Below are 52,684 nucleotides of genomic sequence, written 5' to 3'. Positions count from 1 at the left end.
CTGCCACCGCTGCCACCACCGCTGCCACCACCGCTGCCACCGCTGCCACCGCTGCCACCACCGCTGCCACCACCGCTGCCACCGCTGCCACCACTGCCACCACTGCCACCACTGCCACCACTGCCACCACTGCCACCACTGCCACCACTGCCACCACTGCCAGCACTGCCACCACTGCCACCACTGCCACCACTGCCGCCACTGCCAGCACTGCCAGCACTGCCAGCACTGCCACCACTGCCGCCGCTGCCGCCGCTGCCGCCACTGCCGCCGCCCTTACCGCCGTTGCCTCCTCCGCCACCGCCGTCTCCGCGTGAGCCATTGGCGCCGGCGACCGAAGGACCGCCGCTAGGTGCGCCTTCTGACGTGGCGCTGCTATCGGCGCCGCCCACGTCGCCCACGTCATTGCTGATACGTTTGACACATGCCTCATAGTCGGGATTGCCTTCACAAGGGCTCTGCTTCGAGGCGGTACCGTTTGCCCCATTCTGAATCGGAGCCCCCGCAGCCATATCGCCTGCGTCCGCATCGACGATCGTGCTCGGGGCGAGCGTCGATTTGACCATGTCGTCGGGACTCATGGCGGCATCGGCGTTACTACCGAGCAGAACCACCAACGCGCTCGCGAGCGAAAACCTGACGATGTGTGCAGACAGATAGGACCGCTTAGTTTTTTCAGTGCTTTTCATGGTTCGTCCTGCATGAAAACGGCAAGCCGTCGCCGGCGCCGCCCCAGCCCCGACGAGCAGACCCGCATCGGTCCGCATCAGCCATTTATTAAGTAGTCCTAACGAAGCACGAGTAAGGGCGCGCTGACCTCGAAAAGGTAGCGGTGGCTTCGTCGATAGGGGAAGCGCGCGCACGCGCATCCGTGCGGCCTTACTGCGATAACCGTGCCATTGCGGCGAATGCGCCGCCCCATCGGGCGTTCATCGCGCGCGGGCGGCGTGGGCAAGCGAATACCGCAGAAAACGTTTCAGGCTTGATACCGGACGCGCGAAAAAAGGCGGGAAATGCAGCGCTCGAGTCGGAAATGCGATGGGCATCACACCGCGATGGCGGCGCGCGTGGCGCATGAATACGCCGTTTCTCCGCCGCCGAAGCGCGCGTTATGTCGGCGCGGTTTCGTGGCGTGCGATGTGCAGTTCTGAGACGGGGATGTGGCAGCGGATCAAATGGCCGTTGCCCGCATCGGCGAACGGCGGATCGTGCTCTTCGCAGACGGCGCCGAGCTTGCGTGGGCAACGCGTGTGGAACGCGCATCCCGAAGGCGGTGTCGTCGCGCTTGGTGGGTCTCCGAACAGACGTACGCGCTCGCCTTGCGCATGAATCCCCTTCAACGTGGGCATCGCCGACAGCAGCGCCGCCGTGTACGGATGATGAGGACCGTCGAATACATCCTGGACCGAGCCGATTTCGAGCAACCGTCCCACATAGAGCACAGCAATGCGATCGGAGACGTATCGCACGACGTTGAGATCGTGCGAGATGAAGATGTAGCTCACTCCGCGCTGACGTTGAAGATCGACGAGCAGATTGAGGATGGCGGCCTGCACGGACACATCGAGCGACGATGTCGGCTCGTCGCAGACGACGACGCGCGGTTCGCCCGCGAATGCGCGTGCGATCGCAACGCGCTGCTTGAGGCCGCCCGAGAGCTGTCGCGTGCGAGCACCAAGGTAGCGGTGCGGCAGCCGCACGGCATCGACGAGCATTGCGAGCCGCTCGTCGTGTGCTTTGCCCCGCAGCGCGGCGAGCTTCGACAGCGCGCGGCCGATCAGATGCTTGACCGAATGAGCGCGGTTGAGCGCCGAGTCGGGATTCTGGAAGACGATCTGGAGTGACTTCACCTGATCGTCGTCGCGGCGAGTGACGCGTGGCGGTAAAGACGCGCCGTCGAGCTCGAGCACACCGCCCGCATCGGGTGCGACGAGACCCACCAGCAGCTTGGCGAGCGTCGTTTTTCCGCTGCCCGATTCGCCGACGAGTCCGAGCGTCTCGCCGGCCGCGAGCGTCAGCGAAACATTGTCGACGGCACGCAGCGCGTGAGCCGGCGTGGCGAACGTCTTGGAAAGATGCGCCGCACGCAAGCGCGGTTGTCCGTCGCGCGCGGCGAGGCGTCCGATCGCCGGACCCGTATCTTCCCCGCGCGGATCGGCTGGCTCGCCCGCACTTTCCGCATTGAACGCCTCTCGCGACACGGGCAACGCATGGGCCCGCTCGTGATAATGACAGCGCGCCATCTGCGCGCCGTGCGCCGCGGCAATGCGATAAGGCGGCGGCGCCTCGCGCCTGCAGCGATCGTCGGCGAGCCGGCAGCGCGGCGCATAGATGCAGCCGGTCATCGTTGTACCCGGTGGCGGAAGGCTGCCTGGGATCGTGTCGAGCCGTTCGACGTCCTTGCTGCGTCCCGGGCTCGGCAAGCAGCGCAGCAGGCCGACACTATAAGGATGACGCGGCGTGCCGAGGACGTCTTCGCTCGTGCCTTCCTCGACGAGCCTTCCCGCATAGAGAACGCCGACGCGGCTGCACATGCGGCTGATGACGGCAAGGTTGTGACTGATGAAGAGCACTGCCGTGCCCGATTCGGCGCGAAGACGAGCGACGACGTCGAGCACCTCGGCCTCGACCGTCGCATCCAGCCCGGTGGTGGGCTCGTCGAGAATCAACAAGGCGGGATTCGACGCGAGCGCCATCGCGATCACGATGCGCTGCTGCATGCCGCCCGATAGCTGATGCGGGTAGCGCTCCATCACTTGACGCGGGTCTGCAATTCTCACCCGCTCGAGCATCGAGAGCGCTTCGTCGCGCGCTTCGCTTCGCCCGATGCCGCGCGCGACCTCGAATGCTTCGGACAACTGAAGACCGACTTTCAGCGACGGATTCAGCGCGCGGGAAGGATCCTGATAGACCATCGAGACCGCTGTCGCCCTCATGGTACGCAGGGCCCTCGCGTCGAGCGTCGCGACATCGATTCCGTCGATGGCGATCCGGCCTGCCTTGATCATGCCGTTTCTCGGCAGATAGCTGAGAGCGGCGAGCGCGACCGTCGATTTGCCGCAGCCCGATTCGCCGACGAGCCCGTAGGCTTCGCCGCGCCGCACGCGAAACGTGACATCGCGCAGCACCTCGCGGTTGCGGCCGCGCACGCGGTAGGCAACCGTCAGTCCGGTCACCGTAAGCGCGTCCTCGCCGGCGCGCGGCGCGGGCTCGAAGCCGGGAGGCGCTTTGCGCGGGACGTCGCTCATGGCTGCAGGATCCCTTGCACGCTGTCGGCGACGAGGTTCACGCCCACGACGAGCGTTGCGATGGCGAGTGCGTCGAACACCACGGTCCACCAGGCGCCGCCCGTCATCAGCGAATACGACTCGGAGAGGGCGAGTCCCCAGTCCGCTGACGGCGGCGCGACGCCGAAGCCGAGAAACGAAAGCGTCGCGACGGCGAAGATGGCGTAGCCGAGGCGGACGGTCGCCTCGACGACGATCGGCGGCAGGACGTTGGGCGCAATCTCCACGAGCATGATGTAGACCGCATGCTCGCCGCGCAGCTGCGCGGCGGCGACATAGTCGAGATGGCGTTCGGCGAGCACGGCCGCGCGTACGGTGCGCGCCGTCATCGGCATGAACGTGAGCGCGATCACGAGCACCACGGTCGCATTCGATGCGCCCAGCGCCGCAAGTGCCGCCAGTGCGACGATGACGAGCGGCAACGCGAGCAGCGCATCGATGAGGCGGCCCGCGATACGATCGAGCCAGCCGTCGAAGTAGCCGAGAACGAGCCCGAGCGCCGTGCCGGCGAGCGTGCCGACCAGCGTCGCGAGCGGGGCGATCGCGAGGATGTCGCGCGCACCGACGACCACGCGCGAGAAGATATCGCGGCCAAGCTGATCGGTGCCGAACCAGTGCGTGCCATCGGGCGGCATCAACGAGTCGAGCGGATCGGCCTCATAGGGATCGTGCGGCACGACGAACGGTCCGACGAGCGCGCACGCGATCCAGAATGCGACGATGAGCAGGCCGACTACGAAGCTCGGCGAGCGCAGCAGCAGGCGCAGCGTTTCCGCCGGCGACGTGGAGGGGCCACGTTCGACGGCCTGCGTCCCGGTCGGAGCCGATGGCGTGGTGCTCATTCCGTTCCCTCCGTGCGCAGGCGCGGATCGAGCGCGACGAGCCAGGCGTCCGCGATGAAATGCGCGATCGTGTAGACGACGCCGACCGTCAGCACGCCCGCTTCGAGCATCGGGAAATCGCGGGCCGTTGCGGCGTTGTAGATCAGCGAGCCGATCCCTTGGTAGTGAAATAGCGTCTCGACGACGACGAGCCCGCCGACCATATAGCCGAGCTGCGTGGCGGCGACGGTGATGGTCGGCGGCAGTGCGTTGCGCAGCACGTGACGAAAGATGACGACGCGCTTCGGCAGCCCTTTGAGGATCGCCGTGCGCGTGTAATCGGCGTCGAGCGCCTCGACGGTGCCGGCACGCGCCATTCGCGCGATGTAGCCGAAGAAGACGAAGACGAGCGGCAGCGCGGGGAGGATCAGATGCCGCAGCGCGCCGAGCCAGCTTGTGCCGGGCGGATAAGCGGCCTCCGTCGGCAGCAGGCGCAGCCAGACGCCGAATACGAGGATGAGCACGATGGACGACACGAACTCGGGTACGACGGTCGCCGAGAGCCCGACGATCGTCAACGTCCGATCGAGCCAGCGTCCCGCGTTCAGCGCGGCCCATACGCCGCCCGCGATACCGAGCGGCACGACGATCACAAAGGCGAGCATGGCAAGCTTCGCGGAGTTCGCGAGCGCATGAATGACGAAAGGTGCAACGGGTTGGCGAAAGGCGTAGGACATGCCCATATCGCCATGCAGCAGTCGAGCGATCCATGTGCCGAATTGCACGAGGACGGGCCGGTCGGCGCCGAGTTGATGATCGAGCGCCGCCACGGCGCGCGGGTCCGCGAGCGGTCCGAGCATGGCGCGCCCGACATCGCCGGGCAGCAGTTGCCCGAGCGCGAACACGAGCGCCGAAAGCAGAACGAGCGTGACGAGCGAAAGCGCGAGCCGCACAGCGAGAAAGCGCGCGATGCGCGCGGCGGTGCCATGGGCGACGTGGACGCGCAAGGGAAGGGTGAGGGTCGGCATTTGCTACGTCGTCTCCGATCTCCACTTCGGGTTGCCGCTGCAATACATTCGAGAATGATCAGTACTGCAGACGAATCCGCCAACTTAGGTCACTAGTGTGGCACGATCGAAGTACATCTGCGAAATCGCGGTGAAGCGAACGCCGTCGAGGGTTTTGCGTCGAGCGATCAGCATATCGAAGAAGTAGGGAATGACGACGGGCGTTTCGTCGAGCAGCAAGGCTTCGATCTGATGCGCGACTTTCTTTTGAGCACCGACGTCGAGTGCGCCGACGTAATCCGCCACGAGCTTGTCGTACGTGGCGTTCTTGAAATGCGCGGCATTCCAGGCGCCGTTGCTCGTGAGCGGCGCATTGAGAAAAAGGTTCGGCACGCCGCGGTGTCCGTAATCGGTGATGCCGAGCGTCGAGTCCAGCCAATCGGACTTGCCGAACGTCCCGGCGCCATAGTAGAGGCTCTGGCTTTCCACCTTGAGCTGCAGGCGCATGCCGATCGCCTTGGCGGCGTTTTGCACGACCACGGCCAGATCGGGAATCTCCATGAACTTCTCGGTCGTCAGGGCCAGCGTGGCATCGATACCGTTCGGGTGTCCGGCCTGCGCGAGCAATTGCTTGGCCTGACCGACGTCGATCCGGCGTTGCGGCACGGACGGATCGTAAGAAGGGAATACCGGCGCGAACGGATGATCGTTGCCGACTACCGCGCGCCCCTTGAATAGCCCCTTGACGAGACGATCGCGGTCAAGCGCAAGCGCGAGCGCCTGCCTCACACGCTTGTCGTTGAAGGGCGCTTGATCGCAGCGCATGTGAATCTGCCGATGCGCGCTCGACCTGACCGACTGGACGACGAACTCCGGATTGTTGAGGAGACCCGCGCCGCCTTGCACGGTGAAGTCGCCCATGACGTCGGCCTGCCTGCCCTCCATCGCGAGGATCTGCGCCTGCTGATCTGCGTAGAACGAGAACTGCACGCGCGAGGGCAGCGCTTTTTCGCCCCAATATTCAGGATTTCTCACGAACGATGCGCCGACCTTCGGTTCGTATCGCTCGAGTTTGAACGGCCCCGTGCCGATAAAGCTCTTTTCGTATCCGCCGCTGAAGCTCGCGGGAAGAATCACGGCGTTGTAATTATCGGAAGAGACGTAGTAGGGAAAGTTGCCGTTCGGCGCGTCGAGATGAAACGCGACGGTACCGTCGTCGATCGCGCGCGTGCCGCCCTTCGAGAGCACCCCTTTGAGCAGCGAAAGCGCGGCCGAGCCGCTTGCGGGATCCGCCAGCCGATCGAACGTTGCAACGACGTCTTTCGCCGTGAGCGTCTGCCCATCGTGAAACTTCACGTTGGGGCGCAGCTTGAACGTCCAGACGTCACCCTTCGCGTTCGCTTGCCATGAAAGCGCGAGGGCCGGCGTAAGCGGCTTGTCCGTGCTTTGGTCGTCGATCAGAAACTCGCCCGTTTGCGCGATGAGCGCGAGGCCGGCCGGGTCCGCGACGGTGAGCGGATCGACGGCGCCGGCCGGCGTCAGATGCGCCACGCGGATCGTCGCGCCGGCGCCGGACGGCTTCGCTTGCGCGGCGGCCGCGCGCGGCAGCGCAAGTCCGCCTAGCGCGAGCGCGACGCCGGAGAGGCCCATGACGCCGGCATAGCGCAGCAGCTCGCGGCGCGAGAGGCGCTCAGCCAGGTACTCGTCGATGGCATGGTTGCCAAGCTCGCCGGCATCGCGGCGCACGGCTTCGAGCAGGGAGGGGCGATCGGAGCGGGCTTTCATGGCGGGTCCGCCTCATGTCGGATGCGCGCTGAAAAGCAAAGCGCAAGAAGCGGCGCGGCGGCGGGCAGGCCCGGTCGCCGCGCCGCGCGGGGATTACTTCGTCTTCGCGCTGATGACGGCATCGGCCACGTGCGCGGGCGCCTCGGCGTAGTGCTTGAACTCCATCGAATACGTCGCGCGGCCTTGCGTGAGCGAACGCAGCGACGTCGAGTAGCCGAACATCTCGGCGAGCGGTACTTCCGCCTTCACGAGCTTGCCGCCGCCGCCCGCGATATCCTCCATCCCTTGGACGATGCCGCGCCGGCCCGAGAGGTCGCCCATCACGTTGCCCATGAACTCCTCGGGCGTCTCGACTTCGACGGCCATCATCGGCTCGAGCAGCACGGGCTTTGCGCGCCGCATCGCCTCCTTGAACGCCATCGAGCCGGCCATGCGGAACGCGTTCTCGTTCGAATCCACGTCGTGGTACGAGCCGAACGTCAGCGTTACCTTCGTATCGACGACGGGGTAGCCCGCGAGCACGCCGCTTTGCAACGCTTCCTGAATGCCCTTGTCAACGGCCGGAATGAACTCGCGGGGAATTACACCGCCCTTGATCGCGTCGACGAACTCGTAGCCCTTGCCGTGCGGCTGCGGCTCGAGCTTGATGACGGCGTGGCCGTACTGGCCGCGCCCGCCCGACTGCTTGACGAACTTGCCCTCGACATCCTCGACCGTGTTGCGGACCGTTTCGCGGTACGCCACCTGCGGCTTGCCGACCGTCGCCTCGACGCCGAATTCGCGCCTCATGCGGTCGACGATGATTTCGAGGTGCAGCTCGCCCATGCCCGAGATGATCGTCTGGCCCGACTCCTCGTCGGTCTTCACGCGGAACGACGGATCTTCCTGCGCGAGCCGGTTCAGCGCGATCCCCATCTTTTCCTGGTCGGCCTTCGTCTTCGGCTCGACGGCCTGCGAGATGACGGGATCGGGGAAGATCATCCGCTCGAGGATAATCGGCTTGGCCGGGTCGCAAAGCGTATCGCCCGTCGTCGCTTCCTTCAGGCCGACGGCCGCGGCGATGTCTCCCGCGTAGACTTCCTTGATCTCCTTGCGATCGTTCGCATGCATCTGCAGGATGCGGCCGACTCGTTCCTTCTTGCTCTTCGTCGAGTTGAGCACGGTGTCGCCCGAGTTGACGACGCCTGAGTAGACGCGAAAGAAAATCAGCTGCCCGACGAACGGATCCGTCATGATCTTGAACGCGAGCGCAGAGAACGGCTCATCGTCGCTCGGATGACGCTCGGCCTCGCGGTCGTCCTCGTCGTGACCGAGAATGGCCGGCACGTCGATCGGCGAAGGCAGGTAGTCGATCACCGCGTCGAGCATCGCCTGCACGCCCTTGTTCTTGAACGCGCTGCCGCAAAGCATCGGCACGATTTCGTTGGCGATCGTGCGCTTGCGCAGGCCGGCCTTGATTTCCTCCTCGGAGAGCGAGGTATGGTCTTCGAGGTACTTCTCGAGCAGCTCCTCGCTCGCCTCAGCGGCGGCTTCGATCATCTTTTCGCGCCATTCCTCGGCCGTGGCGAGCAGCTCGGCCGGAATGTCGCGGTATTCGAACTTGACGCCCTGGCTCTCCTCGTCCCAGATGATCGCCTTCATCTTGACGAGATCGATCACGCCCTGGAAGCTGTCCTCGGCGCCGACCGGAACCTGGATCGGCACGGCGACGCCCTTGAGCCGCTCGCCGATTTGCCGCTGCACGCGGAAAAAGTCCGCGCCGACGCGGTCCATCTTATTGACGAACGCGATACGCGGCACCTTGTACTTGTTCGCCTGCCGCCAGACCGTCTCCGATTGCGGCTGCACGCCGCCCACCGAGTCGTAGACCATGCAGGCGCCGTCGAGCACGCGCATCGAGCGCTCGACTTCGATGGTGAAGTCGACGTGGCCCGGCGTGTCGATGATGTTGATGCGGTGCTCGGGATAGTTGCCGGCCATGCCCTTCCAGAACGCGGTCGTCGCGGCCGACGTGATCGTGATGCCGCGCTCCTGCTCCTGCTCCATCCAGTCCATGATCGCCGCACCTTCGTGAACCTCGCCGATCTTGTGGCTCACGCCCGTGTAGAACAGGATGCGCTCGGTCGTCGTCGTCTTGCCGGCATCGATGTGAGCGCTGATGCCGATATTGCGGTAGCGCTCGATGGGAGTCTTGCGGGGCACGTCGATCTCCTTGCAAACGGGCGCCGGCATCGAGCCGGGCATGCCGGCGCGTCACGCGGCGCGTAGATTTTGGTTGCAAGGATAGCGCCTGGCGGTGGCTTTTGCAGCCTCGTTCGTCACTGGGGCCGCGGGAGCCCCTGAATCCTGGTGCCGGGCGTGATTCCTTTCGAGGAAAACCAGCCCTTGCTCATTTCCAGCGCGTAGACGCCGTTGTTGCGCGGACAATGATTGTTGGTCGTTTCCGCCTGCATTTCGTCGATGTCGGTAATCGTGCCGTCGGCGCGCATAAATGCGATCGACAGGGGAATCAGCGTGTTCTTCATCCAGAAGCAATGGACGGCGTTCTCGCCGAACACGAAAAGCATGCCTTCGTTCGGTGCAAGCTGTGTCCGGTACATGAGCCCTTGCTCGCGATCGGCGTCGTTGGCGGCGACGGCCGCGTCGATGACGAACATGCCGGCGGTGAGCTTCGTGCGCGGAAATTCGGACGGCTGCTTCACGCCGGCGGGCATTTGCTGCGCCAAGGCGTGGGCGGCGGTGAGCGAGGCGGCGCAGATGACGGCGGCCGGGATCGCGGCGGCGATGCGCGCGAGAAGCGGGCGAAGCGAAACTCCCACGAGAGGCTCCTTGCTGAAGAGATCCGCGCATGTTACGCGAGCGGCTGGCGGCGATGCAAAGCGAATGAATATCGCCCGTGCCAAACGACAAAAAGGCAGGCGCCGTGCGGCAGCCTGCCTTGCAACGCCGTTGAAAACGGCTGGTGCTTCTTTTTGACTTCTTGCTTTACAGGAAGCTTACTCCGAAGCGGCCGAAGCGGCTTCAGCCTTGGCAGCCTTCTTCGAGTGCTTCTTGGCGTGCTTCTTGGCGTGCTTGGCGGGAGCAGCAGCCGGAGCCGAAGCGGCTTCCGTGGCCGAAGCTTGTGCGAAAGCAGCCGTTGCGAACAGGCCAGCGATGAGAGCGGCGATCAGCTTCTTCATGTCTTGAATCCTCAGCTTTAGTTGATTAACCAAATGACCCGGTCATTGAGTCATGTCGGTAAACGTGCCATCCACCTTTCGGTTGACAGCCGCATCGAAAGAATTCGTCGATACGTCTGCAAGCGCATCAGACCCGCTCTTCGCCGCTGAAAGACTCGGAAACGGAAACCCGCACGCTAATGCCGGATAGCTTAAAAGCGGCATCTGCGTCGAATAACGCATGATCGGTTGCGGTGGTTGACGCCGCCGCCTCAATTTTGTCGAACCTGACGGCCGGGGCCGTGAGGCGGGCTCGGCAAGGGGCGGCGGCACGCCCGTTGCCGCCGAAAAAAGCTTGCGGCGACAAGCAGTTAAGGCTTGCGGGAGCGCCGAGCGGGTGCGGCGCGTGGCTTGTCTCTGCCGCTCTCGGTGACCTCGCCGCTCTCGCCGCCCTCGCCGCCCTCGCCGCCGTCGGGACGGCCCGCGTCGAGGCCGTTCCACGGCGCCGTCGGCGGCAGCCTGCGCCACTTGCCTGGCTCGAGCCCGAGTGCGAAGAGATCGAGCGCGCCGATGCCGACTCGCACGAGACGCAGCGTCGGAAAGCCGACGGCCGCCGTCATGCGCCGTACCTGGCGGTTCTTGCCTTCCGTCAGCGCGAGCTCGATCCAGGCCGTCGGAATCGCCGCGCGATAGCGTACCGGCGGCACCCGAGGCCAAAGCGATGCCGGCGCCTCGATCGCCGCCGCCCGACATGGCCCCGTCACATAATCGCCGAGGTCGACGCCGCGCGCGAGCGCTTCGAGGGCGGCCTCGTCGGGCACGCCTTCGACTTGCGCCCAATAGCGTTTGACAAGTTTGTGACGCGGCTCGGCAATGCGCGCCTGCAGGGCGCCGTCGTCCGTGAGCAGCAGCAGCCCTTCGCTGTCGGCATCGAGCCGCCCGGCCGGGTAGACGCCCGGCAGCTCGACCCAATCCGCAAGCGACGCACGCGTTTCATGCGGTGAAAACTGGCAGATCGTGCCGAACGGTTTATTGAGAGCAATGAGGCGCATGACGAGCGTCTATGGCAAATGGCGGGATCTTAATGCATAATACGGCACGGCAAGTCTTCTGTCTTATATAAGACCTCAAGCACTCCCGCATCTCCGATCGTCCCGTGGTCGCTGCGCTGTCGCCGCGAGAGCGGCGGCCGGCCGCGGTTCGGGCGCTTGCGGTCGCCGTCGTGGATACGTGGGCTAGAATAGCGAGCCAGCCGCATCTACGCGGCGCTGTCAAGCCAACGCGATTCGAACGCACGAGGCGAAACTCGAGACCCACCGCGCAACCGAGCGGGGTGGATGGCTCGATTTCGCGGGATCCGCTTGCTCATCACCTGCACAGCCAACACTGGAGTCGATCATGCCGTATCAGCACATCAAGGTTCCGACGAGCGGTGAGAAGATCACCGTCAATTCGGACTTTTCGCTCAACGTTTCCGATCAGCCGATCATTCCGTACATCGAAGGCGACGGCACGGGCTTCGACATTACGCCGGTGATGATCAAGGTCGTCGATGCGGCGGTCGAGAAGGCGTATGGCGGCAAGCGCAAGATTCAATGGATGGAAATCTTCGCGGGCGAAAAGGCCACGAAGGTCTACGGCCCGGATGTCTGGCTGCCCGAAGAGACGCTGCAGGTGCTGAAGGAGTACGTCGTTTCGATCAAGGGCCCGCTGACGACGCCCGTCGGCGGCGGCATCCGCTCGCTCAACGTCGCGCTGCGCCAGGAGCTCGACCTGTATGTCTGCCTGCGTCCCGTGCAGTACTTCAAGGGTGTGCCGTCGCCGGTGCGCGAACCCGAAAAGACCAACATGGTGATCTTCCGCGAGAACTCCGAAGACATCTATGCCGGCATCGAGTGGGCCGCCGATTCGGAGCAGGCGAAGAAGGTCATCAAGTTCCTGCGCGAAGAAATGGGCGTAAAGAAGATCCGCTTCCCGGAAACGTCGGGGATCGGCGTCAAGCCCGTCTCGAGCGAAGGCACGCAGCGGCTCGTGCGCAAGGCGATCCAGTACGCGATCGACAATGACCGCCGCTCGGTCACGCTCGTCCACAAGGGCAACATCATGAAGTTCACCGAAGGCGCGTTCCGCGACTGGGGCTATGCCCTCGCGCAGAAAGAGTTCGGCGCCGAGCTCGTGGACGGTGGCCCGTGGATGAAGTTCAAGAACCCGAGGACGGGTAACGAGATCGTCGTGAAAGACGTGATCGCCGATGCGTTCTTGCAGCAGATCCTGCTGCGCCCGGCGGAGTACGACGTGATCGCCACGCTGAACCTGAACGGCGACTACGTCTCCGATGCGCTGGCGGCGCAGGTGGGCGGCATCGGCATCGCGCCCGGTGCGAACATGTCCGATTCGGTCGCGATGTTCGAAGCGACGCACGGCACCGCACCGAAGTACGCGGGCAAGGACTACGTGAATCCGGGCTCGGAGATCCTCTCGGCCGAGATGATGCTGCGTCACATCGGCTGGAAGGAAGCGGCCGATATCATCATCTCGTCGATGGAAAAGTCGATTCTGCAAAAGCGCGTGACCTATGACTTCGCCCGTCTGATGGAAGGCGCGACCCAGGTGTCGTGCTCGGGCTTTGGTCAGGTGATGATCGAGAACATGTAAGAGGGCTCCTTTGTAGTTTCAAGCAGCGTCATGCGGTAGCAAAACGCCGATAGATCAATGATTTATCGGCGTTTTTGCTTTTTGGTGGCGTGTTACCTGTTAACACGGGATGCAGAGGGATGAGCTCATCCATCAATGGCGACACGGACGCGGTGAAACGGTCGAGCGGCCAGCAGCCACTATAGGATTATTCGACGGTACGCCGGACGCATCGTTGGCTGACGCCGGGCCGTGGCTAATTGATTTCGCGGAAGCGGCCCCCAGCGTCAAACAGTCGCTATTCGCGATGGGCGCGGGTGCAGAGGGCGTTTCCTGGCTCATCAGCGCGTATCCTTTTCCGGCGCTTGCCGAAGTGCTCGCAGGGCGTTTGAACGCTCGTGTACCTGACCGCCGCATCGCATTGCTGCGCTTTTACGATGCGCGGCTGACGGGAGAAATCGCGGGCCTGTTCTCGTTCACGCAACGCATTGAATTCTTCGCGCCGACGTTCGACTGGCTCGTGCAAATCAACGGTGAACTGACGAGGTTGCATCCGCATGCTTGAACTGACGACAGAGCAGGTTGCAGCGCTTGCCGAAATCGATGCGAAGCGGTTCGTTGAAGGCGTGCGCGTGGATTTGTGCAACGACGATCCGAAGCTGGTCGACGACGCGACGCTTTCATCGCGGTTGTGGCGTGCGTTCAAGGCCGCGCGCGAAACGGCATCGAGCGCGATGAAAATCTGGTTGCGTTCCTCCGCGTCGAAGCATACGCGCCGGGCTTCTACGAGCAGCCTGCGATACGCGCATGGCTGACGCGTCCGGGCCGCACGCCGGATGAACGATTTCACGACTATATGCGCGTGGTGCGCTGGCATATTGAACATCCCGAATTTCAGGGAGGATTGAACAATGGCGGGTCTGGCGGTTCCGGTGATAGCGGGGGCAGCGCGAGCCCTTGGTCCGGTCTTGGCGCGCGCTGGCGCAGCTTTATTGGGCGGGGCGGCGGTCGGGGCAACGGGTAGTCTGTCCGGCGACACGAAGAAGGAAGACAGCAAGGCTGCGCCTGCCGCACGGACGTTGCCGCGTACCGACGAGAAGTGCAAGAAATGTCCGCCCGAGGAAGGCTTCAAAAGGCGCATGAACCACGGCGTAAACTGGACCTCGTACCGCTATCAAGCGCGCATCACTGGGTTCGCGTTCGACGCTGAAGAGTGTCGATGGAGTGACGAGTGGAATTGGCAGGGTATTGACTTCGATGGTTTTATGCCAAGCGCTTGCATGCTTCAAGAAACCAAGGCTGCGTACGATCAGTTCATCGATCCGCTTACCGACAAGGTGAAGCCATTCTTTTCGGGATTTGTCGGAATGGAAGAGCAGCTTGTGAATCAAGCAGCCGAGGTAAATTCTCATCCGCCGGCGCGGCTCACATGGTATTTCATGACACCGCTCGCACGACAATTGATGCTTCGCGCGTGTGTCCGACAACGCGTTCAGTCCGTCTATCAGCCGTGACCCTATGAATATTCTTGCTCAATTTCGAGACCCGCCCGACTTCGCAAATGTTGGCGATTTCGATGTTCATCTTCGTCGCTTGTGGGCCGTGATCGAAATGCTTGCAAGCAAGGACGACCGGCTTGCGGAATGGTATCTGACCGGCGAAACCAAGGAAGAGGCTCGCTTTTACCCGGTATTCGAAGCACCGGGCGTTCCGTCGTCGGCAATATTGGCGTCCTGTCCACGCGGTATGAAGGCAAGAAGAAGAGCCGTCCGAAGGTTGTCGGATTTTGGAACGGACACAACGATTCGGTAGACGGCGCGCAACTCAAGCTATCGATTGACTCAGGCCCGATGCCTTCCGAGGTAGAAATTGATCTGCCCGAGCAAGCTGTGCCGACGCAGCGGCTGGGCAACTGCGCCGCCGTGCAGGATGTTGTGTTGGCGATTGCTCACACCTATGACTCGGCAGACGTGTCGGTCTCCCCACGAGCGTATTTCGAAAAGCAGGTGTTCGATGACAAGCCGGGCGTCGGCTGGATGCTGTATCTGCCGAAGGTCATCACTGTGCAACAGGTGCCGGAAGCTCGCGCGTTGATTCCGGTTCTTGAGGCAGGCAACGAGCAGGTGGGCACCATCATCGTGAGCGTCACGGACGACGTATTTTCCGCGGAGAACCCGGAACATGTCGAAGTCGCGAACCGCATCGAAATCCGCTTGGTCGATCAAGACTTGCTGCCCGCATACGCGGATATCTGACTGCAGGCTACGGACGGCGCATTCGCCGAACGCTCGTTTATTGACTCAACGCAATGATTCGGCGCCAGCCTGCGCCGAAAATGAGATTTGATGCTTTGGGAAGGTGCACTGACCGGACGGGTCGGGCTCAGGTGCCGCGGCGGGATTTCACAACGCGAAAAAAACCCGGCCGCAGCCGGGTTTTCGAATGCACAACGCTCGAACGATGTCAGGCAGCAGCCTGGATGTTCGACGCTTGCTTGCCCTTCGGGCCTTGGACCACCTCGAAGGACACCTTCTGACCTTCCTTCAGCGTCTTGAACCCGTTCATCTGGATGGCCGAGAAATGCGCAAACAGATCCTCACCACCTTCGTCCGGCGTAATGAACCCGAAGCCTTTCGCGTCGTTGAACCACTTGACCGTACCAGTTGCCATACCAACTTCCCCTGTAACTCTCATGTCCTACCACGAGCACGCTCGAAAAGCCGGACAGCCGCTCTCGCAGCCGCCCCCTCCGCACAAGCTCACCTCGGCATTTTTTCGTACTTGCACTTGTTGCAGCCAGCTGAAAAAAAGTGCCAGCTTGATTGTTGGACCTCTTTAAGGAAGTGTCAAGGGAATTTTGAGATGATGCGTGCGCGCTTGCGCGCGGTTGTTGCCTGTGAGGGTTTTTCCGACTTCTCAGTGTGCGCTGACGCAAGCGAGGTCACTTGAAAAGTCGCATAATCGACGCACATCGGACTAGTGCGGGACTTGTCAGCCGGTGTGCGCCGCATCGCCGGCGGCGCGACCGGCACGCGTTGTGCGATACTCGATCGAACTGCGGACCGCGCCCTCGAAGCGTCGCCCAACGGCGGCGGGGAAGCGGCTCCACGGCGGGTTCGCGCGGTGCATGGGGTTCGCGCGGGTGCATGCCGATCGCACCGCGGCGGTGCGCTCGGCGGCTCTTCGGTCGGGTTTCCGGAGGATTGCGGGCGCGACCGAGTTGTTTAGAATGGGTGTATGGCGATTATCCCGGACAGGCAGGACGGCACGGTACTCGAGCGGCAGGAAAACGAGCTGAAACCGCCGTCCATGTATAAAGTGGTACTGTTGAATGACGATTTCACGCCAATGGAGTTTGTCGTGATGATCGTGCAGGAATATTTCAATAAAGACCGAGAGACCGCGACGCAGATCATGCTCAAGGTGCATCGCGAGGGGCGGGGAGTTTGTGGGGTCTACACGCGGGACATTGCGTCGACCAAAGTCGAGCAGGTTGTTACGCACGCACGGCAGGCAGGGCATCCGCTGCAGTGCGTGATGGAGGAAGCATGATTGCCCAGGAACTGGAAGTCAGCTTGCACATGGCGTTCATGGAAGCGCGCCAGGCACGGCATGAGTTCATCACCGTCGAACATCTTTTGCTGGCATTGCTGGACAATCCCACAGCGGCGGAAGTGTTGCGCGCTTGCGCGGCCAACATCGAGGACTTGCGTCAGAACCTGCGCAACTTCATTCATGACAATACGCCGACGGTGCCCGGCACCGACGACGTCGACACGCAGCCTACACTCGGCTTTCAGCGAGTGATCCAGCGCGCGATCATGCATGTGCAGTCGACTTCGAACGGCAAGAAGGAAGTCACGGGTGCAAACGTCCTCGTCGCGATCTTCGGCGAGAAGGATTCGCATGCGGTCTACTACCTGCAGCAGCAGGGGGTGACGCGACTCGACGTCGTCAACTTCATTTCGCACGGCATCGCCAAGACGAACAGCAGCGATGCGGCGAAGGCCGGCGATTCGAACGCCGAGTCGGAGGACGCGGCCTCGCAGAAGGAAACGCCGCTCGCGCAGTTCACGCAGAACCTGAACCAGATGGCGAAGGACGGCCGCATCGATCCGCTGATCGGGCGCGAGTCCGAGGTCGAGCGCGTCGTGCAAGTGCTCTGCCGGCGCCGCAAGAACAACCCCTTGCTCGTCGGCGAGGCCGGCGTCGGCAAAACGGCCATTGCGGAAGGGCTCGCCTGGCGCATCACGCGCGGCGAGGTGCCCGACATTCTGGCGGACGCACAGGTCTACTCACTCGATATGGGCGCGTTGCTCGCCGGCACGAAGTACCGCGGCGATTTCGAGCAGCGGCTCAAGACGGTGCTCAAGGAGCTCAAGGAACGTCCGCACGCGATTCTCTTCATCGACGAGATCCATACGCTGATCGGCGCGGGCGCCGCATCGGGCGGCACGCTCGACGCATCGAACCTGTTGAAGCCGGCGCTCTCGTCAGGCACGCTCAAGTGCATCGGCGCGACGACGTTCACGGAATTCCGCGGCATCTTCGAGAAGGACGCGGCGCTTTCACGGCGCTTCCAGAAGATCGACGTGACGGAGCCGACGGTCGAGCAGACCGTCGCGATCCTGCGCGGCCTCAAGTCCCGGTTCGAGGAGCATCACGGCGTCAAATACTCGTCGGGGGCGCTGTCGGCGGCGGCCGAACTGTCGGCGCGTTTCATCACGGACCGTCATCTGCCCGACAAGGCCATCGATGTGATTGACGAGGCCGGCGCGGCGCAGCGGATCCTGCCAAAGTCGAAGCAGAAGAAGACGATCGGCAAGGGCGAAATCGAGGAAATCATTTCCAAGATCGCGCGAGTGCCCGCTCAAAGCGTGTCGCAGGACGATCGCAGCAAGCTGCAGACGCTCGATCGCGACTTGAAGGCTGTCGTGTTCGGTCAGGATCCGGCGATCGATGCGCTCTCGGCGGCGATCAAGATGGCGCGCGCGGGGCTCGGCAAGACCGACAAGCCGATCGGCGCATTCCTGTTTTCGGGCCCGACCGGCGTCGGCAAGACCGAAGTCGCGCGACAGCTCGCGTTCACGCTGGGCATCGAGTTGACCCGCTTCGACATGTCGGAATACATGGAGCGCCACGCGGTGAGCCGCCTCATCGGCGCACCGCCCGGATATGTGGGTTTCGATCAAGGCGGGTTGCTCACCGAGGCCGTGACGAAGAAGCCGCACTGCGTGTTGCTGCTCGACGAAATCGAGAAGGCGCACCCGGACATCTTCAACGTCCTGCTGCAGGTGATGGATCACGGCACGTTGACCGACAACAACGGACGGAAGGCCGATTTCCGCAACGTCATCATCATCATGACGACGAATGCGGGCGCGGAATCGATGCAAAAGGGCACGATCGGCTTTACAACGCGTCGAGAGACCGGCGACGAAATGGCCGATATCAAGCGGATGTTCACGCCCGAGTTCCGTAACCGGCTCGATGCAACCATCAGCTTCCGCGCGCTCGATCAGGAAATCATCATGCGCGTGGTCGACAAGTTCCTCATGCAGCTCGAGGATCAACTGCACGAGAAGAAGGTCGATGCGGTCTTCACCGATGCGCTGCGGCAGCATCTCGCGAAGAACGGCTTCGATCCGCTGATGGGCGCGCGGCCGATGCAGCGGCTGATCCAGGACACGATCCGGCGTGCGTTGGCGGACGAGTTGCTGTTCGGCAAACTGATGAACGGCGGGCGCGTGACCGTGGATGTCGACGAAGCCGACAAGGTGCAACTGACGTTCGATGAGAACGCGGTGCCGCGCAATCCGAACCCGGAGACGGTCGAAGTCGAATAAGGGCGCGGTTGCGGCGGACCGTCCGGTCCGACATGAAAAAAGCGGCGCGGGAAAACTCCCGCGCCGCTTGGTTTTTGTGGGGCGGCGACGGACGCGCGGCGCCCCGTTCAGTGCTTGCCGGTGCTGCCGAAGCCGCCCGCGCCGCGCTCGCTTTCGACGAAATCGTCGACGATATTGAATTGCGCCTGCACGATCGGCACGATGACCAGTTGCGCGAGACGCTCCATCGGATTGAGCGTGAACGTCGTCTGGCCGCGATTCCACGTCGAAATCATCAGCTCTCCCTGATAGTCCGAGTCGATCAGGCCGACGAGGTTGCCGAGCACGATCCCGTGTTTATGGCCGAGCCCCGAACGCGGCAGGATCAGTGCCGCGTAGCCGGGATCGCCGACGTGGATGGCAAGGCCCGTCGGCACGAGCCGCGTCTCGCCCGGCTCGATCGTGAGCGGCTCGTCGAGGCAGGCGCGCAAATCAAGGCCGGCGCTGCCCGGCGTGGCGTAAGCGGGCAAGTATTCGCGCATGCGCGCATCGAGGATTTTCAGGTCGAGTTTCATTCGGCGTTGACTAACGGGAAACGATAAGGGGTCGGCGCGCCACGCTTCGCGCGCCGCTCATGAAATGAGGCTCGCGTCGGGCAGCCGGCGCGCGATTTCGCGCACGAGCGCGACCGCAAGCGCGTCCTTGTCCATCCGGGGCAGCCGCGTGACGCCGTGCGCATCGAAGAGAACGACCTCATTGTCGTCGCGCCCGAACGTCTTGGGCCCGAGATTGCCGACGAGGAGTGGCACGTTCTTGCGCACGCGCTTTTCTTCGCCGTGCGTCTCGAGATTGCCGCTTTCGGCCGCGAAACCGACGCAGTAAGGCGCGTTGGGCAACTGCGCGACCGTCGCGAGGATGTCGGGATTCTCGACGAAAGCGAGGCTCGGCACACGGTGCCCCGCCGTCTTCTTGATCTTTTCGACACTCGCCTCGTCGACACGCCAGTCGGCCACGGCCGCGACGGAAACGAAGACGTCGCAATCGGCTGCCGTCGAGAGGACGGCATCGTACATTTGCCGGGCCGTTTCCACGTCGTCGCGAACGACGCCCCAGGGCGTCCCCAGCGCGACGGGGCCCGCGACGAGACGGACCGTGGCGCCGGCCTGCTGCGCTGCGCGGGCGATCGCGAAACCCATCTTGCCGCTCGACCGGTTGGTGATGCCGCGCACGGGATCGATCGGCTCGAACGTGGGGCCAGCCGTGATCAGTACGCGCCGGCCGACAAGGATCTTGGGCTGAAAGAACGAAACGATCGCCTCGTAGGTCGCCTCGGGCTCGAGCATGCGCCCGTCGCCGATTTCACCACAGGCCTGCGAGCCCGAATCGGGACCCAGCACGAGTATGCCGTCGGCGCGCAGTTGCGCCACGTTGCGCTGCGTGGCCGGGTTCGCCCACATCTGGCGGTTCATCGCCGGCACCACGAGCAGGGGGCAATCGCGCGCGAGACATAGCGTCGAAAGCAGATCGTTCGCCATGCCGTGCACGAGCTTGGCGATGAAGTCCGCCGACGCCGGAGCGATCACAATCGCGTCGGCCTCACGCGACAAATCGATGTGCGCCATGTTGTTGTCGATGCGCGTGTCCCACTGGCTCGTGAAGACCGGGCGGCCCGAGAGCGCCTGCATCGTGACGGGCGTGATGAACTGCGTCGCCGCCTCGGTCATCGCGACTTGCACCGTTGCGCCGGCTTTCGTCAGAAGCCGCGTGAGCTCGGCGATCTTGTAACAGGCGATGCCGCCCGTCATGCCCAGTACCAGATGCTTTCCTGCGAGTTCCGCAATTGCCAACGTTGCCTCCGAATGTGCGTATCGGCGAGGCGAATGCGCCTCGCGCGCCCGATCACGCTCAGCGGGATCCGCCCACGCGCCGCAGCTCGTCCAACACCAGCAATAGTGCGCCGATTACGATCGCGCTGTCGGCCAGGTTGAACGCGGGCCAATGCCAGCCGCCGACGTGAAAGTCGAGAAAGTCGATCACGTGGCTGTGCACGAGCCGGTCGATGACGTTGCCGAGCGCGCCGCCCATGATCAGCGACAGCGACGCGCAAAAGAGCCGCTGGTTGCCGTGGCGCTTGAGCAGATACACGATGACGAGCGCTGCCACGACGCCGAGCGCGGTGAACGCCCAACGCTGCCAGCCGCCCGCCGCGGCGAGAAAGCTGAATGCCGCGCCCCGGTTGAACACGAGCAGCAGGTTGAAGAACGGCGTGAACGGGTAGGGCGTCGCGTATGCGAGCACTTTCGTGACGGCGATCTTCGTCAACTGATCGCACAAGATGACGATGAGCGCGATACCGAGCCACGGCGCGAGCGTGCCGCTCGCTTGCATCGGACGGGTCTTCGCCATTATGCCGCGCTCCTCGTTTCACCGTTGCCGAAGAGGTTGCTGACGCAGCGGCCGCAGAGCGTCGGATGCGCGGCGTCGGCGCCGACGTCCGCGCGATAGTGCCAGCACCGCTCGCATTTGAGGTACTTCGAAGCGATCACATCGACGCCTTCCTCGGCTTCCGAACCGACCTCGACAACCGTCGCGGCGGAGGTGATCAGCACGAACTTGAGATCGTCGTCGAGGCTCTTCAGCGCGTCGAAGGCCGCGCCGGTCGCGCGGATTTCGACTTCCGCCTGCAGTGAGGAGCCGATCAGATTGGCCACGCGTGCTTCCTCGAGTGCCTTCGTCACGTTGCCGCGGATCGTGCGCAGGAGCGCCCACTTCTCGCGAAGCGTATCGCCGCCGGGAACCTCGGGGTAGCGGTAGTAAAGCTCCGTGAAGATCGTGTCTTTGCCGGGCTGGAATACTTGCCACGCTTCTTCGGCCGTGAACGAGAGGAACGGCGCCATGATCCGCAGCAGGCCTTGCGCGATGTGGTAGATGGCCGTCTGCGCCGCGCGGCGCGCATTCGAATCGGGCGCGCACGTGTAGAGCCGGTCCTTCAGCACATCGAGATAGAAGCCGCCGAGATCCTCGGAGCAGAACGTGAGCAGCTTCGCGACGACCGGATGGAACTCGAACTTTTCGTAGTGGGCGAGGATGTCGCGCTGCAGCTCGTCGGCAAGCGCCACCGCATAGCGATCGATCTCGAGCCATTCGTCGATCGGTCGCGCGTCCTTCGCGAAGTCGAAGTCCGAGAGGTTGGCGAGCAGGAATCGCAGTGTGTTGCGGATGCGGCGATAGCTCTCCGTCACGCGCTTCAGGATTTCCTCGGAAATCGCGAGCTCGCCCGAGTAGTCGGTCGAGGCGATCCAGAGGCGGATGATTTCGGCGCCGAGGCGGCTCGCCACGTCGTGCGGATCGACGCCGTTGCCGAGCGACTTGCTCATCTTGCGGCCTTCCCCGTCGACGGTGAAGCCGTGCGTGAGCAGCGCCTTGTAAGGCGCGCGCCCGTCGAGCATCGAGGCCGTCAAGAGCGACGAGTGAAACCAGCCGCGGTGCTGGTCGGAGCCCTCGAGATAGAGGTCGGCCGGGAACGCCGACACGTCTTTGTGCGAGCCGCGCAGCACGTGCCAGTGCGTCGTGCCCGAATCGAACCAGACGTCGAGCGTATCGCGGTTCTTCTCGTACATGTTCGCGTCGTCGCCGATCAGCTCGCGCGGATCGAGCGTTTGCCATGCCTCGATGCCGTGCTTTTCGACGCGCTCGGCGACGGCTTCGAGCAGCTCGAGCGTGCGCGGGTGGAGCTCGCCGGTTTCCTTGTGCACGAAGAACGCCATCGGCACGCCCCATTGGCGCTGCCGTGACAGCGTCCAGTCCGGGCGGTGCGCGATCATGTTGTGAAGGCGCTGCTTTCCCCACGACGGATAGAATGCGGTGGCCTCCACGCCCGCCAGCGCCGTTTCGCGCAGCGTCGGTCCGCCGTCCTTCGGCGCGACATCCATGCCGGCGAACCATTGCGACGTCGCCCGATAGATGATCGGCGTCTTGTGGCGCCAGCAGTGCATGTAGCTGTGCGTGTACTTTTCCTTGTGAATCAGCGTGCCCGCGGCATCGAGCGCTTCGATGATCTTCGCGTTGGCCGTCCAGATCGAGAGCCCGCCGAAGAGCGGCAGCGATTCGATGTAGCGGCCGTCGCCCATGACGGGGTTGATGATGTCCGAATCGGCGAGCCCATGTGCCTTGCACGCCTCGAAGTCTTCGACGCCGTAAGCCGGCGACGAATGGACGATGCCCGTGCCCGTATCGATCGTCACGTACTCGCCGAGGTAGACGGGCGACGTGCGCTTGTAGCCGGGATGAGCCGAGGCGAGCGGATGATGAAACCGCACGTTGGCAAGCTTCGCCCCGGGCGCCGTGGCGACGACCTTGCCCGTCAAGCCGAATTCCTGCAAGCAGGCCGCGACGCGCTCTTCGGCGAGGATCAGCATGCCGCGCGGCGTATCGACGAGCGCATAGACGAGTTCGGGATGGACGTTGAGCGCCTGGTTGGCCGGAATCGTCCACGGTGTCGTGGTCCAGATGACGATGCCGCCCTCGGCGCGCGGCAGCGCTTCGAGCCCGAACGCGCGCGCCGTTTTCTCGGGATCGGCGAACGGGAACAGGACGTCGACGGAAGGGTCGTTCCGATCCTTGTACTCGACTTCGGCCTCGGCGAGCGCGGAGCCGCAATCGAAGCACCAGTTCACGGGCTTCAATCCGCGAAAGACGTAGCCCTTCTCGAGGATCTTCGCGAGCGCGCGGATTTCGCCGGCCTCGTTCGAGAAGTTCATCGTCTTGTACGGATTGTCCCAATCGCCGAGCACGCCGAGCCGCTTGAAGCCGGCTTTCTGCTTCTCGATCTGCTCGGCCGCGTAGGCGCGCGCCTTTTGCTGCACCTCTGTGACGGGCAGCGATTTGCCGAACTGCTTTTCGATCTGGATCTCGATGGGCATGCCGTGGCAGTCCCACCCAGGCACGTAGGCCGCGTCGAAGCCGGCCATGTTGCGCGACTTGACGATGATGTCCTTCAGGATCTTGTTCACCGCGTGGCCGAGGTGGATGTCGCCGTTCGCGTAGGGCGGCCCGTCGTGCAGCACGAAGCGCGGCCGGCCCCGGCTCGCCGCACGGATCTTGTCGTAGACGCGCTTTTCCTCCCATTCTTTGACGCGTTGCGGCTCGCGCTTCGGAAGGTCGCCGCGCATCGGGAACGGCGTGTCGAGCAGGTTGACCGGGTACTTGGCCTGAGATTTCGAATCGGCTTTCTTGTCGCTCATAGTGAGATCGCTGAAACTTCGTTTGGGCGTCCGGACTGCGGGCGCCACTCAATCGGTGTCGGTCGGCGGCGCGGCGGTGCGAGCGCTACGTGGCCCCAAGGTCATGACCCGTCGGGCCGCTGCTGCATTCGGGTGTTGCGGTGGCTAGCGAATAATTCGATCGGTCGCCGATGTCGAAAATCCGGTCGCGCGGCTACCCGGCGCGCTCGGCGCGGCAGGATGAGCGGCGGCCGGCGCGGCCATGCCCACGCGCGCGCCGCCCGTCGCGACGAAATAGGCCCGCGCGTTCGCGACGTCGCGCGCGATGGCCCGCGTCAACGCTTCGAGGTCCGTGAACTTCTCCTCGTCGCGCAGCTTCTTCAGGAATTCGACGCGCACGAGTTTGCCATATGCGTCGCCATGCCAGTCGAGCAGATGAACCTCGAGCAGCACGCGGCCCGAATCGTCGACGGTCGGGCGCAGTCCAAGGCTTGCGACGCCCGCGAGCGGCTCGGCTTCGATCCCGTGCACGCGCACGATGAAGATGCCGGCGAGCGCGGGGCGCTTGTGCGCGATCGGCAGATTCAGCGTCGGAAAGCCGAGATCGCGGCCGAGCTTCAGGCCGTGCACGACATGCCCGCTGATCAGATAGTCGCGGCCGAGCGCCTCCCGCGCGGCAGCGAGCTCGCCCGCGGTGAGGAACGCGCGCACCGCCGAGCTCGAGATGCGCGCGCCGCTCGGATCGACGATCGTCGCCATTCGCTCGACTTCGAAGCCATGGCGCTCGCCGGCCGCCTTCAGCGATTCGAAATCGCCGGCGCGCTTGGATCCGTAGCGGAAGTCGTCGCCGATCAGGACCCAGCGCGCATGCAGGCCCCCGACGATGATCCGCTCGACGAACGCGTCGGGCGACTGGCTCGCGAACGTGCGGTTGAAGTGCTCGACGACGACGCGGTCCACGCCGTTCATGCGCAGCGCTTCGAGCTTGTCGCGCAGCATGGCGATGCGCGGGGGGGCGCCGGCCGGATCGAAGAATTCACGCGGATGCGGCTCGAAGGTCATGACGCAGGCGGGCAGGCCGCGCTCGCGCGCGGCTTCGCGCACGCGTGCGAGCAGGGCCTGGTGCCCGCGGTGGACACCGTCGAAGTTGCCGATCGTCAGCGCGCAGGGCGCGCGGCTCTCGGCGTTGGGAAGACCGCGGAAGACTCTCACGATAGCCGTTGGGGTGGGCGGCAAGGGCGTGAGCCGCAAGCCGCGAAACCAAAGATCGACGCGCGCCGCGAGGCGCTGCGAAGCAGGAGATTATAAACGGTCACGGCGTTCGCTGCCCCCGCAGGCCGTCGGATATCGCCCAACGGGACTTCCCGTGCGAGGCCAGGCAGGGTGCTCGCGTCGGGGCGACCCGCACCTGAATGATAAAATCCTTGAATGAAGAATATTGTGATTTTGATTTCAGGGCGGGGCAGCAACATGCAAGCGATCGTGCGCCGCTGCGCGCGCGAGGCTTGGCCGGCGCGTGTCGCGGCCGTCGTCGCGAATCGGTCCGACGCGGCGGGGCTGGCGTTCGCGGCCGAGAACGGCATCGCCACGGCCGTCGTGGATCACCTCGAATTTCCCGAGCGCGCGGCGTTCGATACGGAACTGGCGGCCGTCGTCGATCGCTACGAGCCCGATCTCGTCGTGCTCGCCGGGTTCATGCGCGTCTTGACGACGCCGTTCGTCGAGCGCTACGCGGGCAGGATGCTGAACGTCCACCCATCGCTGTTACCGTGCTTCCCGGGGCTCAAGACCCATCAGCGCGCGCTCGAAGCGGGTGTCGCGCTGCACGGCGCGACCGTCCATTTCGTCACGCCGCAGCTTGACCACGGACCGATCGTGATCCAGGCCGCGGTCCCCGTCGTCGCTGGCGACGACGTGAAGCGGCTCTCGGCACGCGTGCTTGCCTGCGAGCACATCATCTATCCGCGCGCCGTGCGCTGGTTCGTCGAAGGGCGCCTTGCGCTCGACGGGATGCGCGTCGAGGTGACGCCGCCCGAGCCGCGCTGGTTGTTCGCGGACGTTCGCGAAGAGGAGCAAAAACAATGACGAGCCGCCCCCCGCGCCCGCAACGCCCCCAGCGCCCGCTGCGCCCTCAACGTTCGCAGGAGCGCCGCGCTCAAGGCCGAGCCGACTCGCAGCCGCGCCGCGAGCAAGGGCTGCACGGCTTCCTGATCGGCCAGACCGAAGCGCTGCTCGAGGAGATTCTGAAGTTCGTCGGGCCGGCCGACGCCACGACGAGCCGCTTTTTCCGCGCGCATCCGAAGCTCGGTCATTTCGAGCGCGGCGTCATCGCCGAGGCCGTGTTCGCGGTGCTGCGCAGGCGCATGGAGTTCGCGCATCTGGCGGAGAGCGGCGTCGGCAGCCCGACGCGCCGGCTCGCGCTGCTCGGCCTCATGCAGACCGTCGGCCGCTCGGCGGTGAAGCCGTTCGTCTCCGAGGACGAAAACGCGTGGCTCGAACATGTCGCGAAGGTCGACCCGGCGAGCCTGCCACTGCGGATCCGGCTCAATCTGCCCGAATGGATCATCGAGGCGCTGGCCACGCGGTTTTCCGGCGAAGAGCTCGCGCAGCTCGCGGCGGCGCTCAACTACCCCGCCCCGCTGGATCTGCGCACGAACCCGATGAAGGCGAGCCGCGACCAGCTGCTCGACGCGCTGAAGGAGGCGGGTATCGACGCCGGCGCGACGCCGTTCGCGCCGTTCGGCGTGCGCGTGGCCGGCAAGCCGGCCCTGACGAAGCTCAAGGTGTTCGAGGACGGGTGGGTCGAGGTGCAGGACGAGGGCAGCCAATTGCTTTGCGCCCTCGTCGCGCCGCGGCGCGGCGAGATGATCGCCGATTTTTGCGCCGGCGCGGGCGGCAAGGCCCTTGCGCTCGGTGCGGCGATGCGCTCGACGGGCCGGCTCTATGCATTCGACGTGTCCGAGCGCCGGCTCGCGAAGCTGAAGCCGCGTCTCGCGCGCAGCGGTCTTTCGAACGTGCATCCCGTGCTCATCGATAGCGAGCACGACGTCAAGATCAAGCGGCTGGCGGGCAAGATCGACCGTGTGCTCGTCGACGCGCCGTGCAGCGGGCTCGGTACCCTGCGCCGCAACCCGGACCTGAAGTGGCGCCAGAACGCGGCCGCCATCGCCGAACTGGCGCCGAAGCAGGCGTCGATTCTCGCGAGCGCCGCGCGCCTCGTGAAGCCGGGCGGTCGCCTCGTCTACGCCACCTGCAGCGTGCTCGAGGCGGAGAACGAGGCCGTCGTCGCCGCGTTTCTCGCCGATCATCCCGATTTCGTGCTCGTCCCGGCGGGCAAGGTGCTCGCCGAGCAGCGCATCGAGCTCGAGATGGGCGACTATCTCTCGCTCTGGCCCCACCGCCATGCCACGGACGGATTTTTTGCGGCCGTGCTCGAGCGCCGGCCGGAACGTGAGAATGCTCCGGCATGATCCAGAACCACATCCTCTCTCATATGCTCGCGGACATCGTCCGCGACTTCGGCGAGCCGGTGATGGTCTGGCAGGGCGGCACGCTGCTGGGGCTGCTGTTGGCCGCCTGGCTTCTCGCGCGCTTTTTGCGCCGTAAGCTCGAAGTGCACCGCCGCGCGCGCCACGAGGCGCTGCGCTTCGGCGCCGAGAGTCTCGACAAGGCGCTCTTCCCGTTGCTCGGCAGCGTTCTCGTCTGGTTCGCGCAGGCGATTCTCGCCGACTACATGTCGACGTCGCTGCTCGAGCTTGCTCTCGTGCCGCTTTTCGGCATCGCGCTCATCTACATCGCCTTCTATGTCGCGCGGCGCGTCTTCAGCCGCGGCGAGCAGGCGCACGCCTGGCTCTTCATCGTCGAGAAGCTGGTGACGGTGCTCGTCTGGGTCGGCATGGTGCTCACCGTGCTCGGTATCCAGGATCAGGTCCTGCGTTGGATGGCGTCGGTGCGCTTTCGCGTCGGCAACGAACGCATGACGTTGCTCTCGCTCACGAGCGGCGTCCTGTGGGTCTGCGTGACGATGGTCGTGGCGCTTTGGCTCGGCTCGATGCTCGAGGAGCGGCTCATGCGCTCGCGCTCGATCGATGCCAACCTCAGGGTCGTGCTCGCGCGCGTCGGACGCGCGCTGCTCATGCTCGCGGCGGTGCTCGTGAGCTTTTCGCTCGTCGGCATCGACGTGACGGTGCTCGGGGTGTTCGGCGGCGCGCTCGGCGTGGGGCTCGGGTTCGGGCTTCAGAAGATCGCCAGCAACTATGTGTCGGGATTCATCATCCTCATCGATCGATCGCTGCGGATCGGCGATTCGATCAACGTCGGCGGCCTGCAAGGGATCGTGACCGAAATCCGCACGCGCTACACGACCGTGCGCGGGCTCGACGGCATCGAAACGCTGATCCCGAACGAGAAGCTCATCACCGACGTCGTCCAGAACCATTCGTCGTACCTCACCCGCGGATACGCGAAAGCGCCCGTGCAGGTGGCTTACGATACGGACGTGGAGCGGGCGATGGCGCTGCTCGTCGAGGCGGCGCACGGCGTCGACCGGATTCTCGAAGACCCGGCGCCGACCCCTTATCTCGTCTCGTTCGGCGCGGACGGCATCAACCTCGAGCTCGGCTTCTGGATCGAGGAGGCCGCGAAGGGCACGGCCGGCGCGCGATCGGCCGTGAATCGCAACATCTGGCGCCTTTTCAACGAACATGGCATCGCGATCCCGTACCCGACGCGCGAAGTGCGTATCGTCGGCGAGCTGCCGGCAGCCCTCGCGCCGGCGAACGACAACGCCGCCGGCGCGGCCGGGACCGTCGCCGACGTCACCCGACTGGGCACGAATCGCGCTCGCGATGCGAATTGAGTCGGCTTTTGGGGGCGTGACGCTGCGTCGCGTGCGCGAGAGCACTTTTGTTACAAAACAGTCGAGTGCGTTGAAGTACAATGCCTCCCAGCCCAACAGTTTGCTTACGTCTATGTGACTGTGCTCGGTCGCGCGCCCCGGCGCCCGACGTCGCGCAGTCGTCGTCGCTCCACAGGTAAATGCCTTGCTGAATTCCCTGCTCGACTTTCTCGCCCACGGCACGCTGCACTTCTCGTGGTGGCAGATCGTGCTCTTCACGCTGGCCGTGACACACGTCACCATCATCGGCGTCACCGTTTATCTGCATCGCTGCCAGGCACACCGCGCGCTCGATCTGCACCCGGTCGCGAGCCATTTCTTCCGCTTCTGGCTCTGGATGACGACGGGTATGTTGACGGGGCAGTGGGCCGCGATCCACCGCAAGCATCACGCCAAATGCGAGACCGAAGAGGATCCGCACAGCCCGCAGACGCGCGGGATATGGAAAGTCCTGCTCGAAGGCGCCGAGCTCTACCGCGCCGAGGCGCGCAACGAGGAAACGATGCGCCGCTTCGGCCACGGCACGCCGAACGACTGGATGGAACGGAATGTCTATACGAAATACCCGATTCTCGGCGTGAGCCTGATGATGGTCATCGACGTCGCGCTCTTCGGCGTGGTCGGCCTGACCGTCTGGGCGGTGCAGATGGCCTGGATCCCGTTCTGGGCGGCCGGCGTCGTCAACGGTCTCGGACATTTCTGGGGCTATCGCAACTTCAATTCGGAAGACGCGAGCACGAATCTCTTTCCGCTCGGCATCCTCATCGGCGGCGAAGAGCTCCACAACAATCACCATACCTATGCAACGTCGGCGAAGCTCTCGAACAAGTGGTTCGAGTTCGACATTGGCTGGGGCTATATCCGTCTCATGTCGGCCTGCCGGCTTGCCAAGGTGAAAAAAGTCGCGCCCACGCCGCGCCTGGCCTCGCGCAAGCTGGTCCTCGACCAGGACACGCTGCAGGCCGTCCTCTCGAATCGCTATGAGGTCATGGCGCGCTACGCGAAGACGGTCAAGCGCGCTTACCGGCAAGAGCTCGCGCGCTTGAAGGAAGTCGGCGCCCGCGAAAAGTACGCGCTCATGAAGAGTGCGGGCAAGTGGTTCCACAAGGACGAAAGCGGCCTCGACGAGCCGCAGAAGCGCCAGTTGCCCGAGATCTTCGCGAACAATCAGACGCTTTTGACGTTCATCGAGCTGCGCAAGGACCTCGCGGCGATCTGGGACCGCTCGAACGCTTCGCGCGAGCAGTTGCTGGCCCAATTGCAGGACTGGTGCCACCGCGCCGAGCAAAGCGGAATCAAGGCTTTGCAGGAATTCGCGCTGCGCCTGCGCCGATACGCCTGATCGCGAAATCCATTACAATTTCGAGACGTCACAAGACACCCCGCGCTGGCGGGGTGTTGCTTTTTTGGCGCATTCGAAATGAGGGCAGGCCGGCCTTTTCGGGCTTCCGTCGCGACGTTGATCGCTTCCGGTGCCGCCGGCAGCGTTGCTTCAGGAGGGGATGATGGGTGCGACGATCAGGACGGTCGAATTCGATAAGCCGCTCGTTACGAGCGCGGCGGGGGCCGTCTGCGGTGTTGGTCAGGCGTGGGCGAAAGTGCCCATCGTGCCGTCGCCCGAAGAGCGGCAGGCACTGAAGGCACGCATTCGCGCGCTGCTCGCACGGGAAAATGCGGTGCTCGTCGCGCATTACTACGTCGATCCCGAACTGCAGGAACTCGCCGACGAAACGGGCGGCTGCGTGGCCGACTCGCTCGAGATGGCCCGCTTCGGCCGCGACCATGACGCCCGCACGCTCGTCGTAGCCGGCGTGCGCTTCATGGGCGAAACAGCGAAGATCCTGAGCCCCGACAAGCGTATTCTCATGCCCGATCTCGACGCGACCTGCTCGCTCGATCTCGGATGCCCAGCCGACGAATTCTCCGCGTTTTGCGATGCGCATCCCGATCGCACGGTCGTCGTGTACGCGAATACGAGCGCGGCGGTCAAGGCGCGCGCTGACTGGATGGTGACTTCGTCGATCGGCCTCGAGATCGTTGCCGACCTTCATGCGCGCGGCGAGAAAATTCTCTGGGCGCCCGATCGCCACCTGGGCAGCTATATCCAGAAGCAGACGGGCGCCGACATGCTGCTGTGGCAGGGCTCATGTCTCGTCCACGACGAGTTCAAGGGCATCGAGCTCGATTTGCTGCGTGCGGAATACCCCGACGCCAAGGTGCTCGTGCACCCCGAGTCGCCCGAGAGCGTGGTCGCTCAGGCCGACGTCGTAGGTTCGACGACTCAATTGATCGACGCCGCGAAGCGGCTCTCCGCGACGCACTTCATCGTCGCGACCGATCTCGGCATTCTCCACAAGATGCGCCTCGCGGCGCCCGGCAAGACGTTCATCGAAGCGCCTACCGCCGGCAACAGCGCGACCTGCAAGAGCTGCGCGCATTGCCCGTGGATGGCGATGAACGGGCTCGTCAATCTGGCCGACGTGCTCGAGCGCGGCCATAACGAGATCTTCGTCGACCTGGCGATTGGCGAGCGGGCACGCGTGCCGATCGACCGTATGCTTGCTTTCGCTGCCGAGCGCAAGCGCCGCGTGCAGACGAGCGGCGACCTCGCGCGCGACACGGCGCTTTTCGCCAACGTCGGCGCAGCCTGATGCCAATAGCGGGAACTTCGTCGATGTCGGAACAGCACACGATTCAGGGCGACGCAGTGTCGCCGCTATATTCGGAAATCCGCGCGCAGTACGGCGCGGCGTTCGACGCCGCACTGGCGCGCAACGTTGCTGATGCGCTCGCCGAGGATGTCGGCAGCGGCGACGTGACGGGGCGTCTCGTGCCGGCCGACGCGGTGCGTGACGCGCGCATCGTCGTACGCGAGGAGGCGATCCTTTGCGGCGTGCCGTGGTTTGCGGCCGTGATGCGCCATGTAGAGCCGTCGATTGAAATCGACTGGCGCTACCGTGAGGGCGATCGCATGACGGCCGATTCCGTCGTCTGTGAATTGCGCGGCCCTGTGCGCGCGCTGTTGACTGCCGAGCGCAATGGGCTCAATTTCCTGCAGTTGCTTTCGGGCGTGGCGAGCGCGACGTGCCGCTACGTCGATGCGATCGCCGGCACACGCGCCCGTATCCTGGACACGCGCAAGACGCTGCCGGGCCTGCGGCTCGCGCAGAAATACGCGGTGCGTGTCGGCGGAGGCGCGAATCAACGGCTCGCCCTTTACGACGGCATTCTCATCAAGGAAAACCACATTGCCGCGGCGGGCGGCATCGGGGCGGCGCTAGAAGCGGCCTATGCGCTCGATGCGGGCGTTCCCGTTCAGATCGAGGTCGAGACGCTCGAGCAGCTCGAGTCCGCGCTCGCGCATGGCGCGCAGTCGATCCTGCTCGACAATTTCTCATTCGCGGCGATGCGCGATGCCGTGAAGCTGACGGCCGGCCGCGCCGTGCTCGAAGTGTCGGGCGGCGTGAACTTCGATACGGTGCGTACGATCGCCGAGACAGGGGTCGACCGCATCTCGATCGGTTCGCTGACGAAGGATGTTCGTGCGACCGATTATTCGATGCGGATCGTGTAGCGCGGCTGCTCGCGTGACCTTCGCAAGGCGTGGCCAGCGAGCCAGCGAACGGATGTGGATTACGCGCGCGGTTGCAGCGGCACCCGCGCGGGCCGCTATCAGACTTGCCGATTTCGCACGCGCTCGGGAGCAAGTACGGTCGGCAGTGCCTTGGGGAGTGCCGCGGGCCAGTCGCGCGAAAAGTGCAGTCCGCGGCTTTCGCGCCGCGAGCGCGCGCTGTCGACGATCAGCATCGCCACGTCGACGAGGTTGCGCAATTCGAGCAGGTCGCGGCTTACCTTGAAGTTCGCGTAGTACTCCTGAATTTCATCGCGTAAAAGCGCAATCCGATGTTTCGCGCGCGTGAGCCGCTTGTCGGTGCGCACGATGCCGACGTAGTTCCACATGAGCCGCCGCAGTTCGTCCCAGTTGTGCGCGACGACGACTTCCTCGTCGGGATCGGACACGCGGCTTTCATCCCAATCGGGCAACGGCGCGTGCGCGCCAGCCTCAAAACCGTCGCTTTCGATGACAGCCGACGTCGAGCGGCCGATGACGAGGCATTCGAGCAGCGAGTTGCTCGCCAGCCGGTTCGCGCCGTGCAGCCCGGTGCTGGCCGTCTCGCCGACGGCGTAGAGCCCCGCGAGATCGGTGCGGCCGGCGAGATCCGTGACGACGCCGCCGCAGGTGTAATGCGCGGCAGGCACCACGGGAATCGGGTCTTTCGTGATGTCGATGCCAAACTCGAGGCAGCGCGCGAGAATCGTCGGGAAATGTTCGCGCAGGAAGGCAGCCGGCTGATGGCTGATGTCGAGATAGACGCAGTCGATCCCGCGCTTCTTGATCTCGAAGTCGATCGCTCGCGCCACGATGTCGCGCGGCGCGAGTTCGGCCCGTTCGTCGTGCGCCGGCATGAACCGTGTGCCGTCGGGCAGCAGCAGCCGGCCCCCTTCGCCGCGCACGGCCTCCGAAATCAGGAACGATTTCGCGTAAGGATGGAAGAGGCAAGTCGGATGGAACTGGATGAACTCCATGTTCGAGACGCGGCAGCCGGCGCGCCAAGCCATCGCAATCCCGTCCCCGGTCGCGGTGTCCGGGTTGGTCGTGTACAAATAGACCTTGCCCGCACCTCCCGTTGCGAGCACCGTATGCGGCGCCTGCAGGGTGACGGTGCGTCCGCTGGCGAGATCGAGCGCGTAGAGGCCGTGGCAACGGCGACCGGGCAATCCAAGCCTGTCCGACGTAATGAGGTCGATGGCGTAGTGATCCTCGAGCAGCGTGATGTTCGGATGCTGACGCACGCGCTCGGACAACGTCTCGACAACGGCGTGCCCCGTTGCATCCGCCGCATGAATGATGCGCCGGTGACTGTGCCCGCCTTCCCGCGTCAAATGAAATCCGAGCTCGGCTGCTTCGTCGCGCGTGAACGGGACGCCGCGCTCGATCAGCCATTCGATGGCGGCACGGCCGCCTTCGACGATGAAGCGTGTCGCGGCTTCGTCGCAAAGGCCCGCGCCAGCGACCAACGTGTCGCGGACGTGGTTCTCGATGCTGTCGGCCGAGTCGAGCACGGCCGCGATGCCGCCCTGAGCCCAATCGCTCGCGCCCTCGGTCATCGATCGCTTGGCGAGGACCGCGACGCGGCGCTTTTCGGCGAGGTTCAATGCGACCGTCAAACCCGCAAGCCCGCTGCCCACGATCACGACGTCGAAATTCATTTGCGTTCCTCTTGCCCGTTGGATCGAGGGCTCTTGCTCCGGTAAACGCAAAAGCCCCGCTGGGATGCGGGGCTTTTGCCGTGTTTGTCGATCAAGCTCGAAGGAAACAACCGATCACTTGATCTTGGTTTCCTTGTACGCGACATGCTTGCGAGCGACGGGATCGAACTTCATGATCTCCATCTTCTCGGGCATGTTGCGCTTGTTCTTCGTCGTGGTGTAGAAGTGACCCGTGCCTGCGGTCGACTCAAGCTTGATCTTGTCGCGTGCGCCTTTCGCCATGATTCAGACTCCTTCGCTTAGATTTCGCCGCGTGCGCGCAAGTCGGCAAGCACGGACTCGATGCCCTTCTTGTCGATGAGGCGCAGACCCGCGTTCGAGACGCGCAGGCTCACCCAGCGGTTCTCGCTCTCCACCCAGAAGCGGCGGTTTTGCAGGTTCGGCAAAAAGCGCCGCTTCGTCTTGTTGTTCGCGTGGGAAACGTTGTTGCCGCTCATCGGCGCTTTCCCAGTTACTTGGCATACGCGTGCCATATGAGAGCACTCCTAAAACGCTTATATTCGGTTCAAGCCTGGGTTCGAGAGCCGGACCGGCCTACGCTACCGCTTTCGGGCGTATCCGCTCTGATTCCTTCAGACCTCTTCGCCTTATCGGCCGTTGTTCGTCGCTCGCTTCGTTCGACTTCCTGCTCGACTCTCGCCGACGACGATCGTTCGGCCGCCGCCCGTCGTACTTTGCCGGTACCACACCGGTACGAATGCGGGCGCGGCGCCATGACCGCATCCGAGCGTCCGGATTCCGGATGCGATTCGGATCGGAAAAAATAGGCAGACGGCGATTCTAGCAGAAAAAGCGCCGAAAAATCAAACGTTATTTGCGTTTGCCTCGGTGGGCGCGCCGGCGCGCCCACCGCCTCAAAGCAACCCTGAATTCGCGAAGGAGAAGACCGTGTTTCGTCCGACCACGAGATGATCGACGAGCCGCACATCGATGAGCGAGAGCGCGTCGCGCAGCACGCGCGTGAGCTGACGATCGCTCGCGCTCGGCTTGGCCGCGCCCGACGGATGGTTGTGCGCGACGATCAGCGCGGCCGCGTTCGTTGCGAGGGCTCGGCGCACGATCTCGCGCGGGTAGACGGCCATGTGCGCGATCGATCCGCGTGAGCACTCCTCGCTGTCGATGAGGCGGTGCCGCGCGTCGAGAAAAAGGCAGAGAAAGACCTCGTGAGGGCGCGTGCCGATCAACAGCCGCACATAATCCTCGACGGCGGCGCTCGAATCGATGAGGGGCTGCTCCCTGGCTTTTTCGGCGAGCGCGCGCCGCGCCATCTCGAAGACGGCGAGCAGTATCGCCTTCTTTGCCGGTCCGATGCCGCGCATTCCGGCGAAATCCGCCGGGCTGGCATCGAGCATCCCGCGCAGCGAGCCGAACCGCTCGAGCAGCGCCCGCGACACCTCAAACACGTTGTGACCCGGCACGCCGCAGCCGAGAAAAAGCGCGATCAGCTCGGCGTCCGACAGCGCGCCCGCGCCCACCTTCAGGAGCCGCTCGCGCGGCATATCGTCGCGCGGGCGGAGTTCGCGTGATTTCGCGGGCTCGGCCGCTACGACCGTTTCAGCCGTTTCCGTTTCAGCAATGTCGGAACTAAATTCCATACCGTACTCTCCCACATTCGCATATCAGCGGGCCGTCGCGAAAGCGGTGGCGGGGCGGCGGACCGCGGCCGCGGTCCGGCCCCCGCCTCGCTCGGCAACGTGCCTTACAATAGAGACTTTGCGCCTGGGGCGCGGAACGGTTTCCCTCTTCCCTGCGCGCGCCGCGCGGATCGCGCCCCGACGAAACGAGTCATCTCATGAGCATCATCGACATCTCCGAAGTGAAACCCGGCTCCCATGTGACGCTTCACTACCGGCTTTCACTTGCCGATGGCGGCGATATCGTCAACACTTTCGCCGACAAGCCGGCCACGCTGCTCATCGGCGCCGGGCAGATCGCGCCGCCGCTCGAAGACATTCTCGTGGGGTTGAAGACGGGGCACCATTCGACCTTCCGGCTAGGTGCCGGCGTCGCCTTCGGCGAGCGCAACCCCGATCTCGTCCAGCGCGTGTCGCTCGCCGCGCTGCGCGCAAACGGGATGGTCGACGACGATTTCACCCCCGGCGAGGTCGTCGAGTTCAACGCGCCCGACGGCGGCCGCTACGCGGGCGTGCTGAAGGAAATCGGCGAGACGTCCGCGCTTTTCGACTTCAACCACCCGCTCGCCGGGCAGGCGTTGGCGTTCGAAGTCAAGATCATCGGGATTCTGTAAGACATGAGCCTCACAGATACTTCTCTCGCCGCAGCGGATGCGGAAATCCTGCTCGCGCAGCCGCGCGGCTTCTGTGCCGGCGTCGATCGCGCGATCGAAATCGTCGAGCGCGCGATCAAGCTCTACGGCGCTCCCATCTATGTGCGTCACGAGATCGTCCACAACGCGTATGTCGTGGACGATCTGCGCAAGAAGGGCGCGATATTCGTCGAAGTGCTCGACGAAGTGCCGACGGGCAGCACCGTCGTTTTCAGCGCGCACGGCGTGCCGAAAGCCGTGCGCGAGGATGCCGAGGCGCGCGGTCTGCGCGTCTACGATGCGACTTGTCCGCTCGTGACGAAGGTTCACATCGAGGTCGCGAAAATGCGGCAAGAGGGCCTCGACATCATCATGATCGGCCATCGTGGCCACCCCGAGGTCGAAGGAACGATGGGCCAGTGCGGTGAGGGCATGTACCTCGTCGAGAGCATCGAAGACGTGAATGCGCTGGAGCTTGCCGATCCGGGCCGGATCGCGTTCGTCACGCAAACGACGCTGTCGGTCGACGATGCTTCGGAAATTATCGCCGCCCTGAAGGCTCGTTTTCCGGGTATTCGCGAGCCGAAGAAGCAGGATATCTGCTACGCGACGCAGAACCGCCAGGACGCCGTCAAATTCATGGCGCCGCAATGCGACGTCGTCATCGTCGTCGGCAGTCCCAACAGTTCGAACTCGAACCGGTTGCGCGAAGTGGCGGAAAAGCGCGGCGTGCCGGCCTATATGGTCGATTCCCCCGATCAGATCGATCCCGCCTGGGTCGAGGGCAAGCGGCGCATCGGCGTGACGGCGGGGGCGTCGGCGCCCGAGGTGCTCGCACAAGCCGTGATCGCCCGCCTGCGCGAACTGGGCGTGCGCAACGTGCGGGCACTCGATGGAATCGAGGAAAGCATCGCATTTCCGCTGCCACGCGGTTTGTCGCTCCCCCAATGAGACGGCAACGTTTGGCCGGATGAGCGGCCGTCATAACCAAGGTCATGGAAGAAGAAAAAAGCGCGCCGCGAGCGCGCTTTTTTCTTTGATGATTCGCGCGGATTGGCGCTCGAGCCGGTCCTGGTTGCGCCAGCCGACTGTCGTAACATTGCAACCGGGTTGCAATGGAATCGCGTTATACCTCAAAAAAAGGTTGCAATGCAGGAAAACCCTGCCGACTCGGCTTTTTGGCCAGTCGATAATTGGAGTTACAATGCGCCCGTCCTAGAGGTCTTGCGGCCTTCAGGGATCAGTTTCGGAAGGCGCAGGAGACCGAGTTAATGCATGTTCAGTTTGCTCACGCCGCGCTTTGCAAGGCCAACGGCGGCGAGGCGAGCACCGGTAAGGCGGCACGCACCGTTTCGCCGGCAGACGAGGAAACCCGGACGCTTCCGGGGTTCGGACTTCCTCTGCGCGTGACGTCGCGAAGCGCGGCTGCCGTGGCGGAATTCAGTGGCGAGACGTTTGCCCGAACGGGCATCGTTTTTTGCGATGGGACAAGCTGGGAAACCCGACGGCACCGGATACCCGACGGTGCCGTTTTTGCATCCGCCTTATCGGACCGCCCGCCGGATCACGGCATAAGCGGTGCGTGAGGCGGCCAACCCTTACCGGTTTTTTTATCAGTACCCGCAGTGCCGTTGCGGTTTTCGCCGACCGTTCACATTACGGTGAACAAAGGCGGAAATCCAGTCGCACGGGCTAAGGAGCATTAAATGGATATCTTCATCCAGCAGATCCTCAACGGTCTGGTGCTGGGCAGTGTCTATGCCATCATCGCACTGGGCTACACCATGGTTTACGGCATTCTGGGCATCATCAACTTCGCGCACGGCGATGTTTTGATGATCGGCGCGATGGTTGCGCTGTCGGCCATCACGGTGCTGCACAATCATTTCCCCGGTCTCGGCAATGTGGCGACGCTCGTCATCGGGCTCCTCATCGCCGCGATCGTCTGCGCGGTGGTCGGCTATGTGATCGAGCGCGCCGCGTACCGGCCGTTGCGTCGCGCGCCGCGCCTCGCCCCGCTCATCACCGCGATCGGCGTCTCGATTCTGCTCGAGACGATCGCGATGATCATCTGGGGCCGCAATCCGCTGCCGTTCCCGCAGCTGCTGCCGACCGATCCGATCAACGTGATCAAGGCCACCGACACGACGCCCGGCGCCGTGATATCGATGACCGAGATCGTCATCATCGTGACGGCGTTCATCGTGATGGCGGGGCTCCTGCTGCTCGTGCACAAGACGAAGCTCGGCCGCGCGATGCGCGCCATCGCCGAGAACCCGGGCGTCGCCAGCCTCATGGGCGTCAACCCGAATTTCGTCATTTCGGCGACCTTCATGATCGGCTCGGCGCTGGCCGCGCTCGCGGGCGTCATGATCGCGTCCGAGTACGGCAACATCCACTTCTACATGGGCTTCATTCCGGGCATGAAGGCGTTCACGGCGGCGGTGCTGGGCGGTATCGGCAACCTCGGGGGCGCGATGGTAGGGGGCGTGGTGCTCGGTCTGATCGAACAGCTGGGTGCCGGCTACATCGGCAACCTCACGGGCGGCGTCTTCGGCAGCAACTATCAGGACGTGTTCGCTTTCATCGTGCTGATCATCGTGCTGGTGTTCCGTCCGTCGGGCCTGCTCGGCGAGCGTGTCGCGGATCGCGCGTAAGGGTAAGGAGCAAAACATGACTTCAATTCAACCGATCGAGCCGTCCACGACGCTCGTTCCCGAGAAAAGCGCCGCCAAGACTCTCGTCGTCGGCTTGATCACGGCCGCGTTCGTGATCGCGGCGCCATTCATCATCGGCTCGGCAGGGGGCAACTACTGGGTGCGCGTGCTCGACTTCGCGATGCTCTACGTCATGCTGGCCCTGGGCCTGAACGTGGTGGTCGGGTTCGCGGGGCTGCTGGACCTCGGCTATATCGCGTTCTACGCGGTGGGCGCCTACACGGCGGCATTGCTGACTTCGCCGCACCTGGCCAATCAGTTCGAGTGGTTCAACCACATGTGGCCCGGCGGCATGCACTTGTCGTACTTCATCATCGTGCCGATCGCGATGGCGCTCGCGGCGTTCTTCGGCGTGCTGCTCGGCGCTCCGACGCTGCGCCTGCGCGGCGACTACCTCGCGATCGTGACGCTCGGCTTCGGCGAGATCGTGCGGATCTTCATGAACAACCTCGATCGGCCGGTGAACATCACGAACGGGCCGCAGGGGATCACGGGCATCGATCCCGTGCACGTGGGCGGCTTCAGCCTCTCGCAGACGCATACGATCTTCGGCTTGCAGATTACGTCCGTCTACTTCTACTACTACCTCTTCGTGCTCTGCGCACTGCTCGTGATCTGGGTCTGTACGCGCTTGCAGCACTCGCGTATCGGCCGCGCGTGGGCGGCGATTCGCGAGGACGAGATCGCAGCGAAGGCGATGGGGATCAACACGCGTAACGTGAAGCTGCTTGCATTCGCGATGGGGGCGTCGTTCGGCGGGCTGTCGGGCGCGATGTTCGCGGGCTTCCAAGGGTTCGTGTCGCCCGAGTCCTTCACGTTCTGGGAATCGGTCGTGGTGCTCGCGTGCGTGGTGCTGGGCGGCATGGGCCATATCCCGGGCGTCATTCTCGGCGCGGTGCTGCTTGCGGTGTTCCCCGAGTTCCTGCGCTCGACGATGGGCCCGCTGCAGAACATGCTGTTCGGTCACCAGATCGTCGATACGGAAGTGATCCGCCAACTGCTGTACGGTCTCGCGATGGTGCTCATCATGCTGTACCGCTCGGAGGGCTTGTGGCCCGCTGCGAAGCACGAGGACAAGATCGCGAAACTGGCAAGGCGCAACGGCAAGAAGCCGGTACGCGCCTAAGGCCCGGCAGCCTTGCATGAGACCAGAGTAGCCGCTGAAGCGCTAACTCTGGTCGACAGGAGAAAACTTCATGAGCAAAGACATTCGTTTGTCCGTCAAGGGCGTGAACAAGCGTTTCGGTGGTCTGCAGGCGCTCTCGGACGTCGGGCTGACGATCGAGGAAGGGCAGATCTACGGTTTGATCGGACCGAACGGTGCCGGCAAGACGACGTTCTTCAATGTGATTACGGGGCTTTACACGCCTGATTCGGGCGATTTCGTGCTCGACGGCAAGCCGTACACGCCGACGGCCGTTTATCAGGTCGCCCAGGCGGGCATCGCGCGAACGTTCCAAAACATTCGCCTCTTCGGCGGCATGACGGCGCTCGAGAACGTAATGGTGGGGCGCCACGTGCGCACGAAGCACGGGCTTTTCGGCGCGGTGTTCCAGACGCCGGCCGAGCGCAAGGAAGAGCGCGAGATCAAGGAGCGCGCACTGGAGCTGCTCGAGTACGTGGGGGTTCTGCAGTACGCGGACTATACGGCGCGCAACCTGTCGTATGGCCACCAGCGGCGGCTCGAGATTGCGCGCGCGCTGGCAACCGATCCTAAGCTGCTCGCGCTCGACGAGCCGGCCGCGGGCATGAACGCGACGGAAAAGCTCGAGCTCACGAGGCTGCTCGAGAAGATTCGCAACGACGGCCGCACGATCCTCTTGATCGAGCACGACGTGAAGCTGGTGATGCACCTGTGCAACCGCATGACGGTGCTCGATTACGGCAAGGTGATCGCCGAAGGGCTGCCGCAGGACGTGCAGAAGGACCCGAAGGTGATCGAGGCATATTTGGGCGCGGGGGTCCACTGATGGCTACGGCAATGTTGAAAATCAAGGGCCTGCAAGTCAACTACGGCGGCATTCAGGCGGTCAAGGGCGTCGACATGGAAGTCGGCCAGGGCGAACTCGTGACGCTGATCGGCGCGAACGGCGCCGGCAAGACGACGACGATGAAGGCGATCACGGGCCTGAAGCCGTACTCGGCGGGCGACATCGAGTACCAAGGTCAGTCGATCAAGGGAATGTCGGCGCACGAGCTGCTCAAGCGTGGTCTGGCGATGGTGCCGGAAGGACGCGGGATCTTCGCGCGCATGTCGATCCTCGAGAACATGCAGATGGGCGCGTATCTGCGCTCGGACAACGACGGCGTCAAGAAGGACGTGGAGCGGATGTTCGGCTATTTTCCGCGGCTGAAGGAACGCGCGACGCAGCTGGCGGGCACGCTTTCGGGCGGCGAGCAGCAGATGCTGGCCATGGCGCGCGCGATCATCAGTCGTCCTAAATTGTTGCTGCTGGACGAGCCGTCGATGGGTCTCTCGCCGATTATGGTGGAGAAGATCTTCGAGGTGGTCCGCGATATCTCCAAGGAAGGGCTGACCGTGCTGCTCGTGGAGCAGAACGCGCGGCTCGCGCTGCAGGCCGCCAACCGGGGTTACGTCATGGATTCCGGGTCCATCACCATGTCGGGCAACGCCAAAGAGATGCTCGACGATCCGAAGGTGCGCGCCGCCTATCTGGGCGAGTGACGCAACTGCGCCTTCGTCGCGACGCGGGCATCCGCGCGCGGCGAAGGTTCAAGGGCCTGTCCGCCGTGGCGGGCCCTGACAAAGGGCCCATCGCTGTGCGCGCAGGGTCCTGAGCCTCCGAGGGCATCGTAAGGGCTCGAATATCTTTTAAACCCGATCCAACAAGGGGAACCAAGTAGTGAAGAAATCGCTCATCGCCAGTGGCGTTGCGGCGGCGTTCGCGCTCGTCGCTCATTCCAACACGGCATTCGCCGATATCGTCGTCAAGATCGGCCATGTCGCCCCGCTTACCGGTGGGCTCGCGCATCAGGGCAAGGACTGCGAAAACGGCGCCCGCCTCGCCGTCGAAGAGATCAACGAGAAGGGCCTCGTGATCGGCGGGCAGAAGGTCACGCTTCAGCTCGACGGCCAGGACGACGCGGGCGACCCGCGCACCGCGACGCAAGTCGCGCAACGTCTCGCCGACGAGAAGGTGGTGGCCGTCGTCGGTCACGAAACCTCGGGTACGTCGATTCCGGCATCGAAGATCTATAGCGATGCGGGCATCGTGCAGATCTCGCCCGCGGCGACGAATCCGACCTACACGCTGCAAGGCTTCAAGACGACCTATCGTGTGGTTGCGACCGATGCGCAGCAAGGTCCCGCGCTCGCGAACTATGCCGCGAAGAATCTCAACGTGAAGACAGTGGCCGTGGTCGACGATTCGACCGCCTATGGCCAGGGCCTTGCGAACGAATTCGAAAAGACGGCGAAGGCGCTCGGAATAAAAGTTGTGTCGCACGACGCGACGAACGACAAGGCCGTCGACTTTCGCGCGATCCTGACGAAGATCAAGGGCGAAAACCCGGACGCGATCATGTACGGCGGCATGGATGCCACGGGCGGTCCATTCGCGAAGCAGGCACGGCAATTGGGCTTGCGCGCGAAGGTGCTCGCCGGCGACGGCCTCTGCACGAGTTCGATCGCGGCGCTCGCGGGCCAGGCGGCCGACAACATCGTTTGCTCGCAAGCGGGCAAGGGCGTCGACCAGATGGCTGAGGGCAAGGTCTTCGAAGCGAAGTATCAGAAGCGTTTCGGCCAGCCGGTCACGCTCTACGCGCCCTATACCTATGACGCCGTCTACATTATCGTCGATGCGATGAAGCGCGCTCAGTCGACCGATGCGGCGAAAATCGTCGCGGCGATGCCGGCGACCGACTACAAGGGCATCATCGGTGACACCTCGTTCGACGCCAAGGGCGACCTGAAGCACGGCGTGGTTTCGCTTTACGGCTATAAGGACGGCAAGAAGACGTTCATCGACGCCGTGAAGATGTAATCGAACTATCGGGCCCACCACCCGAGAAAAAGGCCGCATGCAGCGATGCATGCGGCCTTTTTGTTCGATTCGCCGGGATTTGCTATGAGCGCGGCGTTTCGAGCTTAGAACGAATCTAGCACTTCGCGCAGCATCGCCATCATCTGATCGATCTCTTCCGTCGTTACCGTCAGCGCCGGCATGAAGCGCAGCAGGTTCGGCCGCGGCGCATTGAGCAGCAGGCCGTCGGGTTGCATGAGTCGCGCTTTTTCGACGATCTGCGCCCCAATGTCCTGGCTCAGCACCAGCGCTCGCAGCAAACCTTCGCCACGCTCGCCATGGAAGCCGCGCTCGGCGGATAGCGCGAGCAACTGTTCGCGCAGATAGTTGCCGCGCGCGCGTACGCCTTCGAGAAAGCCGGGCGCCGTCAGCTCCGAAATAACCGCTTGGCCCACCGCCGTCATCAGCGGGTTTCCGTTATAGGTACCGCCCTGATCGCCCGCTTCGAAGACGGCGACCTCGGCCTTCGACAGCAATGCCGCGAGCGGAACCCCGCCGCCGATGCCTTTGCCGAGCGTCATGATGTCAGGCTCGATACCGGCAAGCTCGTAGGCGAAGAGCGTACCGGCACGGCCGCAACCGGTTTGCACTTCATCGACGATGAGGAGCAGGCCATGGCGCTTCGTCAGCTCGCGCAGTTCACGCATGAACTCATGCGTCGCCGGGATCACGCCGGCTTCGCCCTGGATCGGCTCGAGCATGACGGCCACGGTCTTTTCGCCGATGAGACGCTCGACCGATGCGATGTCGTTGAGCTCCGCCTTCGGAAAGCCGGGCACTTGCGGGGCATAGAGCGTGTCCCAGCCGGCCTTGCCGCTTGCCGACATCGTCGCCAACGTCCGGCCGTGGAACCCGTGATCGAAAGTGATGATCTCGTACGCGCCGTTCCTGAACTTCTTGCCCCATTTGCGAGCGAGCTTGATCGCGCCTTCGTTCGCCTCGGCGCCGCTGTTCGCGAAGAACACCTTGTCGAAGACGCTATGCTCGGTCAAGCGCGCCGCGAGTTGCGCCATCGGCTCGTTGTAGAAGGCGGGCGAAGGGTTGATCAAGACACGCGCCTGCTTTTCGAGCGCTTCGATCATCGCCGGGTGGCAGTGTCCGAGGCAGTTGACGGCCCAGCCCTGGACGAAATCGAGGTAACGCTTGCCCTCGTTGTCGAAGAGCCACGAGCCCGAGCCGTGCGTGAAGACGACGTCGGGCCGGTTGGTGATGTACATCAGCGACTGCGTCGGGTACTCGTTGAAATGCATGGGGCGGCTCCGCGGTAAATGAATTGAGGACAAGGGGGACCCAAGCCGGGAAAGAAAAAAGCCACGGGATCCCGTGGCTTTCGCTGTTTGACCGGTGTCGCGCCTAGCGTGGGTACTGCAAGGCGCACATCCGCGACGAGCCAAGGGCTTCCCATGCGGGCAGCGAGCGGCGACGTCGGAGCGCGGTCTGAATGCGGTTCATGCGCGCAAGAATACGACAGCGTGCCAATCGGTGCAATCGCGAGGGCGTGTCAGTGTCGCGAATTCGCCATGACCGCATGCCTGTCATCGTGCCGTCGCGCGGCGCGCGCGCATCCAGCGCGGAGTCAGACGGCGTTCACGAGATCGGCTTCGCTCGTGAACGAGTCGGCGTAGAATTCGTCGGCCGGCAACCCGTGATGGCTCGTGAAATCGCGCTGCGCCGCCTCCACCATCACGGGCGCACCGCACGCATAGACCTGGTAGCCCGACAAGTCCGGCAGGTCCTCGATCACCGCCCGGTGCACGAAGCCGGAGCGGCCCGTCCATGCATCGCCGGCATCGGCCTCCGAGAGCACCGGCACGAACTTGAAGTTCGGATGGTCCTGCTCCCATTGCCGGGCGAGATCCATCAGATAAAGATCTTTTTTGCGGCGGCCGCCCCAATAGAGCGTCATCGGCCGGTCCGTGTTCTTGAAGAACGCGTGCTCCACGATGGCCTTGATCGGTGCGAAGCCCGTGCCCGAAGCGAGCAGCACGATCGGCTTCTCAGAGTCCTCGCGCAGGAAGAACGTACCGAGCGGGCCTTCGAAGCGCAGAATCTCGCGCTCCTTCATTGTGCTGAAGACGTGGTCCGTGAAGGCGCCGCCCGGCATGTGCCGGATATGGAGCTCGAGCGGGCCTTCCGCGTGCGGCGCGCTCGCCATCGAGTAGCTGCGGCGCTTGCCGTCCTTCAGGATGAATTCGATGTACTGACCGGCAAGGTATTGAAGGCGCTCGTTGGCCGGCAACTGCAGCTTCAGCACGACGACATCGTCGGCCTTGCGCTCGATCGCGTTCACGCGGCATGGCAGCTTCTTGACCTGCACATCGCCGACGCCCGCGATTTCGCGTACGTCGATGACGAGGTCGCAATTTGCCGTCGCGCAGCAAAAGAGCGCCATGCCGCGCGTTTTCTCGTCGTTCGAGAGCGCGGACGACGAGTGCGCGCGCTGCTCGACTTCGCCCGAAACGACCGCCCCCTTGCAGGAGCCGCATGCCCCGTTCTTGCAGCCGTACGGCAGGCCGACGCCCTGACGCAGCGCGGCCGAGAGCACCGGCTCGTCGGGTTCTACCTGGAACTGCCGGCCGCTTTGCCGGAGAGTCACGTTATAGGCCATAGCATTCGAAACAAAAATGGAAAATCGTCCTGTCTGCCGCAGCGAGCGCACCCCAAGGGCACTTCCTTCGGGAGCTCCCGAAAGGGTGCTCCCTCCGGGCGCGCCCCGATACAATGCGCCCATGACCATCACTCGACTTCTGCGGCGTCCGCGCGTGCTGATCGTCGGCTGCGGCGACGTAGGCCTGCGTGCCGCGCGAATGCTGCTCGCTCGCGCGGCGCCCCCTCGAGTCATTGCGCTCACGAGCCGGCCCGAGGGCAAGGCGGAGTTGCGGGCAGCGGGCGCGTCGCCCATCTTGGGCAACCTCGACGCCGCGCGCAGCCTGCGGCGCTTGACCGGCCTCGCGCCCACCGTCCTGCATCTCGCCCCTCCGCCGCAGCAAGGCGAAGACGATCCGCGTACGCGCGCGTTGATCGCAGCGTTGACGGCGCCCTATCGCGCAAGTGCCGCTAGCAGGCCGCATTCGCGCGCACGGAGTTATCTGCGCGGGAGCCGGTTCGCCAGGCGATGGGGCGGCGCGCCACAAACGGCTATTGTAACTGAGGCCGCTCGCGCGACGTGGGGCCGCCGCCCGCCGCGAATCGTTTATGCGAGCACCACAGGCGTTTATGGAGATTGCGGCGGCGCGCTCGTCGACGAGACCCGTCCGGTGCGCCCGCTCAACGCGCGGGCCAAGCGCCGCGTGGCGGCCGAGCGGCAATTGCGGCGGGCGACCGCGCGCGGCGCGCTGTCCGCGTGCATCGTCCGGATCCCGGGAATCTACGCGGCCGAGCGGCTGCCGCTCGCGCGCATCGAGCAGCGCATGCCCGCGCTCGTCGAAGACGACGACGTCTATACGAACCACATCCATGCCGACGATCTGGCCGCGATCCTCCTGCGCGCGCTCGCACGGGCGGGCACGTCGCGTGTCGTTCATGCATCGGACGATACGGTGCTCAAGATGGGGGAGTACTTCGACCGGATCGCCGATGCTTTCGGTCTCGCGCGCGTGCCGCGCATCACGCGCGAGCAGGCGCAAGACGAACTTTCGCCGCTGACGCTCTCGTTCATGAGCGAATCGCGCCGGCTTGCGAACCGTCGCTTGATACGCGAGCTGCGCGTCAGGCTGCGATTTCCGACGGTCGACGATTTTCTGGCGACCGTGCGCCGAAACTAAGCGGGATCGTCGCGCGACGAGGCGCTCGCGCGGGCGACCGCGGCATCGACCTCAGCGTTCGGCGAGCGCGCCGAGATCGGCTTCGTCGAGCCAGCGCCAGGCGCCGACGGTGAGCGTCGCCGGCAACGCGAGTGCCCCGATCCGCTCACGGTGCAGCGCCTCGCAGCGGTTGCCGGCCGCGGCGATCATCCGCTTCACCTGGTGGTATTTGCCCTCATTGACGGTCAGCTCGAGCAACCGCTCGCCGCGCGCAATGGCGCTCGCGGCGGCGATCGGCTTGCTCTCCCCGTGCAGCAGCACACCGTCGCGCAGCGTCGCGAGTTGCGCCTCGTCGAGCGGATGGCGCGTTGTGGCGACGTAGGTCTTCGGGACCTTGCGCTTCGGCGACGTATAGGCATGGACGAACTGGCCGTCGTCTGAGAGAAGCAGCAGGCCCGTCGTATCTTCGTCGAGCCGGCCGACGCACTGCACGCCGCGCGCAGCAAGCGGCGCGGGCAGCAGCCCGAACACGCTCAGGTGATGCTGCGGCTCGCGCGAGCATTCGTAGCCGGCCGGCTTGTTGAGCATCAGGTACGCGCGCTCGCGATAGTGCCACGGCTCGCCGTCGACTTCGAAGAGAAGCGCGTCGGTCGCGAAATCGGCGTGGGCGTCGGTGCAGGCGGCGGCGCCGCCGACGCTGACGCGTCCTGCCGCGATCATGGCTCGACACTGACGCCTCGAGCCAAAGCCTTGGGTGAAGAGAATGCTTTCGAGATCCATGAGAACCGTCAATGCTCGGCGTTCCCCGCGATCGCGCGATGCAGAACGCCTTTCAGCGAGCTGAAGACTGGGTTGTCGTTGTCGTCGCGATGGACGAAGAGCAATTCGACGGGCCTCGCCGGCGCCGTGCGCACGGGCCGATAGACCACGCCTTCGAATTGCAGCAGTGCCGCCGAGGCTGGAATCAGCGCGACGCCGATGCCCGCGCGCACGAGCGCCAGCATCGAATGGATCTGGCTCACATACTCGACGATATCGGGCAGCACCCCAGCGCGCTCGAAGAGCCCCGTCAGCAACTGATGGAAGTATCGCGCTTCATAAGGGGAATACATCAGCAACGGGCGGCCCTCGCAGTCGGCGAGCGTGGGCTTCGTGCGCCATTGCTGCGCCGCCGCCGCGGGCAACGCCAGGACGAGCGATTCGCTCGCGCAAGGCAGCGCGACCAGCTCGCCGTGGTCGACGGGCGGGCGCAGCAGTCCGACGTCGATCTGACGCGCATCCAAGGCCTCGAGCTGCGCCGAGCTCACCATTTCTTTCAGCGTCAGCCGCACGCCCGAGGACGCCGCGCGCACGGCGCTGACGAGCGCCGGGAGCAGCCCATAGCCGACGGTGGCCGTGAAGCCGATCGCAAGCGAGCCCGACGCGCCGGCGGCTACGCGGCGCGCGGTCGCCGCGGCCTCGTCGGCGAGCCGCAGAATGCGCGCGGCGTCGGGCAGGAAGCTGCGGCCGGCGGCCGTCAGCCGCACCGAGCGGCTGCTGCGCTCGAAGAGCTCGGTTCCGACCTGGTGTTCGAGCAGACGGATCTGGCGCGAAAGCGGCGGTTGCGTCATGTGCAGACGCTCGGCGGCTCGCCCGAAATGCAATTCCTCGGCAACGGCGACGAAGCAGCGAAGCTGGCTCAATTCGAACATCGATACAAAAATGGTATTGATCGAGACAGCCGTTATCTTGGACTTGAATCGGTCGCGGTGCAAGAATCGCTCCATTGTTCCAAAGAACACTTTCTACGCGCCACATAACCATGACCCGTTATACACCCACCGAATTCGCCCGCCAGATCGGCACCGGCCTGCTGTCGTTCCCCGTCACGCACTTCAAGGAAGATTTGTCGTTCGACGAAGACGCCTATCGCGCCAATCTCGACTGGCTTCTCGGCCACCCGGCCGCCGGCATCTTCGCCGCGGGCGGCACCGGCGAGTTCTTTTCGCTGACGCCGGCCGAAGTCGGTCGCGTCGTGCGTGCAGCGGTCGAATCGACGGGCGGGCGCGTGCCCGTGATCGCGCCGGCGGGCTATGGCACCGCGATGGCGAAGGAGTTCTGCCAGGCAGCCGAGCAAGCGGGCGCCGACGGCATCCTGCTGCTGCCGCCGTACCTGACCGAAGCCGCGACCGACGGCGTCGCCGCGCACGTCGAGCAGGTCTGCAACTCGACGTCGCTCGGCGTGATCGTCTACAACCGCGCGAATCAGGTTCTCGACGAAGTCGCGCTCGAGCGTCTCGCCGAGCGTTGCCCGAACCTCGTCGGGTTCAAGGACGGCCTCGGCGATCTCGAGTTGATGACGCGCATCTACTCGCGCCTCGGCGATCGCTTCACCTACGTCGGCGGCCTGCCGACGGCGGAGACGTTCGCGCTCCCGTATCTGACGCTCGGTGTGACGACGTACTCGTCGGCCATCTTCAATTTCGTGCCGAAGTTCGCGCTCGAGTTCTATGCGGCCGTGCGCGCCAACGATGGCGCGAAGGTCTACAAGATGCTCAATGACTTCGTGCTGCCCTACATCGCGCTGCGCAACCACAAGCGCGGCTATGCGGTGTCGATCGTCAAGGCCGGCATGCGCGCCATCGGCCGCAGCGCGGGCCCCGTGCGTGCTCCGCTCACGGATCTGACCGAAGAAGAGTTCGCCGAGCTCAAGAAGCTCGTGAGCCGCGTGCAAGGGGGCGCGGCATGACGGTCGGCGGCGATCTCCTGATCGGCGCTTCGCGCGTCGCGGGCGCGGCCGGCGTTTTTCGCGCCGTCGATCCGGCGACGGGACATACGCTCGAACCGGCGTTTACGCTCGCCGACGCAGCCGATGTCGCGCACGCCTGCGCACTTGCCGACGCGGCTTTCGATACTTACCGCGAGACGGCGCCCGCCGAGCGCGCGGCGTTCCTCGAGACGATCGCAAGCGAAATCGAGGCGCTCGGCGATGCGCTGATCGAGCGCGCGATGAGCGAGACGGGGCTGCCGCGCCCGCGGCTCGAAGGCGAGCGTGCACGAACCTGTAATCAGTTGCGGCTCTTCGCGCGCCTGGTGCGAAGCGGAGATGCGCTCGATGCGCGCATCGATCCGGCTTTGCCGGAGCGCAAGCCGCTGCCGCGCGCCGATCTGCGCCTGCGCCGCATTGCGGTGGGCCCCGTCGCCGTGTTCGGCGCGAGCAACTTTCCGCTCGCGTTCTCCGTGGCGGGCGGCGATACGGCGTCGGCCCTCGCGGCCGGCTGTCCTGTCGTCGTGAAGGGGCATCCCGCTCATCCGGGCACCTCGGCCCTCGTCGGCGGCGCCGTGCAGGCCGCCGTTGCGCGCTGCGGGTTGCCGGAAGGCGTTTTTTCGCTGCTCTTTGCCGATAACGAGCGCGCGGGTGCGCTCGTTTCCGATCCGCGCATTCAAGCGGTGGGCTTCACAGGGTCGCGCGCGGGTGGCGTGGCGCTGATGCGGATCGCCCAGTCGCGGCCGCAGCCGATCCCCGTCTACGGCGAGCTTTCCGCCGTCAATCCGGTATTCCTGCTGCCGGCGGCGCTCGAGGCGCGCGCCGACGCGCTCGGCGCGCAGTTCGTCGATTCGCTGACGCTCGGCGCCGGACAGTTCTGCACGAATCCGGGCCTCTTGCTCGCCGTCGACGGCCCCGACCTGGACCGATTCGTCGCGTCAGCGGCCACGGCGCTTGCGCAGCGTGCGGCCCAGACCATGCTGACGCCCGGCATCGCCGAGGCTTATCGGCGTGGCGTGGTCCGGCTGGCGGGCGAGCGCAACGTCGAGTGCGCCGCGCGGGGGCTCGAGAGCGGTGAGCCGAACAGAGGCCAAGCCGGGCTTTATACGACCGACGCGGACAGTTTCCTCGCGCAGCCCGCGCTGCACGAGGAGATCTTCGGCTCGACGGCGCTCGTCGTTCGTTGCCGCGACGCCGCGCAGCTCACGGCTGTCGCGCGGGCCCTCGAAGGCCAATTGACGGCGACGCTCCAGCTCGACGCCGACGATGCGCGCGACACGACGCTCGCGCGCGCGTTGCTGCCGACGCTCGAGCGCAAGGCAGGCCGCATCCTCGTCAACGGCTGGCCGACCGGCGTGGAGGTCACGCACGCGATGGTGCACGGCGGCCCGTGGCCGGCGACGACCGACGGCCGTTCGACATCGGTCGGCACGGCCGCGATCGAGCGCTTTCTGAGGCCCGTCTGCTATCAGGACATGCCCGACTCGCTGCTGCCGCAGGCCTTGCAGGACGCGAACCCGTGGCGCGTGAGGCGCCTTGTCGACGGAAACATGGTGTTGGGCGGCGACGCCTGATCAGCCGCCGGGCCGGCATGCGGGCCCGGCGAACAAGAGCGGCGGGGTGCCACGCGCACCGCGCCGCGCAAAGGAGGAGACTATGGACGCAGAAGCCCCCATCGTGGGAGCTAAAAGCACGCCGGCTGCGCTACGCGCGAGCCGGGTGCGTTTCACGATCCTCGCGATGCTGTTCATCGTGACGACGATCAACTATGCCGACCGCGCGACGGTTTCGATCGCGGGTTCGGCGATGCAAAAGGACCTCGGCATGAACGCCGTGGCGCTCGGGTATATCTTCTCGGCGTTCGGCTGGTCCTATGTGATCGCGCAACTGCCCGGCGGCTGGCTGCTCGACAAGTTCGGCTCGCGGCGCGTCTACGGCGCGAGCATTCTCATCTGGTCGATCTTCACGTTCATGCAAGGAACGATCGGCTTTCTCGCCGGCGGCGCCGCGGTTGCCGCGGTTTTCGCGCTGCGGTTTCTCGTCGGCGTGGCCGAAGCCCCCGCGTTTCCGGCCAACAGTCGCATCGTGGCCGCCTGGTTCCCCGCGAACGAGCGCGGCACGGCCTCGGCCATCTTCAACTCGGCCCAATATGCGGCGACCGTCATCTTCGCGCCGCTCATGGCCTGGGTCGTTCATTCGTTCGGCTGGCACGAGGTCTTCATCGTGATGGGCGTGCTCGGCATCGCGATGGCGATCGCCTGGCGCATCTTCGTGCGCGACCCGAAGGAACATCCGCGCGTGAACCAGGCCGAGATCGAGTACATCGAGGCGGGCGGTGGCCTCGTCGATATCGATCGGTCTGGCGCGGCGCGCCGTCAGGGCCCCAATCTGGCCTACGTGAAGCAATTGCTGAAGAACCGGATGTTGATGGGCATCTACATCGCGCAGTATTGCATCAATGCGCTGACGTACTTCTTCATCACCTGGTTCCCGATTTACCTCGTACAGGCGCGCGGGATGTCGATCCTCAAAGCGGGCTTCGTCGCATCCGTGCCGGCCGTCTGTGGCTTTCTCGGCGGCATTCTCGGCGGCATCATCTCCGATTGGCTGCTCTCGCGCGGAGCATCGCTCTCGGTCGCGCGCAAAGTGCCGATCGTGCTCGGCATGCTGCTTTCGATGAGCATGGTGATCTGCAACTACGTCGATGCTCAGGCCGTGGTCGTCGCGGTCATGGCACTCGCGTTCTTCGGCAAGGGGCTCGGCGCGCTCGGCTGGGCCGTCAACTCCGATACGGCGCCCAAGCAGATCGCGGGGCTCTCGGGTGCGCTGATGAATACCTTTGGCAATCTGTCGAGCATCACCACCCCGATCGCCGTCGGCTACATCGTCGGCCACACGGGCTCGTTCAACGGCGCGCTCGTTTTCGTCGGATTGCATGGGCTCATCGCCTGCGTCTGCTATCTGTTCCTTGTGGGCAAGATCCAGCGGGTCGAGTTGAAGCTCGAGTCCTGAGCCGGCTGGCGGGGAGCCGGCGAAGGAAGGCCGGCTCACTGCCAATGCGATGAACGAATCAAAATGGAGCGAATCAAGGTGGTTGAGCGACAGGCCGGGAATCGGGACGCTGAAAGCGACCGCTATGCGAGCGGGGGCACGCCGCGCGTGACGAGCATGCGGGTGATTCCCGTCGCGGGGCGCGATAGCA

46 protein-coding genes and 2 pseudogenes (1 of these 48 only partly in view) are annotated in these 52,684 nt (G+C 64.5%); 25 read left to right on the top strand and 23 right to left on the bottom strand.

Translation table 11 applies throughout. From position 1 onward, the window contains the following. From B0G57_RS31665 to B0G57_RS09295, 9 genes are all read right to left on the bottom strand, one after another. Positions 1–301, bottom strand: a 301-nt coding sequence (locus tag B0G57_RS31665) for a hypothetical protein (RefSeq protein ID WP_233215973.1), incomplete at its 3' end; no start/stop codon positions are given. An 808-nt stretch (positions 302–1,109) separates the two neighbouring features. Next, complete coding sequence (locus tag B0G57_RS09335) at positions 1,110–3,248, bottom strand: ABC transporter ATP-binding protein (protein ID WP_018443212.1); 2,139 nt, start codon at positions 3,246–3,248, stop codon at positions 1,110–1,112. Continuing rightward, entirely contained in the window at positions 3,245–4,129 is an 885-nt protein-coding gene (locus B0G57_RS09330; RefSeq protein ID WP_018443211.1) for an ABC transporter permease, read from the bottom strand. The genes B0G57_RS09335 and B0G57_RS09330 overlap by 4 nt, the downstream gene beginning before the upstream one ends. Continuing rightward, positions 4,126–5,136, bottom strand: a complete 1,011-nt coding sequence (locus tag B0G57_RS09325; protein WP_018443210.1) for an ABC transporter permease — start codon at positions 5,134–5,136, stop codon at positions 4,126–4,128. Before B0G57_RS09325 ends, B0G57_RS09330 begins: the two co-directional genes overlap by 4 nt. Before the next feature lie 84 nt (positions 5,137–5,220). Beyond that, positions 5,221–6,900: an ABC transporter substrate-binding protein gene (locus B0G57_RS09320; protein ID WP_018443209.1), complete on the bottom strand. Its 1,680-nt coding sequence runs from the start codon at positions 6,898–6,900 to the stop codon at positions 5,221–5,223. A 93-nt stretch (positions 6,901–6,993) separates the two neighbouring features. After that, positions 6,994–9,102 carry an elongation factor G gene (gene fusA, locus B0G57_RS09315; RefSeq protein WP_026230139.1) on the bottom strand — a complete coding sequence of 703 codons (2,109 nt, stop codon included), beginning with the start codon at positions 9,100–9,102 and terminating at the stop codon, positions 6,994–6,996. A gap of 116 nt (positions 9,103–9,218) precedes the next feature. Then, a complete protein-coding gene (locus B0G57_RS09310; RefSeq protein WP_026230138.1) occupies positions 9,219–9,719 on the bottom strand; it encodes a DUF192 domain-containing protein in 501 nt (166 codons plus the stop codon). Positions 9,720–9,896: 177 nt separating this feature from the next. Continuing rightward, entirely contained in the window at positions 9,897–10,079 is a 183-nt protein-coding gene (locus tag B0G57_RS09305) for a hypothetical protein (protein ID WP_018443205.1), read from the bottom strand. Positions 10,080–10,429: 350 nt separating this feature from the next. Beyond that, entirely contained in the window at positions 10,430–11,110 is a 681-nt protein-coding gene (locus B0G57_RS09295; RefSeq protein ID WP_018443203.1) for a pseudouridine synthase, read from the bottom strand. A 346-nt stretch (positions 11,111–11,456) separates the two neighbouring features. On the opposite strand from B0G57_RS09295, the gene icd reads away from it, so the two are divergent. The 5 genes and pseudogenes from icd (at position 11,457) to B0G57_RS09270 (ending at position 14,947) form a co-directional block, all read left to right on the top strand. After that, the gene (gene icd / locus B0G57_RS09290) at positions 11,457–12,713 is read left to right on the top strand and encodes an NADP-dependent isocitrate dehydrogenase (protein WP_018443202.1); all 1,257 of its coding nucleotides are present in this window, start codon (positions 11,457–11,459) and stop codon (positions 12,711–12,713) included. Between the two features lie 109 nt (positions 12,714–12,822). Further along, a complete protein-coding gene (locus B0G57_RS09285; RefSeq protein WP_018443201.1) occupies positions 12,823–13,257 on the top strand; it encodes a DUF4123 domain-containing protein in 435 nt (144 codons plus the stop codon). Continuing rightward, positions 13,250–13,716: pseudogene (locus B0G57_RS09280) on the top strand (hypothetical protein). The gene B0G57_RS09285 and the pseudogene B0G57_RS09280 overlap by 8 nt, the downstream one beginning before the upstream one ends. Beyond that, entirely contained in the window at positions 13,604–14,206 is a 603-nt protein-coding gene (locus B0G57_RS09275; RefSeq protein ID WP_018443200.1) for a restriction endonuclease fold toxin 5 domain-containing protein, read from the top strand. Before B0G57_RS09280 ends, B0G57_RS09275 begins: the two are co-directional and overlap by 113 nt. Before the next feature lie 4 nt (positions 14,207–14,210). Next, a pseudogene (locus B0G57_RS09270) lies at positions 14,211–14,947 on the top strand (immunity 52 family protein). Positions 14,948–15,155: 208 nt separating this feature from the next. Here the strand turns inward: B0G57_RS09270 and cspD are convergent. Next, positions 15,156–15,362, bottom strand: a complete 207-nt coding sequence (gene cspD, locus B0G57_RS09265) for a cold shock domain-containing protein CspD (protein WP_017776809.1) — start codon at positions 15,360–15,362, stop codon at positions 15,156–15,158. Between the two features lie 567 nt (positions 15,363–15,929). Here cspD and clpS point away from each other — a divergent pair. Beyond that, on the top strand, positions 15,930–16,244 hold the full coding sequence (clpS, locus tag B0G57_RS09260; protein WP_018443197.1) for an ATP-dependent Clp protease adapter ClpS: 315 nt from the start codon (positions 15,930–15,932) through the stop codon (positions 16,242–16,244). After that, positions 16,241–18,538, top strand: coding sequence for an ATP-dependent Clp protease ATP-binding subunit ClpA (gene clpA / locus B0G57_RS09255; protein ID WP_018443196.1), 2,298 nt, complete (start codon positions 16,241–16,243; stop codon positions 18,536–18,538). The genes clpS and clpA overlap by 4 nt, the downstream gene beginning before the upstream one ends. Before the next feature lie 107 nt (positions 18,539–18,645). Here clpA and dut read toward each other — a convergent pair whose 3' ends face one another. The 5 genes from dut to B0G57_RS09230 form a co-directional block, all read right to left on the bottom strand. After that, complete coding sequence (gene dut, locus B0G57_RS09250) at positions 18,646–19,092, bottom strand: dUTP diphosphatase (protein ID WP_018443195.1); 447 nt, start codon at positions 19,090–19,092, stop codon at positions 18,646–18,648. A gap of 57 nt (positions 19,093–19,149) precedes the next feature. Then, positions 19,150–20,364 (bottom strand): bifunctional phosphopantothenoylcysteine decarboxylase/phosphopantothenate--cysteine ligase CoaBC, encoded by a 1,215-nt coding sequence (gene coaBC / locus B0G57_RS09245; RefSeq protein WP_026230136.1) that lies wholly within the window; start codon positions 20,362–20,364, stop codon positions 19,150–19,152. Between the two features lie 58 nt (positions 20,365–20,422). Then, entirely contained in the window at positions 20,423–20,923 is a 501-nt protein-coding gene (lspA, locus tag B0G57_RS09240; protein WP_018443193.1) for a signal peptidase II, read from the bottom strand. Continuing rightward, on the bottom strand, positions 20,923–23,760 hold the full coding sequence (gene ileS, locus B0G57_RS09235) for an isoleucine--tRNA ligase (RefSeq protein WP_018443192.1): 2,838 nt from the start codon (positions 23,758–23,760) through the stop codon (positions 20,923–20,925). The genes lspA and ileS overlap by 1 nt, the downstream gene beginning before the upstream one ends. A gap of 144 nt (positions 23,761–23,904) precedes the next feature. Then, the gene (locus B0G57_RS09230; protein ID WP_051090115.1) at positions 23,905–24,951 is read right to left on the bottom strand and encodes a bifunctional riboflavin kinase/FAD synthetase; all 1,047 of its coding nucleotides are present in this window, start codon (positions 24,949–24,951) and stop codon (positions 23,905–23,907) included. 216 nt (positions 24,952–25,167) lie between these two features. Here B0G57_RS09230 and purN point away from each other — a divergent pair, with 216 nt between their 5' ends. The 6 genes from purN to nadC all read left to right on the top strand — a co-directional run bounded on the left by purN (position 25,168) and on the right by nadC (position 32,210). Beyond that, on the top strand, positions 25,168–25,824 hold the full coding sequence (gene purN / locus B0G57_RS09225; RefSeq protein WP_018443190.1) for a phosphoribosylglycinamide formyltransferase: 657 nt from the start codon (positions 25,168–25,170) through the stop codon (positions 25,822–25,824). Then, positions 25,821–27,209, top strand: a complete 1,389-nt coding sequence (locus B0G57_RS09220) for an RsmB/NOP family class I SAM-dependent RNA methyltransferase (protein ID WP_018443189.1) — start codon at positions 25,821–25,823, stop codon at positions 27,207–27,209. The genes purN and B0G57_RS09220 overlap by 4 nt, the downstream gene beginning before the upstream one ends. Beyond that, positions 27,206–28,597, top strand: coding sequence for a mechanosensitive ion channel family protein (locus tag B0G57_RS09215; protein ID WP_018443188.1), 1,392 nt, complete (start codon positions 27,206–27,208; stop codon positions 28,595–28,597). The genes B0G57_RS09220 and B0G57_RS09215 overlap by 4 nt, the downstream gene beginning before the upstream one ends. Before the next feature lie 184 nt (positions 28,598–28,781). After that, the gene (locus B0G57_RS09210) at positions 28,782–29,978 is read left to right on the top strand and encodes a DesA family fatty acid desaturase (RefSeq protein ID WP_018443187.1); all 1,197 of its coding nucleotides are present in this window, start codon (positions 28,782–28,784) and stop codon (positions 29,976–29,978) included. Positions 29,979–30,141: 163 nt separating this feature from the next. Next, on the top strand, positions 30,142–31,287 hold the full coding sequence (nadA, locus tag B0G57_RS09205) for a quinolinate synthase NadA (protein ID WP_026230133.1): 1,146 nt from the start codon (positions 30,142–30,144) through the stop codon (positions 31,285–31,287). 23 nt (positions 31,288–31,310) lie between these two features. Then, complete coding sequence (nadC, locus tag B0G57_RS09200) at positions 31,311–32,210, top strand: carboxylating nicotinate-nucleotide diphosphorylase (protein WP_018443185.1); 900 nt, start codon at positions 31,311–31,313, stop codon at positions 32,208–32,210. Positions 32,211–32,308: 98 nt separating this feature from the next. Here the strand turns inward: nadC and nadB are convergent, their stop codons facing one another. The 4 genes from nadB to radC all read right to left on the bottom strand — a co-directional run bounded on the left by nadB (position 32,309) and on the right by radC (position 35,562). Next, positions 32,309–33,907, bottom strand: coding sequence for an L-aspartate oxidase (nadB, locus tag B0G57_RS09195; protein ID WP_018443184.1), 1,599 nt, complete (start codon positions 33,905–33,907; stop codon positions 32,309–32,311). A 114-nt stretch (positions 33,908–34,021) separates the two neighbouring features. Beyond that, positions 34,022–34,189, bottom strand: coding sequence for a 50S ribosomal protein L33 (rpmG, locus tag B0G57_RS09190; RefSeq protein ID WP_004185395.1), 168 nt, complete (start codon positions 34,187–34,189; stop codon positions 34,022–34,024). A 17-nt stretch (positions 34,190–34,206) separates the two neighbouring features. Beyond that, a complete protein-coding gene (rpmB, locus tag B0G57_RS09185) occupies positions 34,207–34,440 on the bottom strand; it encodes a 50S ribosomal protein L28 (protein WP_026230132.1) in 234 nt (77 codons plus the stop codon). A 381-nt stretch (positions 34,441–34,821) separates the two neighbouring features. After that, the gene (gene radC / locus B0G57_RS09180; RefSeq protein WP_018443182.1) at positions 34,822–35,562 is read right to left on the bottom strand and encodes a RadC family protein; all 741 of its coding nucleotides are present in this window, start codon (positions 35,560–35,562) and stop codon (positions 34,822–34,824) included. A gap of 197 nt (positions 35,563–35,759) precedes the next feature. On the opposite strand from radC, the gene B0G57_RS09175 reads away from it, so the two are divergent. From B0G57_RS09175 to B0G57_RS09140, 7 genes are all read left to right on the top strand, one after another. Next, positions 35,760–36,215, top strand: a complete 456-nt coding sequence (locus B0G57_RS09175) for an FKBP-type peptidyl-prolyl cis-trans isomerase (protein ID WP_018443181.1) — start codon at positions 35,760–35,762, stop codon at positions 36,213–36,215. A 3-nt stretch (positions 36,216–36,218) separates the two neighbouring features. Beyond that, on the top strand, positions 36,219–37,184 hold the full coding sequence (ispH, locus tag B0G57_RS09170) for a 4-hydroxy-3-methylbut-2-enyl diphosphate reductase (protein ID WP_018443180.1): 966 nt from the start codon (positions 36,219–36,221) through the stop codon (positions 37,182–37,184). Between the two features lie 755 nt (positions 37,185–37,939). Continuing rightward, positions 37,940–38,890 carry a branched-chain amino acid ABC transporter permease gene (locus B0G57_RS09160; RefSeq protein ID WP_018443177.1) on the top strand — a complete coding sequence of 317 codons (951 nt, stop codon included), beginning with the start codon at positions 37,940–37,942 and terminating at the stop codon, positions 38,888–38,890. 16 nt (positions 38,891–38,906) lie between these two features. Beyond that, positions 38,907–40,076 carry an ABC transporter permease subunit gene (locus tag B0G57_RS09155; RefSeq protein WP_018443176.1) on the top strand — a complete coding sequence of 390 codons (1,170 nt, stop codon included), beginning with the start codon at positions 38,907–38,909 and terminating at the stop codon, positions 40,074–40,076. 70 nt (positions 40,077–40,146) lie between these two features. Further along, positions 40,147–40,920, top strand: coding sequence for an ABC transporter ATP-binding protein (locus B0G57_RS09150; RefSeq protein WP_018443175.1), 774 nt, complete (start codon positions 40,147–40,149; stop codon positions 40,918–40,920). After that, the gene (locus B0G57_RS09145; protein WP_018443174.1) at positions 40,920–41,636 is read left to right on the top strand and encodes an ABC transporter ATP-binding protein; all 717 of its coding nucleotides are present in this window, start codon (positions 40,920–40,922) and stop codon (positions 41,634–41,636) included. The genes B0G57_RS09150 and B0G57_RS09145 overlap by 1 nt, the downstream gene beginning before the upstream one ends. Before the next feature lie 178 nt (positions 41,637–41,814). Beyond that, positions 41,815–42,954 (top strand): branched-chain amino acid ABC transporter substrate-binding protein, encoded by a 1,140-nt coding sequence (locus tag B0G57_RS09140; protein WP_018443173.1) that lies wholly within the window; start codon positions 41,815–41,817, stop codon positions 42,952–42,954. 104 nt (positions 42,955–43,058) lie between these two features. Here B0G57_RS09140 and B0G57_RS09135 read toward each other — a convergent pair whose 3' ends face one another. Together B0G57_RS09135 and B0G57_RS09125 are read right to left on the bottom strand one after the other, a co-directional pair. Continuing rightward, complete coding sequence (locus B0G57_RS09135) at positions 43,059–44,243, bottom strand: acetylornithine transaminase (RefSeq protein ID WP_018443172.1); 1,185 nt, start codon at positions 44,241–44,243, stop codon at positions 43,059–43,061. Positions 44,244–44,569: 326 nt separating this feature from the next. Next, on the bottom strand, positions 44,570–45,601 hold the full coding sequence (locus tag B0G57_RS09125; protein ID WP_018443171.1) for a CDP-6-deoxy-delta-3,4-glucoseen reductase: 1,032 nt from the start codon (positions 45,599–45,601) through the stop codon (positions 44,570–44,572). A 121-nt stretch (positions 45,602–45,722) separates the two neighbouring features. Here B0G57_RS09125 and B0G57_RS09120 point away from each other — a divergent pair, with 121 nt between their 5' ends. Beyond that, on the top strand, positions 45,723–46,757 hold the full coding sequence (locus B0G57_RS09120) for an NAD-dependent epimerase/dehydratase family protein (RefSeq protein WP_018443170.1): 1,035 nt from the start codon (positions 45,723–45,725) through the stop codon (positions 46,755–46,757). Between the two features lie 51 nt (positions 46,758–46,808). Here B0G57_RS09120 and B0G57_RS09115 read toward each other — a convergent pair whose 3' ends face one another. Together B0G57_RS09115 and B0G57_RS09110 are read right to left on the bottom strand one after the other, a co-directional pair. Then, complete coding sequence (locus B0G57_RS09115; RefSeq protein ID WP_018443169.1) at positions 46,809–47,516, bottom strand: pseudouridine synthase; 708 nt, start codon at positions 47,514–47,516, stop codon at positions 46,809–46,811. Between the two features lie 8 nt (positions 47,517–47,524). Further along, a complete protein-coding gene (locus tag B0G57_RS09110; protein ID WP_026230130.1) occupies positions 47,525–48,427 on the bottom strand; it encodes a LysR family transcriptional regulator in 903 nt (300 codons plus the stop codon). Between the two features lie 110 nt (positions 48,428–48,537). Here B0G57_RS09110 and kdgD point away from each other — a divergent pair, with 110 nt between their 5' ends. The 4 genes from kdgD to B0G57_RS09090 form a co-directional block, all read left to right on the top strand. Beyond that, positions 48,538–49,464 (top strand): 5-dehydro-4-deoxyglucarate dehydratase, encoded by a 927-nt coding sequence (kdgD, locus tag B0G57_RS09105; protein ID WP_018443167.1) that lies wholly within the window; start codon positions 48,538–48,540, stop codon positions 49,462–49,464. Further along, complete coding sequence (locus tag B0G57_RS09100) at positions 49,461–51,056, top strand: aldehyde dehydrogenase (NADP(+)) (protein ID WP_018443166.1); 1,596 nt, start codon at positions 49,461–49,463, stop codon at positions 51,054–51,056. Before kdgD ends, B0G57_RS09100 begins: the two co-directional genes overlap by 4 nt. 82 nt (positions 51,057–51,138) lie before the next feature. Continuing rightward, entirely contained in the window at positions 51,139–52,494 is a 1,356-nt protein-coding gene (locus tag B0G57_RS09095; protein ID WP_020566486.1) for an MFS transporter, read from the top strand. A 156-nt stretch (positions 52,495–52,650) separates the two neighbouring features. After that, on the top strand, positions 52,651–52,684 hold the beginning of the coding sequence (locus B0G57_RS09090) for an enolase C-terminal domain-like protein (RefSeq protein ID WP_051090114.1). It continues 1,355 nt past the right edge of the window; only the first 34 of its 1,389 coding nucleotides appear in the window; its start codon is at positions 52,651–52,653; its stop codon lies beyond the right edge, outside the window.

This window comes from Trinickia symbiotica (assembly GCF_002934455.1).
In the GTDB taxonomy this organism is placed as follows: Bacteria; Pseudomonadota; Gammaproteobacteria; order Burkholderiales; family Burkholderiaceae; genus Trinickia; species Trinickia symbiotica.
The sequence above is the reverse complement of the archived record's forward strand: the minus strand, read 5'-3'. Positions and strand labels throughout refer to the sequence as shown.

Bases quoted from the DNA above. Each gene is read 5' to 3' on its own strand.
- kdgD (WP_018443167.1), top strand. From the start codon at position 48,538: ATGACCCGTTATACACCCACCGAATTCGCCCGCCAGATCGGCACCGGC.
- B0G57_RS09095 (WP_020566486.1), top strand. From the start codon at position 51,139: ATGGACGCAGAAGCCCCCATCGTGGGAGCTAAAAGCACGCCGGCTGCG.
- rpmG (WP_004185395.1), bottom strand. From the start codon at position 34,189: ATGGCGAAAGGCGCACGCGACAAGATCAAGCTTGAGTCGACCGCAGGC.
- icd (WP_018443202.1), top strand. From the start codon at position 11,457: ATGCCGTATCAGCACATCAAGGTTCCGACGAGCGGTGAGAAGATCACC.
- rpmB (WP_026230132.1), bottom strand. From the start codon at position 34,440: ATGGCACGCGTATGCCAAGTAACTGGGAAAGCGCCGATGAGCGGCAAC.
- B0G57_RS09220 (WP_018443189.1), top strand. From the start codon at position 25,821: ATGACGAGCCGCCCCCCGCGCCCGCAACGCCCCCAGCGCCCGCTGCGC.
- B0G57_RS09325 (WP_018443210.1), bottom strand. From the start codon at position 5,136: ATGCCGACCCTCACCCTTCCCTTGCGCGTCCACGTCGCCCATGGCACC.
- ispH (WP_018443180.1), top strand. From the start codon at position 36,219: ATGAGCCTCACAGATACTTCTCTCGCCGCAGCGGATGCGGAAATCCTG.
- B0G57_RS09135 (WP_018443172.1), bottom strand. From the start codon at position 44,243: ATGCATTTCAACGAGTACCCGACGCAGTCGCTGATGTACATCACCAAC.
- radC (WP_018443182.1), bottom strand. From the start codon at position 35,562: ATGGAATTTAGTTCCGACATTGCTGAAACGGAAACGGCTGAAACGGTC.
- B0G57_RS09125 (WP_018443171.1), bottom strand. From the start codon at position 45,601: ATGGCCTATAACGTGACTCTCCGGCAAAGCGGCCGGCAGTTCCAGGTA.
- B0G57_RS09155 (WP_018443176.1), top strand. From the start codon at position 38,907: ATGACTTCAATTCAACCGATCGAGCCGTCCACGACGCTCGTTCCCGAG.
- B0G57_RS09120 (WP_018443170.1), top strand. From the start codon at position 45,723: ATGACCATCACTCGACTTCTGCGGCGTCCGCGCGTGCTGATCGTCGGC.
- B0G57_RS09215 (WP_018443188.1), top strand. From the start codon at position 27,206: ATGATCCAGAACCACATCCTCTCTCATATGCTCGCGGACATCGTCCGC.
- clpS (WP_018443197.1), top strand. From the start codon at position 15,930: ATGGCGATTATCCCGGACAGGCAGGACGGCACGGTACTCGAGCGGCAG.
- lspA (WP_018443193.1), bottom strand. From the start codon at position 20,923: ATGGCGAAGACCCGTCCGATGCAAGCGAGCGGCACGCTCGCGCCGTGG.
- B0G57_RS09285 (WP_018443201.1), top strand. From the start codon at position 12,823: ATGCAGAGGGATGAGCTCATCCATCAATGGCGACACGGACGCGGTGAA.
- B0G57_RS09150 (WP_018443175.1), top strand. From the start codon at position 40,147: ATGAGCAAAGACATTCGTTTGTCCGTCAAGGGCGTGAACAAGCGTTTC.
- dut (WP_018443195.1), bottom strand. From the start codon at position 19,092: ATGAAACTCGACCTGAAAATCCTCGATGCGCGCATGCGCGAATACTTG.
- nadA (WP_026230133.1), top strand. From the start codon at position 30,142: ATGGGTGCGACGATCAGGACGGTCGAATTCGATAAGCCGCTCGTTACG.
- B0G57_RS09335 (WP_018443212.1), bottom strand. From the start codon at position 3,248: ATGAGCGACGTCCCGCGCAAAGCGCCTCCCGGCTTCGAGCCCGCGCCG.
- B0G57_RS09295 (WP_018443203.1), bottom strand. From the start codon at position 11,110: ATGCGCCTCATTGCTCTCAATAAACCGTTCGGCACGATCTGCCAGTTT.
- B0G57_RS09115 (WP_018443169.1), bottom strand. From the start codon at position 47,516: ATGGATCTCGAAAGCATTCTCTTCACCCAAGGCTTTGGCTCGAGGCGT.
- nadC (WP_018443185.1), top strand. From the start codon at position 31,311: ATGTCGGAACAGCACACGATTCAGGGCGACGCAGTGTCGCCGCTATAT.
- B0G57_RS09110 (WP_026230130.1), bottom strand. From the start codon at position 48,427: ATGTTCGAATTGAGCCAGCTTCGCTGCTTCGTCGCCGTTGCCGAGGAA.
- B0G57_RS09305 (WP_018443205.1), bottom strand. From the start codon at position 10,079: ATGAAGAAGCTGATCGCCGCTCTCATCGCTGGCCTGTTCGCAACGGCT.
- B0G57_RS09145 (WP_018443174.1), top strand. From the start codon at position 40,920: ATGGCTACGGCAATGTTGAAAATCAAGGGCCTGCAAGTCAACTACGGC.
- B0G57_RS09175 (WP_018443181.1), top strand. From the start codon at position 35,760: ATGAGCATCATCGACATCTCCGAAGTGAAACCCGGCTCCCATGTGACG.
- B0G57_RS09100 (WP_018443166.1), top strand. From the start codon at position 49,461: ATGACGGTCGGCGGCGATCTCCTGATCGGCGCTTCGCGCGTCGCGGGC.
- B0G57_RS09320 (WP_018443209.1), bottom strand. From the start codon at position 6,900: ATGAAAGCCCGCTCCGATCGCCCCTCCCTGCTCGAAGCCGTGCGCCGC.
- B0G57_RS09330 (WP_018443211.1), bottom strand. From the start codon at position 4,129: ATGAGCACCACGCCATCGGCTCCGACCGGGACGCAGGCCGTCGAACGT.
- nadB (WP_018443184.1), bottom strand. From the start codon at position 33,907: ATGAATTTCGACGTCGTGATCGTGGGCAGCGGGCTTGCGGGTTTGACG.
- cspD (WP_017776809.1), bottom strand. From the start codon at position 15,362: ATGGCAACTGGTACGGTCAAGTGGTTCAACGACGCGAAAGGCTTCGGG.
- purN (WP_018443190.1), top strand. From the start codon at position 25,168: ATGAAGAATATTGTGATTTTGATTTCAGGGCGGGGCAGCAACATGCAA.
- ileS (WP_018443192.1), bottom strand. From the start codon at position 23,760: ATGAGCGACAAGAAAGCCGATTCGAAATCTCAGGCCAAGTACCCGGTC.
- B0G57_RS09275 (WP_018443200.1), top strand. From the start codon at position 13,604: ATGGCGGGTCTGGCGGTTCCGGTGATAGCGGGGGCAGCGCGAGCCCTT.
- B0G57_RS09160 (WP_018443177.1), top strand. From the start codon at position 37,940: ATGGATATCTTCATCCAGCAGATCCTCAACGGTCTGGTGCTGGGCAGT.
- clpA (WP_018443196.1), top strand. From the start codon at position 16,241: ATGATTGCCCAGGAACTGGAAGTCAGCTTGCACATGGCGTTCATGGAA.